50 protein-coding genes, 1 tRNA gene and 1 riboswitch (1 of these 52 cut by a window edge) are annotated in these 57,671 nt (G+C 35.1%); of the genes, 27 read left to right on the top strand and 24 right to left on the bottom strand.

Features of this window, described 5'->3' with window-relative positions:
• Positions 1-358 precede the first annotated feature (358 nt).
• Both ACR1PO_RS19585 and ACR1PO_RS19580 read left to right on the top strand, forming a co-directional pair.
• Positions 359-3,346, top strand: coding sequence for a sensor histidine kinase (locus ACR1PO_RS19585; protein WP_433987893.1), 2,988 nt, complete (start codon positions 359-361; stop codon positions 3,344-3,346).
• 5 nt (positions 3,347-3,351) lie between these two features.
• A complete protein-coding gene (locus ACR1PO_RS19580; RefSeq protein ID WP_332387151.1) occupies positions 3,352-3,963 on the top strand; it encodes a response regulator transcription factor in 612 nt (203 codons plus the stop codon).
• Positions 3,964-4,089: 126 nt separating this feature from the next.
• On the opposite strand, the gene ACR1PO_RS19575 is transcribed toward ACR1PO_RS19580, so the two are convergent.
• Complete coding sequence (locus tag ACR1PO_RS19575) at positions 4,090-4,935, bottom strand: phage tail-like protein (protein ID WP_332387152.1); 846 nt, start codon at positions 4,933-4,935, stop codon at positions 4,090-4,092.
• 265 nt (positions 4,936-5,200) lie between these two features.
• On the opposite strand from ACR1PO_RS19575, the gene ACR1PO_RS19570 reads away from it, so the two are divergent.
• The 6 genes from ACR1PO_RS19570 to ACR1PO_RS19545 all read left to right on the top strand — a co-directional run bounded on the left by ACR1PO_RS19570 (position 5,201) and on the right by ACR1PO_RS19545 (position 10,915).
• Entirely contained in the window at positions 5,201-6,157 is a 957-nt protein-coding gene (locus ACR1PO_RS19570) for a helix-turn-helix domain-containing protein (protein WP_433987892.1), read from the top strand.
• 115 nt (positions 6,158-6,272) lie between these two features.
• Positions 6,273-7,475, top strand: a complete 1,203-nt coding sequence (locus tag ACR1PO_RS19565) for an MFS transporter (protein WP_433987891.1) — start codon at positions 6,273-6,275, stop codon at positions 7,473-7,475.
• A gap of 197 nt (positions 7,476-7,672) precedes the next feature.
• A complete protein-coding gene (locus ACR1PO_RS19560; RefSeq protein ID WP_332387156.1) occupies positions 7,673-8,086 on the top strand; it encodes a hypothetical protein in 414 nt (137 codons plus the stop codon).
• A 155-nt stretch (positions 8,087-8,241) separates the two neighbouring features.
• Positions 8,242-9,153, top strand: a complete 912-nt coding sequence (locus ACR1PO_RS19555; RefSeq protein WP_433987890.1) for a PhzF family isomerase — start codon at positions 8,242-8,244, stop codon at positions 9,151-9,153.
• Positions 9,154-9,231: 78 nt separating this feature from the next.
• Positions 9,232-9,573, top strand: a complete 342-nt coding sequence (locus tag ACR1PO_RS19550) for a YciI family protein (RefSeq protein WP_332387158.1) — start codon at positions 9,232-9,234, stop codon at positions 9,571-9,573.
• A 109-nt stretch (positions 9,574-9,682) separates the two neighbouring features.
• Positions 9,683-10,915 (top strand): RNA polymerase sigma factor, encoded by a 1,233-nt coding sequence (locus ACR1PO_RS19545; protein WP_433987889.1) that lies wholly within the window; start codon positions 9,683-9,685, stop codon positions 10,913-10,915.
• A 55-nt stretch (positions 10,916-10,970) separates the two neighbouring features.
• Here the strand turns inward: ACR1PO_RS19545 and ACR1PO_RS19540 are convergent, their stop codons facing one another.
• Entirely contained in the window at positions 10,971-11,600 is a 630-nt protein-coding gene (locus ACR1PO_RS19540; protein WP_433987888.1) for a DUF1062 domain-containing protein, read from the bottom strand.
• A 488-nt stretch (positions 11,601-12,088) separates the two neighbouring features.
• Between ACR1PO_RS19540 and ACR1PO_RS19535 the strand changes: the two genes are divergently transcribed.
• Together ACR1PO_RS19535 and ACR1PO_RS19530 are read left to right on the top strand one after the other, a co-directional pair.
• A complete protein-coding gene (locus tag ACR1PO_RS19535; RefSeq protein ID WP_433987887.1) occupies positions 12,089-13,504 on the top strand; it encodes an aldehyde dehydrogenase family protein in 1,416 nt (471 codons plus the stop codon).
• Positions 13,505-13,612: 108 nt separating this feature from the next.
• Positions 13,613-14,410, top strand: a complete 798-nt coding sequence (locus tag ACR1PO_RS19530; RefSeq protein WP_433987886.1) for a helix-turn-helix domain-containing protein — start codon at positions 13,613-13,615, stop codon at positions 14,408-14,410.
• Between the two features lie 117 nt (positions 14,411-14,527).
• Here ACR1PO_RS19530 and metE read toward each other — a convergent pair whose 3' ends face one another.
• Positions 14,528-16,831 (bottom strand): 5-methyltetrahydropteroyltriglutamate--homocysteine S-methyltransferase, encoded by a 2,304-nt coding sequence (gene metE / locus ACR1PO_RS19525; RefSeq protein ID WP_433987885.1) that lies wholly within the window; start codon positions 16,829-16,831, stop codon positions 14,528-14,530.
• A 172-nt stretch (positions 16,832-17,003) separates the two neighbouring features.
• Positions 17,004-17,188, bottom strand: a riboswitch (cobalamin riboswitch).
• A 195-nt stretch (positions 17,189-17,383) separates the two neighbouring features.
• Here metE and ACR1PO_RS19520 point away from each other — a divergent pair.
• On the top strand, positions 17,384-17,845 hold the full coding sequence (locus ACR1PO_RS19520) for an Lrp/AsnC family transcriptional regulator (protein ID WP_332387163.1): 462 nt from the start codon (positions 17,384-17,386) through the stop codon (positions 17,843-17,845).
• 73 nt (positions 17,846-17,918) lie between these two features.
• Here the strand turns inward: ACR1PO_RS19520 and ACR1PO_RS19515 are convergent, their stop codons facing one another.
• Entirely contained in the window at positions 17,919-18,461 is a 543-nt protein-coding gene (locus ACR1PO_RS19515) for a hypothetical protein (protein WP_433987884.1), read from the bottom strand.
• Between the two features lie 96 nt (positions 18,462-18,557).
• A complete protein-coding gene (locus ACR1PO_RS19510; RefSeq protein ID WP_433987883.1) occupies positions 18,558-19,109 on the bottom strand; it encodes a GNAT family N-acetyltransferase in 552 nt (183 codons plus the stop codon).
• Positions 19,110-19,200: 91 nt separating this feature from the next.
• On the opposite strand from ACR1PO_RS19510, the gene ACR1PO_RS19505 reads away from it, so the two are divergent.
• The 8 genes from ACR1PO_RS19505 to ACR1PO_RS19470 all read left to right on the top strand — a co-directional run bounded on the left by ACR1PO_RS19505 (position 19,201) and on the right by ACR1PO_RS19470 (position 27,999).
• The gene (locus ACR1PO_RS19505) at positions 19,201-20,679 is read left to right on the top strand and encodes an aminotransferase-like domain-containing protein (protein WP_433987882.1); all 1,479 of its coding nucleotides are present in this window, start codon (positions 19,201-19,203) and stop codon (positions 20,677-20,679) included.
• Positions 20,680-21,107: 428 nt separating this feature from the next.
• Entirely contained in the window at positions 21,108-21,539 is a 432-nt protein-coding gene (locus ACR1PO_RS19500) for a helix-turn-helix domain-containing protein (protein WP_433987881.1), read from the top strand.
• Between the two features lie 366 nt (positions 21,540-21,905).
• Entirely contained in the window at positions 21,906-23,294 is a 1,389-nt protein-coding gene (locus tag ACR1PO_RS19495; RefSeq protein WP_433987880.1) for a helix-turn-helix transcriptional regulator, read from the top strand.
• 46 nt (positions 23,295-23,340) lie between these two features.
• Entirely contained in the window at positions 23,341-24,846 is a 1,506-nt protein-coding gene (locus tag ACR1PO_RS19490; protein WP_433987879.1) for a hypothetical protein, read from the top strand.
• A gap of 320 nt (positions 24,847-25,166) precedes the next feature.
• Positions 25,167-25,988 (top strand): phage tail-like protein, encoded by an 822-nt coding sequence (locus ACR1PO_RS19485; RefSeq protein WP_433987878.1) that lies wholly within the window; start codon positions 25,167-25,169, stop codon positions 25,986-25,988.
• Between the two features lie 11 nt (positions 25,989-25,999).
• A complete protein-coding gene (locus ACR1PO_RS19480; protein WP_433987877.1) occupies positions 26,000-26,860 on the top strand; it encodes a phage tail-like protein in 861 nt (286 codons plus the stop codon).
• Positions 26,861-26,877: 17 nt separating this feature from the next.
• Positions 26,878-27,645 (top strand): hypothetical protein, encoded by a 768-nt coding sequence (locus ACR1PO_RS19475; RefSeq protein ID WP_332387173.1) that lies wholly within the window; start codon positions 26,878-26,880, stop codon positions 27,643-27,645.
• Positions 27,646-27,666: 21 nt separating this feature from the next.
• Positions 27,667-27,999 carry a helix-turn-helix domain-containing protein gene (locus ACR1PO_RS19470; protein WP_332387174.1) on the top strand — a complete coding sequence of 111 codons (333 nt, stop codon included), beginning with the start codon at positions 27,667-27,669 and terminating at the stop codon, positions 27,997-27,999.
• Between the two features lie 80 nt (positions 28,000-28,079).
• Here the strand turns inward: ACR1PO_RS19470 and ACR1PO_RS19465 are convergent, their stop codons facing one another.
• Entirely contained in the window at positions 28,080-28,448 is a 369-nt protein-coding gene (locus ACR1PO_RS19465) for a VOC family protein (RefSeq protein ID WP_332387175.1), read from the bottom strand.
• A 42-nt stretch (positions 28,449-28,490) separates the two neighbouring features.
• Positions 28,491-29,318 carry an alpha/beta fold hydrolase gene (locus tag ACR1PO_RS19460; RefSeq protein WP_433987876.1) on the bottom strand — a complete coding sequence of 276 codons (828 nt, stop codon included), beginning with the start codon at positions 29,316-29,318 and terminating at the stop codon, positions 28,491-28,493.
• A 328-nt stretch (positions 29,319-29,646) separates the two neighbouring features.
• On the opposite strand from ACR1PO_RS19460, the gene ACR1PO_RS19455 reads away from it, so the two are divergent.
• The 8 genes from ACR1PO_RS19455 (at position 29,647) to ACR1PO_RS19420 (ending at position 37,044) form a co-directional block, all read left to right on the top strand.
• Entirely contained in the window at positions 29,647-29,790 is a 144-nt protein-coding gene (locus ACR1PO_RS19455; RefSeq protein ID WP_002980068.1) for a bacteriocin-like protein, read from the top strand.
• A 24-nt stretch (positions 29,791-29,814) separates the two neighbouring features.
• Complete coding sequence (locus tag ACR1PO_RS19450; protein WP_433987875.1) at positions 29,815-29,961, top strand: bacteriocin-like protein; 147 nt, start codon at positions 29,815-29,817, stop codon at positions 29,959-29,961.
• Positions 29,962-30,314: 353 nt separating this feature from the next.
• Positions 30,315-31,094 (top strand): helix-turn-helix domain-containing protein, encoded by a 780-nt coding sequence (locus tag ACR1PO_RS19445; protein WP_433987874.1) that lies wholly within the window; start codon positions 30,315-30,317, stop codon positions 31,092-31,094.
• A 54-nt stretch (positions 31,095-31,148) separates the two neighbouring features.
• On the top strand, positions 31,149-31,514 hold the full coding sequence (locus ACR1PO_RS19440; protein WP_433987873.1) for a hypothetical protein: 366 nt from the start codon (positions 31,149-31,151) through the stop codon (positions 31,512-31,514).
• Between the two features lie 296 nt (positions 31,515-31,810).
• The gene (locus tag ACR1PO_RS19435) at positions 31,811-32,335 is read left to right on the top strand and encodes a hypothetical protein (RefSeq protein WP_332387180.1); all 525 of its coding nucleotides are present in this window, start codon (positions 31,811-31,813) and stop codon (positions 32,333-32,335) included.
• A gap of 82 nt (positions 32,336-32,417) precedes the next feature.
• On the top strand, positions 32,418-33,221 hold the full coding sequence (locus ACR1PO_RS19430) for a fimbrial biogenesis chaperone (RefSeq protein WP_433987872.1): 804 nt from the start codon (positions 32,418-32,420) through the stop codon (positions 33,219-33,221).
• Positions 33,214-34,239, top strand: coding sequence for a hypothetical protein (locus ACR1PO_RS19425; RefSeq protein WP_433987871.1), 1,026 nt, complete (start codon positions 33,214-33,216; stop codon positions 34,237-34,239). Before ACR1PO_RS19430 ends, ACR1PO_RS19425 begins: the two co-directional genes overlap by 8 nt.
• Before the next feature lie 45 nt (positions 34,240-34,284).
• Positions 34,285-37,044, top strand: coding sequence for a hypothetical protein (locus ACR1PO_RS19420; protein ID WP_433987870.1), 2,760 nt, complete (start codon positions 34,285-34,287; stop codon positions 37,042-37,044).
• Positions 37,045-37,204: 160 nt separating this feature from the next.
• Here ACR1PO_RS19420 and ACR1PO_RS19415 read toward each other — a convergent pair whose 3' ends face one another.
• The 17 genes from ACR1PO_RS19415 to ACR1PO_RS19335 all read right to left on the bottom strand — a co-directional run.
• The gene (locus ACR1PO_RS19415) at positions 37,205-39,364 is read right to left on the bottom strand and encodes a peptidase domain-containing ABC transporter (RefSeq protein WP_433987930.1); all 2,160 of its coding nucleotides are present in this window, start codon (positions 39,362-39,364) and stop codon (positions 37,205-37,207) included.
• The gene (locus ACR1PO_RS19410) at positions 39,364-40,443 is read right to left on the bottom strand and encodes an HlyD family secretion protein (protein WP_433987869.1); all 1,080 of its coding nucleotides are present in this window, start codon (positions 40,441-40,443) and stop codon (positions 39,364-39,366) included. Before ACR1PO_RS19410 ends, ACR1PO_RS19415 begins: the two co-directional genes overlap by 1 nt.
• 3 nt (positions 40,444-40,446) lie before the next feature.
• Complete coding sequence (locus ACR1PO_RS19405; RefSeq protein ID WP_433987868.1) at positions 40,447-40,722, bottom strand: YbaB/EbfC family nucleoid-associated protein; 276 nt, start codon at positions 40,720-40,722, stop codon at positions 40,447-40,449.
• Between the two features lie 12 nt (positions 40,723-40,734).
• Positions 40,735-41,295: a DUF3267 domain-containing protein gene (locus ACR1PO_RS19400; protein ID WP_433987867.1), complete on the bottom strand. Its 561-nt coding sequence runs from the start codon at positions 41,293-41,295 to the stop codon at positions 40,735-40,737.
• Between the two features lie 206 nt (positions 41,296-41,501).
• On the bottom strand, positions 41,502-41,660 hold the full coding sequence (locus ACR1PO_RS19395) for a class IIb bacteriocin, lactobin A/cerein 7B family (RefSeq protein WP_433987866.1): 159 nt from the start codon (positions 41,658-41,660) through the stop codon (positions 41,502-41,504).
• Between the two features lie 22 nt (positions 41,661-41,682).
• Positions 41,683-41,850 (bottom strand): hypothetical protein, encoded by a 168-nt coding sequence (locus ACR1PO_RS19390; protein WP_433987865.1) that lies wholly within the window; start codon positions 41,848-41,850, stop codon positions 41,683-41,685.
• Between the two features lie 985 nt (positions 41,851-42,835).
• On the bottom strand, positions 42,836-44,569 hold the full coding sequence (locus ACR1PO_RS19385) for a hypothetical protein (RefSeq protein ID WP_433987864.1): 1,734 nt from the start codon (positions 44,567-44,569) through the stop codon (positions 42,836-42,838).
• Positions 44,570-45,370, bottom strand: a complete 801-nt coding sequence (locus ACR1PO_RS19380; RefSeq protein WP_433987863.1) for an HNH endonuclease — start codon at positions 45,368-45,370, stop codon at positions 44,570-44,572.
• 2 nt (positions 45,371-45,372) lie between these two features.
• Positions 45,373-46,263, bottom strand: coding sequence for an HNH endonuclease (locus ACR1PO_RS19375; protein WP_433987862.1), 891 nt, complete (start codon positions 46,261-46,263; stop codon positions 45,373-45,375).
• Between the two features lie 6 nt (positions 46,264-46,269).
• Positions 46,270-48,462: an AAA family ATPase gene (locus ACR1PO_RS19370; RefSeq protein ID WP_433987861.1), complete on the bottom strand. Its 2,193-nt coding sequence runs from the start codon at positions 48,460-48,462 to the stop codon at positions 46,270-46,272.
• On the bottom strand, positions 48,459-49,799 hold the full coding sequence (locus ACR1PO_RS19365; RefSeq protein ID WP_433987860.1) for a DNA double-strand break repair nuclease NurA: 1,341 nt from the start codon (positions 49,797-49,799) through the stop codon (positions 48,459-48,461). Before ACR1PO_RS19365 ends, ACR1PO_RS19370 begins: the two co-directional genes overlap by 4 nt.
• A 17-nt stretch (positions 49,800-49,816) precedes the next feature.
• Positions 49,817-51,820 carry an ATP-binding protein gene (locus ACR1PO_RS19360; RefSeq protein WP_433987859.1) on the bottom strand — a complete coding sequence of 668 codons (2,004 nt, stop codon included), beginning with the start codon at positions 51,818-51,820 and terminating at the stop codon, positions 49,817-49,819.
• A gap of 9 nt (positions 51,821-51,829) precedes the next feature.
• A complete protein-coding gene (locus ACR1PO_RS19355; protein ID WP_433987858.1) occupies positions 51,830-52,819 on the bottom strand; it encodes a DNA-methyltransferase in 990 nt (329 codons plus the stop codon).
• A gap of 835 nt (positions 52,820-53,654) precedes the next feature.
• A tRNA-Ser gene (locus ACR1PO_RS19350) sits at positions 53,655-53,739 on the bottom strand.
• Between the two features lie 113 nt (positions 53,740-53,852).
• Entirely contained in the window at positions 53,853-54,200 is a 348-nt protein-coding gene (locus tag ACR1PO_RS19345; RefSeq protein ID WP_433987857.1) for a hypothetical protein, read from the bottom strand.
• Positions 54,201-54,419: 219 nt separating this feature from the next.
• Positions 54,420-55,802 carry an N-acetylmuramoyl-L-alanine amidase gene (locus ACR1PO_RS19340; RefSeq protein WP_433987856.1) on the bottom strand — a complete coding sequence of 461 codons (1,383 nt, stop codon included), beginning with the start codon at positions 55,800-55,802 and terminating at the stop codon, positions 54,420-54,422.
• A 1,622-nt stretch (positions 55,803-57,424) separates the two neighbouring features.
• Positions 57,425-57,671, bottom strand: partial view of a hypothetical protein gene (locus ACR1PO_RS19335; protein ID WP_332387298.1) — the end only. Its footprint extends 248 nt past the window's final position; the window shows 247 of its 495 coding nt (coding positions 249-495); the start codon falls outside the window, past its right edge; the stop codon is at positions 57,425-57,427.

The raw sequence follows: 57,671 nt of genomic DNA, 5'->3' as shown, positions 1-57,671 counted from the left end.
AAAATAAATCCAAAGCCCGGTACACCACTATGATTTACTGAAGGATTTTAAAATGAATCTGTCATAAATTTATCACTTATTATTGATATATCATAATTTTTTGGAAAATTCTGAGTACCATATTAACGGCAAACCACCATATAACTTACAGAAAACAGGAGGTAAGATGCTGATTTATCTCCATAATTTCACTATTTTTACACGATCAAAAAATATAAAACACAAAAGACCAGAAAACTTCAATGATAAAAATTTATTCTCAATCGTTCCTGCCCTTTAAAAAGACTTTGACTTATACAAATATTATTATTAACCATCTATTGCATTAGCAGCAGATAAAGATAAGTCTTGCACATATATGAGAATCTGGGCATTTATTTTTGCTTGCATATATTTAAACATTTCCGGACAGCGCCACACTTCTTCGTGGTACAACATAGATAATGGGCTTCCGCAAAGCAGTGCAAAGGCCATCGTCAAGGATAAATATGGCTTTATCTGGATCTCCACAGAAAACGGACTGGTACGGTATGATGGAAGTTCGTTTATTACTTTTAATAATTTCAGGGTAAATAACCTGCATTTCGGTGAATTTATCGGAGATCCGCTTCTTGACAGTATAACGGTTCTTAATAATTTTCAGGAGAATAAGATCATCATTAAAAACAGATTCCCGAAGCTTGCAAACATTACCAAAGATGATAAAATAATCTACTCCAAAGGGGGAAGCATTATACACCGTATTGCGAACAACATCATTACATCGGATTTCTATAATGATGTGCAATATTTTATCCGGCTTAAGAATTCTGTTTATCATTTTACAGAAAATGCCATTATCTATAAGGAAGGAAAAAAAGAAACAAAAATCGGACTTCCCTTTACCAATAAAGATCTGAACAATACTTTTGTTTTTAATGATACACTTTTTATCAATGATCTGAAAAAAAGAAAAACCTACTCTATCTGCAAAGGTCATCTTTCCGTTTCTTCCCAACCTACGCTTTTTAATCATCCGGATACCAAAGTTTACTGGCAGCAGATCACGGATCAGACTTTCATTATCAACCACAATACTATTTATATCGTAGAAGGTTCTCCCAGTGGTCTTCGTTTGAAATTTCTTGTAAAATATGAGGAAATCGGAAACCATCCTTACTGTGCTATGTTCTATGACAAGGATTTCAATAAATTATATCTTGGAACGCTCAATAACGGACTGAATATCGTTAAGCTTTCCAATTTTTATATTTCAAAAAAAGAAGCTGATTTTTCCAATAATGTTTATTATACCTCCCTTCCTTTCAGTAAGAATACGATCATTAGTGAAGACGGTACAGAATTCGGGAGAAACGGCATTGTAAACAAGCATCTTTTCGGGTACAATGACAATTACCTGATGATGTATGACAATTCCGGGGATATTCTGATCAGAAAGAGAAACAGTATTATGAGGTTTTATAAAAATTCAGGATATAAAAAGAAGGATTCTGCTCTGTGCAGAAAAGGACTTCAGTCTTTTATGAAAAGCGGAAATCTTTACGGAACAGCCTTTACCCATCCTTCAGGAACCCAGCTCCACCTTTACAGGAAGGATATATTTACCCAGCCGGATTATACCTTTAATTTTAAAAGTTTCATCAATACTTTTTATCAGTACAGTGAAAATGAAATTCTGACCGGAAACAGTGACGGTCTGTATTCTGTAATGCTGGGGAGCAACAGGATAACTCCTATAATGAAAAACATCCATGTTAAAAGTATTATCAGGACAAAGGATAATCTGATATGGATTACTACGAATAAAAGCGGATTTTATCTTCTCAGAAACCACAGGCTTATCAAAATGCCGAATGACATCAATGATTACCTGAAGTCTGCACATTATATTCTTGAAGATCAAAAAGGATATTACTGGATTTCTTCTAATAACGGTATGTTTAAGGTTCCTAAAAAACAGTTGCTGCGCTATGCAGACAACAAAAACACTCCGGTATTCTATTACCGTTTCACCAAAAAAGACGGCTTTCTGACGAATGAATTTAATGGAAGCTCAGAACCTAACGCATATGCTCTTGAAAACGGGGATTTTGTATTCCCGTCGATGGATGGCTTTTTGTTTTTCAATCCGGACAGTATCCGGACTTATTATCCGGACAGAAACAAAATTTATATTGAAAGGGTAAAAATCGGAAATTCTGAACCTAAGTATTTCCATCAGGTATTTGATTTAAAGAATGATTACAAAACAGCAGAGGTCTTTATTGACATTCCTTATTTTTCCAATCCGGGAAATCTTTATATTGAAGCCAGGATATCGGGAAAAGAAAATACTGAATGGGAAAAGGTTATAACAGGAACGGAGCTAAAATACACGATCAGCAATCTTTCTCCGGGAGATTATACCCTGAGCATTCGGGTACTGGTTTCTCCGGACGGGCAATATGAAGTGAGGACAGTACGTTTCAAAATCCAGCCTCTTTTTTATCAGACACTGCTTTTCAGAGTGTCAGTTTCTATCATAATCCTGATCATCATTATAGTTATTGTTCAGCTAACGACTAATTTCCTAAGGATAAAAAATAAGGCGCTGAAACAGATAGTACATAATAAAAACTCTGAGCTGAAAGAAACATCCCTTCACCTTGAGCTGGTAAAAAGCAATCTGCAGAAAGAAACGGAATACCAGAAGAAACTGGTAGAAACCATCAGCCATGATATTACAACTCCTATCAGGTTTATTGCCATGCTTTCGCAAAAGCTTCATGAGTCTGATGATGTGGAACTTCAGAAGAAGTATTTTGACAGTATTTATAAATCCTCAGAGCAGCTGTATCAGTTTACCCTCAATTTAAAAGAATACACCGAGCTTTATAAAGCCGAGAACATCTTTGAAGAAAAAGAATATCCTATCAACAGAATCCTGGAAATCAAGAACAGACTGTTCTGTGAAATCGCAAAAGAAAAAGGAACAACAATAACCAATCTTTCTGAGCAGAAGGTTTATTCCAGAGTAAATGAAAGTATTTTAACAGCCATTATTCATAACATCCTTGATAATGCTGTGAAAAACACCTTCGAGGGTAATATAACCATGGCTATTAATGGAAGCCAGCAAAAATCCATAATAACAATTACTGATACGGGAACAGGAATGTCTGCAGAACAGATTGCCATTTATATGAACCTGTTCAGAAACCCAAAACTGGAAACTCCCAGCTTCAAGGGAAAAGGACTGGGGCTGCATATGGTGATTCATCTGGTAAAAAAGATCAATGCTGAAATAAGTTTCAGGCAAAACCAGCCTCAGGGAACGATTGTGGAAATAACACTCAATAAAAACTAACCTCTATGAATGAAAAAATTTTAATCGCTGATGATCATTATGTAGTGAGGGCCGGAACCTCTCTGGTCCTTGAGACTGCTTATCCGGGACTGAAAATAGATTTTGCGGAAAACTATGACCAGGTGAAAAAGAAGTTGGAAAACCAAAGGTATGATCTTCTCATTCTGGATATTGATATGCCGGGAACCCAATATAAAAAAATGGTTCCGGAGCTTAAAAGCATACAGAACGACCTTAAGATCCTCATATTTTCAGGATATGACAAAGATGTTGCAATTCAGTATATCAGAGAAGGTGCTGAAGGATACCTGAACAAACAAAGCAGTGAAGAAGAAATTAAAAATGCAGTGAAAACGGTAATTGAAAAAGGGTATTTCTATCCTGCAGAGCTGATCGGTCTGATTATTCAAAACAAAAGAAATAATCCTGTAGAAAAGCTGTCATCCAGAGAATACGAAATCTTCAAGCTTCTTGCAGACGGAAACGGAAATCTTGAAATTGCCAACAGACTTAATATTCAGATGTCTACTGTAAGTACTTATAAAAAAAGAATTTTTCAAAAGCTTGATGTCACCAATATTGCAGAACTGATCAAGGTATATGAAATGATGCATTAAAAAAGGGGGCGGAACCCTTATTATATTCCAGCCCCCAGAAAAAACACAAATCTCATTAGAAAACAGATAACCTGTTGATTTGTTTATTTTTATATATCATTGTATTTTTAGAATCATGTAACAGCTTTAATACAGTCTCTGTACAGAAAGGTACAGTTCTCTTGTATTATCAGAAGTATTGGAGTCCGTTGTGGTTGCATTACTGCTTCCTGTGCTGGACCTGTTATCAACACGGAATGCATAATATACTCTGTACCATCTTGGCTCCGGCTCCTGTATGGTGATATCAAATGTTACGGTCTCATTATGGGTCTGCGTCAGGTAAACACCATCATCAAACTGCCTGTAGGCACCTGGTGATAATTTAATATTTCCGTTGTCCGAATCTCCGGTATGAGTAGACATTTCTGATACCCAGATCTTCACATCTGATGTTCCTACATTATAAAGCCTTGGGTTGAAAGTTGTGGCAGCTCCTGTTCCTGCCGAACTGCTGTCAAATTGTGCATCAAGCCTTAAAAAACCGCCCAGAACAGGAAGATCTGAAAGATATGTGCTGGCCAGCGTGTTGACTCCGGAAACCCCGGCAGGTATGCTTCCATGGTAATAAATTAAATCTCCGATTGTAATATCATCATCCACCCCTCCAAATGCAAACTTCCATGTTGTTCCGTTAAACATATAATAACCGGCCTTGTCTACTTTTGCAGTTTTTGCAGAAGGCACGGTTACAGGCTGAGTCACATAAACCAATGTTCCGGTCTGCGCAGCCAGGTAGACATTATCTTTAGCTCTCAGCTGATCCCCAGTTAACCTTGGTGCCATTACTCCATCGGGAACTGTTGCAGCATCGGGTTTACCCTCTACCTGCAATGTTACTTTTGGAGAATCTGTATTAATACCAACCTGGGAATAGGCAGCCAGTGAAAGGCACATCATAATACCGGAAAGAGTTAATTTTATTTTCTTCATTTTAGTATATTTGTTTAAAAATTATTGATTTATAAAGGAAATAAATCGTGCAGGTCAATTGACATACCATCAATCAGCCTTTAAGAGCTAGCGGTTGCAAAGTTATCTGCATTGACCAATCAATTTTCTGAATAATCAATGAAAAACCGGAAACGGCTCAATAAAACACAATGAACTGCAAATCAAATAGTTAAATCAGTTATTTTCTGAAAAATGACTGCAATATATTATATTGAATGATTTAAAAAATTATCTCTTGCCACAAATGACCGCCACAAAAGACATACAAATTGAACAGTACAAAAGACAGCTGATCTATTATTACAACATTCTGATGTCTGTTATTCTTGCCGTCTTTGGTTTGATATTTACCTTTATCATTCCGGATCAGGTCATGGCCTGGTATCTTTACGGAGGACTTTTTTTGCTCGTGTATACTTACCTGATTGTACGCAAGACTTACTCTGTAAATGTTATGGTGCATTCTTATATTATTATTGCCACTCTTTACAATTTTTACATCATGCTTGTGTTCTGGAATAATTCCATAGCAAGTTTTGTCTGGCTTATCCCTATTCCGCTGGCAGCCTATGTTTTCTTTTCAAGGAAATATGTCTTCATTTACAGTCTCTTTGTTGTACTGAATATTGCAGCAGGATATCTTATATCAAAAAACTTCAGCTTTGATTTCCCTCTGCACAGTCAGGATGATGTAAGAATTACAGATACGATCCTTATGATTTCCAATGTTGCTGTTATATCACTCCTGCTCTATTTTAAGGATAAAATAAAACGTATTGAAATTTACCACGAAATTGAAAGCAAGGTTCATGCTGCAGAAACTCAGTCCGCTCCGGTGGCAGAAAAAATTCCTTTTGCAGATGAACTGTTTGAAAAAATCGAATCCGTCATGCAGGAAAAACAACTGTATAAAGATGTGAATTTCAATATTTCAAAGCTTTCTACAGTAATGGATATCAACAGCAGTTATATATCAAAATCAATACGTGCAAAGGGCTACCCCAATTTCAACAATTATCTGAATATGCACAGGATTGAATGCGTGAAAAGACTTCTTCATGAAAATGATATTGAAAAGGTTACCCTGATGTATATTTACACCGAGGCAGGATTTTCCAACCAATCTACTTTCAACAGGGTATTCAAACAGATGGAAAACGTTACTCCATCTGAATATATCAGCAATTTACAGGTGCACTGATTTGTTTCACCAATAAAAATCATTGAGACAATAATTTTTAAATCCGGAAAATAATCAGGAAATTTACGGGACTTAATTTTCTGTTTAATCCACTGCATTGTAATTGCAAACACTCATGAATTCATCTGAAAAAGCTTTTCAGGGAAGCCGGCGTCTCCGATACATAAAACTTTGTATTTTTTTTTCAGGACTTTCGGTTTTTGCACAGCTGTATCTCTTTCAGCCCATGCTGCCAATGGCAGCACAGCAGTTTGGGGTATCCGTAGGTGATACTTCCCTGCTTGTCTCCTCCTCTACAATAGGTATGGCATTGGGATTATTATTTTTTGCTTTCAAAGCTGACAGCTATTCAAGAAAAAACCTGATGGTCTTTTCGCTGATTTCATCTGCCATGCTTACCATCATTTCTACCTGGATTCCTGCTTTAAGTCTTCTGATTGCTATCGGGGTGTTGAAAGGTTTTGTTGTTTCCGGAGTTTCTGCGGTAGCTTTGGCCTATCTTACAGAGGAGGTGAATGCTCTTGCTGTGCCTGCTGCCATCAGTATGTATCTCAGCGGCAATACGATCGGAGGAATGAGCGGAAGAATACTGGCCACTTTATTTGCCGGTGAATTCGGATGGCGTAATGCTGTGCTGCTTATCGGAATAGAAAGCCTCATTCTGGGTGCTGTATTCTGGAAACTGTTCCCGGAATCAAGGTTTTTCAATCCTCAGAAAACGGATTATCATCTTAAGGTAAAACAGATGAAATTTTTCCTTACCAACCCTTATATGCTTCGTTTATACTGTACTGCTGCATTGCTGATGGGAGTTTTTGTAAGCGCTTATAATTACCTTACATTCAGACTGGAAGCGAAACCATTTTCATTAAGCCACTTTATTATTGCTTTTATTTTTCTGATGTATATTTTCGGAGTCTTCGGAACTATGATTGTGGGACGTCTTTCCAGAAGATTTCCCATGAACGGTATCCTTAAGGGCTCTATCCTGTTTATGCTCACCGGAGCTGCATTGCTGCTATCGGAAAATATGTATGTTCTTATCTTCGGCCTTGGTCTTTTTACCCTCTCCTTCTTTGCGGCACATACTATGGCCAGCCAGATGACAGCTTTATATGCCAAGCGTGGGAAGTCTTCAGCAACTTCTATTTACTGGCTTTTCTATTATTTTGGTTCAAGCATTCTGGGAAGCGGTACCGGTTATATTCTTCATGCTTATTCCTGGAATATTTTCATAGGTGTCCTTATTCTGTCTGTTATTATTGCCCTCCTTTTGACCACAGCTAATGTGAATCCAAGGGAAAAAGCAAAAAGCTGATACCACACAGATACCACACTTTATTTTTCGTGAAAATGCTATAATTCGTGTATTGGTGTACTATTTTAACACATTATTAATTTTTTATAGTAAAAATTTAACCTAATCTCACTTAAAACAACGGCTGGCCATGTAATGCCGGGCATACTATTTGCTGTTTATCAAGGACCATATCACCACCTAAAAATCAAAATATTATGAACGTAGCAGATCTAAAAATCAAGAACTTAGTCGAGTACAAAAATCAGATTTATACGATCACTGAGATCTTTCAGAATGTCGACCAGGCTTATTTTGTTAAAATTGAAAATGATATTCACAGTATTTCGGTCCCGGCCGCTTCCATCAAGCCCATCAGAATAACCGAAGAATGGCTTGAAAAGCTGGGATTCTCACGGACTGACAGTTCGGACCAGAGTATACGATATGAAAGACCGGAAGCATTTATAAAATATGATATCGACCTGAGCTCCAGAAAAATAATGGAAGGGTTGAAAATATACGGAAACGCCATCAAGTGCAAATACATCCATGAGTTTCAGAATATTTTCTCAAGCTTATTCGGAAAGGAAACTGCTTTACATTATGGCTATCTTAAGACAGAATCATAGTTAAATAGTTCTTAGTTGAAGAAGACCACAATTTACCTGTAAATTGTGGTCTTCTTTTTTTGAAAGGGTTCAAAGAATTTACCCAAATAACAATAAAACAGCTACCGGATACCCAATTTGATTCCGTATTTTTACAGTAAACCTAATCATCCGTTATGCAAGAAGTTATCGTTTATCAAATCGATTCTTTTACCAAAGAAAAGTTCAAAGGAAACCCGGCTGGAGTTGTGTTAAATGCTGAAAATATGACAGCTGAAGAAATGCAACTTATTGCGAGGGAACTTAATAATTCTGAAACTGCATTTGTTTTTAAACCTGCTCATCCCGGAGAAGATTTTGATTATCACATCCGGTATTTTACTCCCACCACAGAGGTGCCTTCCTGCGGGCATGCCACAATTGCGGCACTCTATGCAAAAGCTCAGGAAGATCATCTGGATTCCTGTACCATCAGAATACATACACCAATCGGCATATTACCGATTTATATTGAAAGGAAAGACAATGATTATCTTATTACCATGACACAGGGGAAATTTGAGCTAAGTCCTGCTTTTGATCCTGCAATGACTCAAAAAATTGTACTAGCACTGGGACTGACAATGGATGATCTTGATGAAAAATGTCCGGTACAAATTGCTTCAACAGGACATTCAAAAGTAATGATCGGTATTAAAAGCAATATGATTTTAAGTCATCTGGCTCCTGATCTTACCGCTTTGGCAAAACTTAGTAAGGAAATTGGCTGTAACGGATATTTTGTATTTACTTTCGATACCGATGAAAAAGAGATATTAACCAACGGAAGAATGTTTGCTCCTGCCATCGGGATTACTGAAGATCCTGTTACAGGAAATGCGAACGGACCACTTGGAGGCTATCTTATTCAACACAAAATCATTGAGACTTCCGATGACACCTTTGAATTTACCGGAAAACAGGGTGAAGCCATCAACAGGGTTGGTAGAGTAAAAGTAAGTGTCAATATCAAAGATAGTAAGCCTGATACCGTCAGTATTACCGGAAATGCAGTAAGTGTTTTCAGAACAACCATGAATGTGCACTAACTTTCATATTTATAATAAAAATGTCCCCATAGAAGAATACCAGTCGTCATTAAGGTGAATCAAAAAAAATTGAATACAATGAAAGAATTCTTATTAGTCTTCCGTGCAGACTACAAGTCTATGCCTAAGACATCACCGGAACAAATGCAGGCCAATACCCAGAAATGGATGAACTGGATCGCCGGAATTGCTGCTCAGAATAAACTGGCAGACCGGGGTAACCGTCTGGAAAACACCGGACAGGTTCTAAAGTCAGACGGATTAATTTCTGACGGACCGTATGCTGAGATTAAAGAATCAATTCTGGGCTATACACTGATCAATGCTGAATCTGTTGAAGAAGCTACCGCTTTATGCAAGGAATGTCCCATCCTGCTATTGGGTGGTAGCGTAGAAATAAGAGAGATCAGCAAACTGTAGCATGATTTTGCAAACTCAAAAGCGCAGGAGATTATCGATTCATTTTCTTTGCGCTTTTGAGTTTCCCGGAACAAATATACTTACCTTTGATATAGCCTTTTCATAAATCATGGTAAATCCGAATGAAATAACCCCGCATTTATTCAGGACTGAGTACAGCAAGATCGTTGCAGTACTTTGCAGAAGTTTTGATATCAAACATATCGAAAATGCCGAAGATATTGCCAGTGAAACTTTTCTGAAGGCTTCAGAATATTGGGCACTGCACGGACTTCCCGATAATCCTTCAGCCTGGCTTTACACCGTGGCAAAGAATAAAGCAAAGGATTATTTCAAACACCTTGCCGTTATTGAAAAAAACAAACAAGAAGATGTAAAAACCGCTGAAAACAATTACCAGACAATCGATTTTGATACCAAAAATATTTCCGACAGCCAGCTGGAAATGATTTTTGCGGCCTGCAATCCCGTCAACTCCCAGGAAACTCAGATATGTCTGGCCCTCCAGATTCTTTGTGGTTTCAGCATAGAAGAGATTGCCAATGCTTTTCTATCCAAAACGGAAACCATAAAAAAACGCCTGCAGCGAGGCCGGGAAGCACTCAGAACACATCATTTTACAATAGATTCTTTAAGTGAACAGGATATTCATCAGCGTCTGGAAACGGTATTAACTACTTTATATCTATTGTTTAACGAAGGGTATTTTTCAAGAAGCCATAATCTTTTAATTCGTAAAGACCTCTGTCTGGAAGCTATGAGACTCACTTTGATTCTCACTGACCATCCATTCACCAATACTCCAAAAGCCAATGCATTACTGGCCCTGATGTGTTTTCAAAGCTCAAGACTTGACGCAAGGATTAATGATGAAGGTGAAGCCATTCTTTTTGATGAGCAGGACGAAACGTTATGGGATAAAGCTTTAATAGAAAAAGGAAATTATTACCTGACAGAGGCCTGCCAGCCCAACCACTCTTCTGTTTCAAAATATCATCTGGAGGCTGGTATTGCCTATTGGCACACTTCATCGGCTGAGGATAAATGGCAGCAGATTTTAAATCTCTACAACCAGCTTGTTGTTATTGAATACTCGCCTGTTACCGCCTTAAACAGAACTTTTGCTTTTTCAAAAGTCTATGGAAATCAGAAGGCAGCCATTGAAGCTGAAAAACTTAACCTCATCACCAGCGAATATTATCATGGACTGCTGGGTTATTTATATACGGAACTCGATACCAATAAAGCTATTCATCATTATCAGGAAGCCATCCGTCTGACAAAATCAAAACCGGAAAAGCAGACTTTACAGAAACAGATTGATCTTTTGTGTTCAAAATAAAAAGCCTCCTGACCAATATTCAAGAGACTTTTCTATAATTATTTAGCATCTGTGATTATTGAGAACAATCCTCTTTCCCGATGAGAAGAAGGTTGATGAGTTCTTGTCTGTTGATTTTAACAACATCACCATTTTTAATTTTATACTTCTTCTGCAGGAGTTTTTCATTACAATAAACCGCATTGATATTCATCAGTTGATTCAATTGGGAAGATGAAAGGCCAAAACATTTTCTTATAACTGTTGAAACTCTTACATTAAAATCGAAAGGATATTGTATTTGAAACGAAATCATTTCATTTTTCATATTTGTCAGGTCTTCAACGGAAAGATCTTCACGGATAATTTCATATTCTACACTTTCCGGATCTGCTTCCACATTATTTTTCCTTATTGTTTCCAGTGAAAATGCATATGTCCAAACTGTTTCCAAATTATTTTCTGACAATTTATCAAACAAATCTTTACTGATAGCTTCTGTCCTGATTCTTGAAAATACAGTTATATTGTAGGTATTATTGCATTGTATACACCGGTAAATTAACCATATATCAATATTCTTTTTTTGAGCATTCAGTCTGAATTTATCGCTGCATTGAAATCTGTAGCTGTTACAATGATTGCATTTCTTTTTTAGTAAGGGAGTATTTTTCGCTTTTACCTCCCATATATGTATAGTACTCATTACTTATAGTTGTGCTTAATATTCTTTGTAGGATTTTTTCCATATTATTCACACTCTGCAGTAAAGTTGATATGCATCTGATTTTACTCAAGACTCTTTTAAGATTAGTTTGCTGTAAGTTTCGTCATTGTTACAGACAAAATACAGACACAGTTGCTTTTACAGGCACTGCAATAAATAATATGATAAAATGAAAACCTGTTCAGGTAGAATTACCCAAACGAAAGAACGATCAGCCTGTGGTTATTGAGACTGATACTAAGCGATAATAAGTTTAAGAGTTGTTCTCAAAACAAGTTGTTTACTTGGTTATGATAAAAGTAGTTAATTTTATTGAAGAACAGTGAGTTTTTACATTTAATTCCAGGTAAGTAAATTTGCACCCCATTTGCGGGAAAAATTGAACCATACAACAAACAAAAATTGAACCATACAACAAACCTGTCTTTTCCGTTTCTGACGAACTTTGTGGTATTAAAATCATCAAAATGAATCAGATTAATAAAATTTACATCAACGGCGAATTTGTTACGCCGAGCGGAACAGAAACTTTTGATCTTATAAGTCCAGTTACCAATCAAAAAACAGGCGAAGTAATTTTGGGAAATGAGGAAGACACCCGAATGGCCATCGCAGCAGCGAAAAAAGCTTTTAAGACATTTTCAAAAACAACAAAAGAAGAACGCATTGGTTTTCTTAAAAAGCTGCATGAAGCGGTAAGCAAACGGGAAGATGAACTAGTTTCCGTCATGGTCAATGAATACGGAGGAACATTACAGTTTTGCAGAATGAGCGTTCAGAATGCAATTTCTGCCTTTACAACTACGATCAAGACCTTAGAATCTTATAGTTTCGAAAGAACAGCCGGATATTCTAAAGTACGTTTTGAATCTCTGGGTGTAGTAGGAATCATCACACCATGGAATGCCAGCAACAGCTTTATCTGCAACAAACTCGCAACCGCTATTGCTGCCGGATGTACCGCCGTTATCAAACCCAGTGAAATGAGTGCTGCCCAGACCCAGCTGCTTACTGAATGTTTTCATGAAGCGGGCTTGCCTGAAGGAGTATTCAATATAGTTAACGGATTAGGAAACGTAGTAGGAGCAGAAATTACTCAGCATCCTGATATCGCTAAAATATCCTTCACCGGATCTACATTGACCGGAAAAGCGATTGCCAAAGGGGCTGTAGATACGATGAAAAGGGTAACCTTAGAACTTGGCGGGAAGTCTCCCAATATCATTCTTGAAGACGCTGATCTTGATAAGGCTATTCCTATGGCTGTTTTCGGAGCTTATATGAACAACGGGCAGGCATGTATTGCCCCTACCCGGCTGCTTGTTCCCCAAAACCGGCTGGATGAGGTAAATAAACTCGCTAAAAAAGCTGCAGAACAGGTAAAGGTGGGAAATCCTGACGAAGAGGACACTCTTGTAGGCCCTATGGTAAGTGTCAGACAATTTGAACGCGTACAAAGTTATATCCGGCTGGGGCAGGAAGAAGGCGCAACTCTGCTGGCAGGTGGTGAAGGTAAGCCGCAAGGTCTTGAAGACGGTAACTTTGTAAAGGCAACCATCTTTACCAACGTACGTAATGATATGCGTATTGCCCAGGAAGAAATCTTCGGACCTGTATTATCCATTATTCCTTATGCTGATGAAGAGGAAGCCATTGCGATTGCCAATGACACTCATTATGGTCTGGCAGCTTATATCAGCTCTTCTGATCAGGAGCATGCTGAACGTGTAGCCGCACGGATTGATGCCGGTAGAATATGTATCAACGGTTTTTCACATGATCCTTATGCTCCTTTCGGCGGCTTTAAACAAAGCGGGATAGGACGTGAATATGGTGTATTCGGGCTGGAAGCTTATCTGGAGCCAAAGGCTGTTATTGTATAAAAAATTATATTCATCACAGTACAATGTTCTAAGAGCATTTTGCTGTGATGATGCTAAAAAGTTTTGTAAGTTTGAAAAAACAACAGATCAAGAAATAACATTCGAGCCATGAGTGAAAATAATATTCCTTTTCCCATCAATTACTCCTGTCATTTTACAGAATTCAGGGAAGGAGAACAGTTTGCGCGGATTCACAGCCTGGGACTTGTTCTTTCCGGGGAAATGGAGCTGAATGACGGGATCACCAAAACGATATTCAAAGAAGGTGAGCTTTATTCTGCAAGAAAAAACCGTTTGGTGAAGTTTGCAAAATATCCTCCTAAAGATGGCGAAATCAAAACTGTAACCATTTATTTTGATGAAGCTATCTTACGGGATTTCAGCCGTGAGTACGGATATCAGGCAGAGAAGAAAGAAAATGTACCCGCCTATATAAAACCCAATCAGAAGGCATTAACTTCTTTTATGTATTCATTGCTTGCCTACGAGGAATTACCTTCATCTCAAGAACTTCTGCGTCTCAAACAAAAAGAAGCGTTACTTCTGATGCTGAACTACGACCCCGGTCTTAAGGATATTTTATTTGATTTCTCAGAACCTCATAAAATTGATATCGAATCTTTTATGAATAAAAATTTTCACTTCAATGTCAATGTAGAGCATTTTGCCTATTTAACGGGAAGAAGTTTATCTGCCTTTAAAAGAGATTTTCAGAAAATATTCGGTATTCCACCGAGACAATGGTTACAGCACCGGAGATTAAAGGAAGCCCATTTTCTGCTAACCCAAAAAGGAAGATCGGTTTCTGATGTTTATCTGGATCTGGGGTTTGAAAATCTATCCCATTTCTCTTTTGCCTTTAAAAAACAGTTTGGTTATCCTCCAAGCTCATTACAGGCAAAATAGAATAAAAAGTGAGCAGGCTATTGCAGTTATCCATGTTTTAACTCTTTAAAATATCAGATCGTGTCATGAAAATCACGACACGATCTGAATAATTGAATCTAATTATTGTAAAGTTTTTTAAAGTGCATATTCCACAGAAGCTTCTTTAGCAGCAGCTACCATTGCTATCAGAGCTTTTTCGGTTTCTTCCCAATGTCTTGTTTTAAGCCCGCAGTCAGGATTTACCCAAAGCTGGCCGGCAGGAATTACATTCTGGGCTTTTCTCAGCAGCTCAATCATTTCTTCTTTTGACGGAACCCTTGGTGAATGGATATCGTATACCCCGGGGCCGATTTCATTCGGATATTTAAAGTCTGCAAAAGCATTCAGAAGCTCCATCTGGGAACGGGAACATTCTATCGTAATTACGTCTGCATCCATATCAGCAATATTTTCAATAATGTCATTGAACTCCGAATAGCACATATGTGTATGGATCTGGGTAGCATCCTCTACTCCGCTTGCTGAAATTCTGAAGGCTTCCACTGCCCATTTCAGGTAATTCTGCCACTCGGTTTTTCTTAACGGAAGGCCTTCTCTTATCGCAGGTTCATCAATCTGAATAATTCTGATCCCTGCTTTTTCCAGATCCACCACTTCATCACGGATCGCCAATGCAATCTGCCTGCATGTTTCCGAACGTGGCTGATCATCACGTACAAAAGACCATTGTAAAATCGTAACAGGACCTGTAAGCATTCCTTTCACCCATTTCTCAGTCTGGGATTGTGCATACTGAGACCAGTAAACCGTCATCGGAGTTGGGCGGGAAACATCACCGAAGATTACAGGAGGCTTTACGCAACGGCTTCCGTAACTCTGTACCCAGCCGTTTTTAGTGAATACAAATCCTTCCAGCCGTTCTCCGAAATACTCTACCATGTCATTGCGCTCAAATTCTCCGTGAACCAGTACATCAATTCCGATGTCTTCCTGCCAGCGGATTGTTCTTTGCGTTTCTTCTTTCAGCAGCCTGTCATACTGTTCTGCTGTCAGTTCTCCTTTTTTGAATTTTGCTCTCCAGCTTCTTACTTCTGCAGTCTGCGGAAACGACCCGATAGTTGTTGTCGGGAATAAAGGAAGCTGTAATGCTTTTTGCTGTTGTTCTTTACGGATTCTGAAGATATTAATTCTTTGCGTATCCTTTTCTGTTACAGCATTAGCTCTCTGCTTTACCTGATCATTATGAATAAGAGAAGAAGTTCTTCTGCTTTCAACTGCTTTTTTATTTTCTTCAAAAGCTTCAAGAATCTGATCAATTTCTGTTTCCGATACCAGCTCTTTAAGCGTTACTACTTCCGTTACTTTCTGTTTGGCAAAAGCCAGCCAGTTTTTAATTTCAGGATTAAGATTGGTTTCAAAATCAAGATCACAAGGGGAATGCAGCAATGAGCAAGATGGTGCGATCAAAACTCTTTCAGAGCCTAATTGATTCACTGCTTTTTTTATCAGAGACAATGACTTTTGATAATCATTTTTCCAGATATTTCTTCCGTCAACCACCCCTAATGACAGGCTTACACTTTCAGGAATAATGTACAGTATATCATCCAGCTGTTCAGGATTTCTTACAAGATCTACGTGCAGCACATTCACAGGAAGTGAAGCAGCCAGTGATGCATTATCTTTTAATCCTTCAAAATAAGTGGCAATAATAAATTTCAGTTTTGGGAAACGTTTCCTTATTTCAGCATATACAAAATGATATGTTTCTTTTGCCTTCTCATTTAAATCCAATGCCAAAAAAGGTTCATCAAACTGAATCCATTCTGCGCCCTGATCCTGAAGTTTGGTTAAAATTTCCGAGTATACATGAAGAAGGTTTCCGGCCAGATCCAGCTTATCAAATCCTTCTTCTTTTTCTTTTCCCAATAACAGATAAGAAACCAGCCCGATAATAACCGGTTTGGCATTGATCCCAGCCTGCTTTGCTCCTGCAAATTCATTGAAAATTTTATCTGAGCTCAGTTTAAACTGCTGGTTTTTATAAAATTCGGGAACAATATAATGGTAATTGGTATCGAACCATTTGGTCATTTCCATTGCTGTGATATCCAGTCCTTCTTTCTGATATCCTCTTGCCATGGCAAAATAAAGATCCAGCTCAGAGTTATTCTTTTTAAGAACCACTTCATGGTAGCGGGACGGTATTGCCCCCACCACAAGGCTCATATCCAGAACCTGATCATAGTATGAAAAATCATTACACGGAATAAGATCTATTCCTGCTTCTTTCTGAATATTCCAGTTTTGGTTACAGATATTTCTGCCTGTATTCAGAAGTTCTTCCGGAAGGATTTTACCTGACCAATACTGCTCGCAGGCTTTTTTGAGTTCTCTTTTGCTACCAATACGCGGATAGCCCAGAATGTGAGTTTGCATTTTTTAAACTTTTATATTAAAACTTGATGTGAAGTCTTTTTAAATGCTTCTTAATGCTTAACGAATAGAAATTCCGGGGAAAATGGCATAGCAGACCCTACAGTTTTCACAGGAGAAAACGTACTTATCTGATATATCATCTGTATGACCCAAAGCTTCAGACCGCGAAAGCACTGTCAATCCAGTAAAGGCAGGTCTCCTGACTTGTAACAGTTTCTGTCATCCTTCCCGCTTTGGCAGTGGATATGCAAGGACAGAAACCTTTGGCGTGTTACTTACAGTTGCGCGACAGCTCGTGATTTGCACACGATTCCCTATTAATCTACGTTAAGTAAAACCTTTTCTGTTTGATGAAGTATCTCTAAAGAACTGTACTTTTACTTTCAGCAGCTGCTTTCTGTAAAAGTTTTTAATTTTGGGTAAAATTAACAATACAGAATAAAAATTCAGTCAAAATGCAATAATTAAGCAAATAAAACTGTATGAATAACAATTGAAAGCATATTATCCTGTATCTTTGACCGTTTTTATAATTTTAAAGAATAATATTCTGTGGAACAACTCGATGATAAGGATTTACAGCTGCTCAGGCTGCTCCAGAAAAATGCCAAACTGACCGTAAAAGAACTTGCAAAAGAGGTAAACCTCTCTGCTTCTCCGGTTTTTGAAAGAATAAAAAGGCTTGAACAGGAAGGCTTCGTTAAAAGATATGCTGCAGTTCTCGATGCTGAAAAGCTCAACCGCGGATTTACCGTTTTCTGTCAGATCAAGCTGAAAATTCATGACAGATCTGTCGGTTATGATTTTGTAAAAGAGATTCTGGAAATAGAAGAAGTTGCCGAATGCTACAATATTTCAGGGGATTTTGATTTTCTTCTGAAAGTACAGGTAAGGGATATGAAGCATTACCAGGATTTCGTATTCAATAAACTGGGCTCCGTAGATTCTATAGGAAGTACCCACAGTACTTTTGTGATGGCTGAGGTAAAAAACAACCATGGATTGATGATATAATTTTTTAAAGTTCACGTTACAAATAAAAAATCCGTCATTATTTGACGGATTGTGTAGTATTTTTTGCGGCTGATTAATTCACTGCCGGATTTATAACTCCTGTTGTTAAACTTAATGATTTTAACAGGCTTTTACTGTCGAACTGCAGTGTTGCATAATGTTTGCCTTTTTTAAAAACAAGTTTTGACCCTCCGGGGAATTCACTTCCTGCACCCATTTTCTGTACCTTCGCACCGTATTTACTGAACTTTGTTTTACAATCCTGCAATGTACTTTTGTTCATGATAAGACCGAAAGGAAGCCCTTCTACTACTATTGGCCTGTCGTCTGAAGTAACAAAAAACATTTCATTAACTGTATTATCCTTTCCCAGACTGGTATACATTTCAAGCCCTGTCTTCATTGGCCATTTCACATATTTTTCTTCATTGGCATCTTCATAAAAAACCGGCTTTACATTCAATGCTTTTGAGATTTTATCGGTTGTCTGCGGGAAAATAAATTCTGAATTCCTGTCTAATAAGGAATTTAAAGCTGCTGTTTTCTGTGAAAATGCGGTTACACTTAATGCCAGAAAAAAGATTGTTACAATAAACCTGAATGATTTCGTCTTCATGGAATAATTTAAAATTCTAATGATTTGAAGGTTAAAGGTATTAAAATTACATTATTCAGTCCTACAAAACTTTAATAATATTTCCCTTTAATTATTTTATTTTTTTGCAGAACTACAATAAACTTCCCATTTCTCCTTTGATATTTCATAGATATAATTCAATGAAGAGCTTTCTCCAAAATAGCTTACTTCCTCTTCACCTACTTTCTCTGCTCCAATCCTGCCGATTGCTATTTGTGAACGGACATTATCAGCTCCAATCTGAAAATACACCTTTTCAACATACTGAAAAATATAGTTTAACATAGCGGCTTTCACAACCGGATTTATTCCCTTACCCCAGCAATCCACCGAATAAAAGGTATATCCTATAAAGATGCTGTTTTCACTGGGATTATAATCATAAAAGCGGGTACTTCCTACAATCTTTCCCGTGAATTTGTCAACCACCCGGAATGCGCCTTTACTTTGAATGGCTCCGTCAAAAAACACTTTAAATACATCTTTTTTCCATCGGTCTTTACTGGGATGCTGCTCCCAGACTTTAGGATCTGCCGCTGCTGCATACACTTCTTCAAAATCTTCTTCCTTCAAAGGATATAAATCTACTTTTTCAGTTTCTAAATGAGGCTGAATATTAAATTTCATATTATTTCTGTTAAATTTTATTTTGATTATTATTTAACTGCAGCAAAATTAACTGCACATTGGAGTATATTTGTAATCCAATACAAATAAAATGGATAGTCCAATTATTAAAAGTCTGCTGAATCACATAACCATTGATCCTGCTTCCAACCGGGCAGTATATCTCCAGTTATCAGATGGAATTTTAATCCTTATCAGACAGGGGAAATTAAAAACAGGACAAAAACTACCTTCTTCAAGAGAGATAGCAAAACTATTCAATATCAATCGGATCACAGCGTCTAAAGCATTTGATGAATTACAGATGCAGGGCTGGCTGGAAAGCTTCATCGGACGCGGGACATTTGTTTCCTCACACATTCCGGAACCCGATCCTGAAAAGCTTCAGGATATTGTCAGCAATAAAGGAATTAAAACAGCAGGTTTTGAACTTCATGAAAATCATTACCTTCCTAATCCTTACTTTATTCCCAACTCAGATCTTCATCTGGATGACGGTTATCCGGATCCGAAGCTGGCCCCCTTAAAAGAACTTTACAGAGCCTACAGAAACCAGCTGACCAGAAGCGGTTTATATGATAAATTCGGGAGCTATAGTTTTCCTGATGGTTCCGAATTCTACAAAACCACCTTATCCAATCACTTGAACGAAACCAGAGGATTAAAAACTTCTCTGAAAAATATTTTATCCGTTCGCGGAACCCTGATGGGAATTAATCTTGTCTGTACAGGATTGATAAACCCCGGTGATGTAGTAGTATCAGGAATTCCGGGATGGCAGCGTGCAGAACACAATTTTATACATGCCAAAGCCCAACACATAGGGATTCCTGTAGATGAGTATGGGGTATGTGTGGATGAACTGAAAAAGATCTGTAAAAAAACGAAAGTGAGGATGGTATATGTAACCCCCCACCATCATTATCCAACTACGGTATCGCTCCGTATTGACAGAAGACTTGAGCTGTTGAGACTTGCCAATGAATATGGTTTTATTATTTTTGAAGACGACTATGATTTTGACTTTCACTATAGCCGCCGCCCTTTACTACCGCTGGCCAGTGCTGATGAAAACGGAATGGTCATCTATTGCGGTTCTTTCAGTAAAAGCTTTTCTCCTGCCTTTCGTATGGGTTATCTGGTGGCTTCAGAAAATGTCATTAAACATCTTTCCAATATACGTGTACTGCTGGACCGGCAGGGAGATCATATCCTTGACAATGCCATAGCAGATATTATAAACGACGGAACGGTGCAGCGCTATACGAGGAAAGCTTTAAGTATATATCAGGGCAGACGGGATCATTTCTGTAATTTATTGAAATCTGAGCTTAACAAAGCAATAGATTTTTCAGTTCCTGAAGGAGGAATGACTGTCTGGACAGAGTTTGATAAGAGCATTAATCTTGAAAAACTGGCAGCATACGCTTATTCAAAAGGCTTATACATATCAGATGGCAGTTTACACCGGTATGAAGGATATGATCAGAATGCAATACGTCTGGGTTTTGCCTCGTCCACTATAGACCAGCTTGAGCGGAGTGTAGAAATTCTGAAAGGATTAATCTAAGCTTAAAAAACTGGACTATATATTTTATCAAAATCGGACTACATACCCAAACCACTCTATCGATAAATTTGCATTGCGAAAAAAATCATACAATTTTAGACTTTATATTTTTTTTTGACAGCCAATATGTCAAAAATTGTATTGTAATTTATATGATTTTGATAGTAAATGAAAGCTAGCTATTTTAATTTATTTTGTAAAAAACAGGTTTAATAATCGGATTTAAAAGTTTATATTTTCATGGCTGATTTTTTCCCAGAAAGGTAAAATCAGCCAGCAAATAACACAATTTGATAAGTTTCGACAGTTATCGACAGTCATGACAATTCCTGTATTTAAGCAATCTTAATAATTTTGCATACGATTTGAAAATGCTGTAATCTGCTTCAAATATTTTTATTTTAAAAAACACAAATTTAATACTACGGATGATTTACGATATTAAGAATATCCATATGGGTGACCTCATCACCCAAAGAATAAAAGAATATAATATAGATAATAACAGAATCTGTAAGTTTATAAAATGTACAGATGATGAATTAACGAAAATATTATCCCAGAAATCCATAGAAAGTGATCTGATTCTAAGATTCAGTATTTTGCTTGAATATGATTTTTTCAGGGTCTATTCCAATTACCTGATCCTTTATGCACCTCCTGCCAAAGTAAATAACAGCAATGCCCGATCTTCGCTCCCACAGTTTAGAAAAAAACTCTACACCCAGGAAATTATTTCATTCATTCTGGAGCTTATTGATTCAGGGAAAAAAAGTAAAAAGGAAGTGATGAATGAATACAGAATTCCTAAAACCACATTATATAAATGGATTGGTAAATATAAAAATGGATTTCATTAGTTGTAATCAACAGTTCTTCTACAGTCTCTTATACAATCACATATATTCTTATCCCTTTTACACTCTGTTGAGACAATGGAGTTCAAAAAGCAGTATCGGATATTATAAAAAGTTTAAACAATTACTTATATCCGTACAGATATAAAACTTAGTCATCATATATGATGATAATCCGATAAAATATAATAATAAATAAGTAACTTTAATAGGTAAATCTTTTGCATCAATTGTGTTTACCCATGGGATTTATCCAATATTTAAAAACTTTTATTTGTGAAAATTAAATTTTTACTGATAATTTTAGTTGTCTTCTATAATTTTTGTTATTCACAGGACAATAATGAACAGCAAAAAAGTATTGATAGTATGATTGTTGCTGTTCAGGGTAAAGATATTTATGCCACCAAAGGAAGCAGTGAAGTCTTACGGATCTGTACTGAAATATATTACCAATCTAAAGAGATTGATTACACCAACGGAATGATACAGGCTGATCTGAAAATGTCAGAAGTTTACCTGAATGAACAGAATTATAAAGACGCCTTTGAGAAGATTATGCAAGGTAAAAGTCTTGCAAAGAAAGATGATAATCATTATTTGTTATCTATGTTTCTTATACAGGAAGCTGTGGTTTATTCTGAACTGGGATATATTAAAAGATCTCAGAAAGCACTTAGCAACTCCTTGCTCCTTCTTAATAAAATACCTGCAAAAGAAAGTTATTTGATAAAAGGGCTTGTTGACAGGACAAAAGCGAAAAACATTCAAACAGCAGCAGGCAGTACAAAGGATTCTGCTTTGGTCTATCTATACAGAGGTTATGAGGAGATAAGAAAGATGAGTAATAAAAGTCCTTATAAAAAGGTTTTTCTGAGTCTTTTCGCAACAGACCTGGCAGAAGAGTATTATCTGAGAAATGATTTATCAAAATCAGAGATGTATCTGAATGAGTTTAAGAAAATAATGTCCCAGCAAAAGGATCAATCTGAATTCATCCATTATTATATCCTTAAAGGAAATATAGAAAATAAAAAGCATAACTATACACAATCACTGTATTTCTTCAACAAAGCCCTGGAAATCAACCAGAAATATAAAATATATACTCTCACGCTAAAAGATATTTATTCAGGAAAAGCAGACGCTTATTTGGGGCTTAATGATTTTAAAAATCAGGCAGCATACAGTACAAGAGCAAAGAAAATTACAGATAGTATTGTTATAGCTGACCAGCAATTGTTAAACAGAACAATAGACTTTAATGAAAATGAGAAATCCTTTCCTGACAAGGAAAATATCAATTATTATCTTGTTGCAGGTATACTCATAATGTTGGCGGGTTTGACGCTCTATATTACACATCGTAAAAAACCAAACAAAGCAACTGTAGAAGACAACCTGCCGGAACAGGGTCCTAAACCAATGATTATCTATGAAAATGCAAGGATTGAAACAGAGGTTGAAGTACTCCGGGAACTTGTTCAGCTGGCCAAAAATGACGATAAATCTTTTCTTCTCAGGTTTTCTGAAGCCTTTCCGGCTTTCAACCAGAAACTTATCAGTATCAATCCCCAGCTTACCCATTCGGATCTGGAATATTGTGCTTTAATCAAGCTGAAATTCGATACCAAGGAAATAGCCCGTTATAAAAATGTTACTATAAATTCTGTTGTCAGTAAAAAATACCGGATCAGAAAAAAACTGAATATAAGCACTGATGAAAACATGTATACCTGGATGCTGAATATCGGATAAATTTTTATTTGACTTTAAAAAATATTGAATTTTTAAACTTACTACAGTGAGAACAAAATTGTTTTTTTACATATTACTTATTCTCAGCAGCATATACTCTTACCCGCAAGATTATTCCGGGCGGAAAAAGAGCATTGACAGTTTAATAAAAATTGGAAAAAGTAAAGATGCTTACAGTAATATCGGAAGCAAAGGATTATTAAAACTGTGGCATACCATATTTTCACAATCCAAAGGCATTCAGTATTCAAAAGGAATTACGGAATCTATGAAAATCATACCCTCCATTTATATGAATGAACAGCGGTATGAAGAAGCCCTGAAAATAATCCCTGAAGGCAAAATTTTAGCGGAGAAATATCATGATTATGACACGCTGGCCTGGCTCTATCTGGAAGAAGGAATGATTTATACTGAACTAGGCTATACCAAAAGGTCACGGAAATCGCTCAACAAAGCTCTTGCTCAGGCAGATAGTACCAGCAGTGAAGAAGCTCATATCATTAAAGCGACAGTATACAGAACCATGGCAAGAAACCTGAGAAAGGAAAATGAAACCGGGAAAAAAGATTCTATCTTACTATATCTTCACAATGGTTATAATGAATCAAAGAAAACAAGCTCTGCATTTTCCTATAGAAATTTTTATATTTCTTCATTCGCTATAGAATTAAGTAACGAATATTATTCTAAAAATGACATCAAAAATACTGAAAAATATCTGGCGCTGTTTGCCAGAGATATGAAAACAGAAAAAGATCAATCAGAGTTTATCAGATATTATACATTAAAAGGAAACATAGAGAATAAAAGGAAAAGCTACAAAAAAGCATTAGAGAATTTTGAAAAGGCAGCCCAAGCATCCCAGCAAGCTAAAATTTATCCATTACTGGTAAAAGATATTTATTCAGGAAAAGCTGAATCCTATTTAGGCCTTGAAGATTATAAAAACCAGGCCATCTATTCTGCAAAAGCACAAAAAATAACTGACAGCATCTTACAAGTTGAAAAGAAGGTATTGAATAATGTTATTTCTCTTCCTGACGAAAAGAATACCCAAACCCAAACAGAACCGGATAATAAATCACTGACAATCATTATTATTTTATCTATCTCTTTTGCAGGCATTATCATATATATTTTTTGTTCCGGAAGAGAGAGCCTTCATAAAACAGATGAAACCCTCGCTGGTACCGAGGAAAGCTCAAACCAAAATGATGCATCCTCTTACCAAAGGGTAAAACAGGATATCAATACTGACGCTGTTAATGAACTCATACAACTCGTTCATAACAATGACAAATCTTTCCATCTGAAGTTTTCTGAAACCTTTCCAACATTTCATAAACAACTGCTGAAAATCAATCCGCAACTCTCCCATTCTGATCTGGAATATTGCGCGCTGATCAAATTAAAGTTTGATACCAAAGAAATAGCACGTTATAAGAAGGTAACCCTCAATTCCGTAATCAGTAAAAAATACAGGATCAGAAAAAAGCTGAACATCAGCACAGAGGAAAATATGTATACATGGATACTAAATCATGGATAATTTTCAACATTTTTATCTTTTTAACAATCCCGATTAACAAAATGACAGATTCCGCTAGTTTATGACAATGCTTTTATAGTATTAGAAATCAACCCTTAAAATATCTTTGCCACAGAATCCGGATGATCAGTTGAAATAATGATTAGCAAATTACTATTGTCATAGTGAAAAGGTAAAATTTATATCATCAGATATTTATCAGGTTTCGATTCTATTAACACAAATGTCATTATATTTTGAATTAGGAGGAAGGATATCTTCCCTTATCCTTCCCTTCTAAATCTGAATTAAAAAACACAAAATGTAAAAATAATTATACAATGAAAAAAACACATTTCATACTAGTGTGCCTGCTTGCCGTTAAAGGATATGCACAAATTAGTATTTCCACTAATTCCAGTGATCATGAACCACATCCCAATGCCATTCTGGATGTAAAATCCACAACTCCTGCCAAGGCTGTCCTGCTGCCTTCCGTACCTCAAATAAGCAGCGCAGCAAACCCTGTTGGAGATGATACATTTAAAGGAGCATTAGTATACAGTAAGAGTAACGCTTCAGTTTACGAACACGATGGAACACGATGGAAAAGTACCTATGACTATATTGTTGAAACCAAACCGCAGTACCTTGCCCACTTTTCCCGGCCTTCCAATGTTACTTTGTCATGCACTATTCCTTTTCTTGGAACAGGCTGTACAGTATCTGACATTGTAATACCTATTAGCAGCTCAGGAGCTTCAGATTTTCAGGGAGCTAATATCAACCTGTCACTTGCCTCCAATATTATTACTGTAAATGAAGCGGCATTATATAGGATTACCTACAGATCCTATGCGGTGTTAGGTTCGGCACCTACCGAAGTACGGTTAAAGCTTCAAAAAGCAAATGCAACAACCCCAACTGTCTTTGCAGATATTGATTCACAGTCATTTACCTCAGACAACGCTAGTTTAGGATATAATCCGGTATTTAACGGCTCAATTGTTACTCAACTGAATGTTGGTGATAAAATTCGTCTGGCTGGCTATATGCAGTATTTCCCTGCAGTACCATTTCCTGGTATCTCAATATCTTCTACCTTCCAGAACAATGGAATGAATGGTACCGGAGAGCTCGTTTTTGAAAAAGTAATCCTTTAATTATACACATAATGAAAACACAAATATTTACCTTCCTTTTTTCTGTACTGCTTGGTGTTTCAGCCTCTTCACAGGTTCTGATTTCCAAAACAGGAGGCAGTCCACACGTTAATGCACTACTTGATATAAAAGATCCTGCAAAAGGACTCATACTGACAAAAACGAATAGCATAGGAAACTTCCCACTATACAATGCCTCAGCAGAAGACCATTTCGATGACCTCCCTGCTCTGGAAGGAGCCCTTCTATACAATAAAGAAGATAAACAGTATTATAAATATGACGGCACCGTATGGATTCCTGCATTGCAGCTGGGAGGATTTTACAATCCCTTTGAAACCCGTACAAAAGCAAGCGCAGCACAAAACTGGACATGTGTCTCGGTTCTTGGTATTAATACCTGTGCATTATCCCAACTGTTTGGAAGTAATAACAGGCAAACAATCCCTGTCTCAAATGCAACCAGCAGACCGCAGCTCCTTGTGAATAACTTAAATGCACAGGTCGGAACTGATTATATTGTTATTCCTGCTGCAGGGCTATACCACATTTCAGGTGTAGTAGGTTTTAACGGAACCAGTTTACTGGGCTTAGGACAGGATGTTTCGTACTGGGTAAACCTTGATGTAAGCTATGATAGCGGAGCAACCTGGTCTACCCTGGCTTTTAAAGAAACCAGCCAAAGCGGAGGTATATTCCTTGACCTCGGACAATCCGGAAATAAAAGTGCCAGTGTATCTTCCACCATTACGTTACCTGCCAACAGCAGAATCAGGCTGGCAGCTGCCGTATCTACAAGCTCTCTTATTTCAACGTATTCCAACTCTACGGACCATACCGATACATTTATTAATGTACAAAGATTAAAATAACTTATAAAGAAAAACCGATGAAAAATTATATAGTATTGTTATGTATACTGGGCGGTGCATTTACAAATGCACAGGTAATTATAGGTGGAGGTGCTTTACAAACTCCCTATACCCAATTAGAACTACAAAATACGACAGGCCGGAAAGTACTCATTCAGCCTGCAGCAAATGACAAAACAACTTTACCGAAATATAATGCAGCCCAGCCTGACGGTTATAATGATGATGCTACTATGGAAGCGATGCTGATGTATGACAAGAATGCATCCGTTTCCAAAGTGTATGACGGAACAACATGGAAACAAACATTTATTCCCCAGGGAAAAGCCACTACATGGACCCGCGCGAGGATAGAACCCTCCAGCGTAGCATGCCTGAGTTTCTTATGTACTTCAGGAAACCTTCCTTTATCTATTCCCAATAACAGCAATCAGTTTTCGGATTACCTGTCTGTTTTCAGACCGTCAGATACTTTCCGTATACGCCAGAAGGGACTGTATAGAATCAATTTCAATGTGTTATTCAACGGAGGAAATATAGGTTTTGCAGGGGTAAAAGTAAATATTGCCATTGCTGTAAACGGAGAACAAAAAGCCTATATGTCAGCCAATGCGGCCTTTATCAGCGCAAACAGTTTTTCAGCATCAGCAGACACCGTTTTGTTCCTTGATGTGAATAATGATGTTAATTTCAGGGTTAATATCAGCACTCCCGGATTGTCTGTTGCTGCCTTTACTTTCGGAGGAACACCCGACAGCAGTATCAGCCTGGAAAGAATATTATAAATAAAGTGTACACTTGGCAAAATGAATAACCCGGATTACAAGAAGATATTCAAAGATATCATTCAATATCAGTATCCCCAAAAAGCAAAGGCTTGTGAAAACCTTCTGAGTAAGGAAAACTTAACAGGAATAGATGTTATTACCCTTAACAATCTTATTTTTGAAACAAGCAGCCTTGAAACTGACATATTCAACCAAAAGCACCGCTCTTATGATGAGCAGTCAATAACACAAATATTAGAATATCAAAAAAAGCACAATCTCAACAACACTCAGATAGCCTTAAAATATAAGCTCAGCAGAAACACTGTTGCAAAATGGAAAAAGTTCGGCTTAGTCCCGGACATTCAATAATCTGTTATTCAAAGTCCGTGTTTTATAACCTCCTTATTTTGGGAGGTTATTTTTTATTAAATGAGAATATTATATATTTTCTATTGCGTTTGCTGCAAATTAAACACCGTTCCCGCCGGATCGGTAATCCAGTGCATATTTTCAGGGAGCTCTTCAATTTCATCGCAGGTTTCCACTCCGTTTGACTGCAAATATTGTGTTGCTGCCTCTACATCAGGAACTGTAAGCTGTAACCAGGTTTCAGAATGGGTATAATTGTCTACGCAGTCTAACCAGATCACATTATTCCCGAATTGTACTTCATGAGTCCTTGACACGGTAGGATTACTGATCGGCTTCTCCTCTACTTTCAGTTTTAAAATATCTTTATAAAAAGCAACGGTTTTTTCATATTTATTTTTAGGAATTTTTATAGCGATATTAATTCCTGCCTCAAATTTTGTAATCATAAGATAAGTTTTGACAATGGTAAATAGATCACTGGTATCAGATTATTTCAAAAAGCTGTTCAGATAGTTCAGAATGGTTGCGGTCTGCATCATCACGCTGACATGGCTTTGTCCCGGAACAATTGCCAGTTGGGATTTCGGCATAGCTCCCATATCCGCAGAAACCCCGCCTCCCAATAATTTATAGGTTTTTGAAAGCTCGGTTTTATCCAGTCCATCGTTATCACCGGCGATGATTAAAACAGGTACCGGAATTTTAGAAATATGATCATCCCCCAGGTCGAAAGGCTTTCCGGCAGAGGCCATCATCTGCTCCAGAAATTTTGTCCATTTTGTTTTATCAGGTGCTACAGCATTATAAGCAGTATGCATAGGACTGTTTGTAAAGAGATCAGGTTTCATTCCTTCAAATGCTTTATTGACTTCCGGCAGCCAGCCGCTGCTTTTATAGGTTGACGAAATGATTACCAGGTTATTCAGTCTTTCCGGGCTCTGTATCGCCAGCTGATAAGCTACTTCCCCACCAAAACTATACCCTGCCACATCAGCCTTATCGATTTTCAGATAGTCCATTACCTTTGTAACATCGCTGGCCAGAACAGCGTGTGATAATTTACGTTCCGAGAACGGAGTATGTCCATGCCCCTGAAGTTCAACAGCAATTACTTTTCTGGTTTTAGACAGTTCAGGAATCAGCGCTCCCCAATTCATGTCAATGGTCATAAAAGCACCATGCAGTAATACAAGAGGTTTACCGTCACCATAGACTTCATAATACACCTTGAGACCGTTAACGGGTGCATAACCGCTTTCAGATGGTTTCACTTTTTGTGCGCATACCATACATGTGGCTGAAAAAAAAGTTATCATCAGCAATGATTTTAACTGAACAGAGAAATTAAATAGACTTTTCATAATAGTATTGGATTTGGTAATTAAACTTTTATTCAAAATTAGCAAGCCATTAGGAAATCCAACTTGCCACAAGACAAGATTTTATATAAACAGGGTTATTCCTTATGAGCGCCATTTAATAAATAGTTTTCACTCTGTAACATACATTACATTTTATTTATTTTCAGAAGATTAAAGGTAAAATATTAAATTTTCTAATGATTGAAAGTAAATATTTTCACAATAATTCTACAACAGTTGATAAAAATTTACTAATTTCGGAAAGAACTAAACCTAAATTATTATGAAAAATTTAAAGAAAATCGAAAGACAGGAATTGAAAACAATTAAAGGAGGTATTGACTGCAGAGGCGGCCAGCTATGCTTAATTGGTGGTAAATGGCAATGCATGCCATACGACGGATGTGGTGGTGGAAACCAGCCTTAATTAGTTTAAAACAATTACTTGACTATGAAAAATTCTAAAAAAATCACAAGAGAACAGTTGAAAAGTATCAACGGAGGAGCTTTAAGCTGTTCCGAAGCATGCTGCCCACCCCCGGGAATCAAAAGATGCCCATGGGTAATCTGTGTAGCACCATGTGAGATATTAAGTTAAAAAAAGACTGTATTCTCCGGATAAGGCCTGCAATTCGTATGGATTGCAGGCTTTTTATTTTTTACATCTTCAAAATAGCCTTCAGTAACCTGTAGTATAAAAAAACACTTAAATATTCCCGATAAGCCCTCTGAAGATCAAGTTATTTTGTATACATTTATATAAGTATTTAAATCAAGTTACAAAGTGAGAACTGAATATCACATGTATGCTACTTTGATTTGATTTACAGGGTCATTTATCTGATTTATAAATTTTCTTTTTATAAGACAGATTAACCATTTTTATTGAGGCTTATTATTATGTACGTTATAACAGACCAATTAAAAAATTTAGGATTTAGTATTAACACATTGAATAATGTAATACAAAGGAATAATAATAAAAGAAGTTTTAATACACTTGAGTATTTCTGTATTTATATCATTATAGAAGACATCACATTGGAAATAGAAAATATTCCGCACTTCATAAAAGGTGGCCATATCGCATTTTTAGGTCCCCAAAAGCAGATTGTATTCGGTGAAACCAAACGAGGTGAGGTTTATCTTATCACATTTTCTTCCAGTTTTTATGAAAGATCTGCAAAAGACAGTATGTTTCTCAATTCAAGGCTTTTTTTTAATTATGATTCTGATGTTTTTATAGCCCCTTTTGAAAATATAAAGGAAATGAACGTAGTTTTTATGGGAAGGATGCACAACTTTCAGCACAAGGACGAAAGCCTGTTTATTTCAGCAGCTCATAATGCTATCGAAAGGCTGATTCTGGATGCATTTCTCCATATTCCCGCAGAAACACTGAAAAAAGATGTAAAACTTGATTACCTTCACTTTGTAAACCGGTTTAAAATTCTTTTGCAGCGGGACTATAAAAAAGCTAAAAAGGTCTCCTACTACGCCAATGAACTGAATATCACCCCAAGAAAATTAACGGAGATGACCGAATATGTTCTGGGAAAAAGTGCTAAACATATTATTATTGAAAAGCTCATCAACGAATGTAAAAAATCGCTTAGCTTCTCCGGATACAACATTTCTGAAACCGCTTATGAGCTGGGATTCAGCGATGAAGGAAATTTCAGCAATTTTATTAAAAAACATACAGGAAAAAATCCCTCAGAAATGAAATAATATAAAAATAATATTGTATTTTTGGATAAATAACAAATAAGTGAAAAATAACATATGGGGATAAAATGTATTTTTTCAATAGTATTCTTTTTTGTTTCCGTTAACATATTTGCCCAGGCAGATGATGTTCAGGTAAATGTGCGGCTCTACCCCACACAAATGCTTGCTGTTGGAGGTGACAGTGAAATGATTGATGAAATGAATGAAACTGCCCAGCCGGAAATCAATTCTGTGATCATTTCAAGTCCGTCCGGTTTTCAGTTAGGAATTCAGCAGGATGAAAATGATGAGTATAATCTTATTAAAAGTCACAATGGGGTTATAGAAAAAAAATTCATCATAAATCAAAAAATAGATAAAATTATAAAACAGTTTAAAGATAAGTCCACTTTTATGATGTTAACTTTAATCTCTCAATAAGTAGATTTGATGCTGTTTACCATGCATTGAATATTATTTTTTTTAATTTTTGATGATTTATTTTTAGTAAATTCATAATCATATAATATTCGTTTAACAATATCAACAGTTTTTTCAATTTTTAATTAACTGAAATCATCATATTTCTTTATAAAATACTCTTTATTATCAAGTTTTTTTCCAAAACCAAATTTACAAATCTTTAGTACTTTTTCACAAAATGAGTACCGGTAGCTCTGTCTAAATTTGCACCTGAAAAAAAACAAGAATACACTAATAAAAACTCCTGTTATTTTATGAAGAAATATATTGTAGCTTCCACGTTGCTATTTGGTTTTGTCGCATTAAAAGCTCAACAAACCGTAACTTTAAATGTCAGATTAAAGCCTATTCAAACCCTTATCGTTAACCCTGCTCAAAAGGTTGTTAACTTAGACTATAAAACCAAAGATGACTATGCAAACGGAGTATCTTCCGTAAATGCTGACCATTTAAGCATTTATAGTACCGGCGGCTTCCAGGTTAAGGTAAAAAGTGCCAATGCAGCTTTACAAAGCGGTGCCAAGAATATCCAGGCTAATACCATTCAGATTAAAGCCAGTGCAGGAACTGATGGAGTAAACGGAGCTCAGTATGCACAAAACGTACAGCTTTCAGCTACTGAAGCAACATTGGTAACATCTGCAAATGGCGGTGTAGACAAAAAAATCAACATTGAATACAAAGGTGCCGGCGCAAATGCTTATCTTGACAATTACATTGCAGGTCAGGATCCTACTGTTTATACAACAGAGCTAACGTATACTATTATTTCACAATAAGTATTTAAATATTATAAAATTATATGGATAAAGTGTTACAGATTGTAGCACTTTATCTGTACTTTAACAGCAAATTATAATAATGAGCCGTTCCTACATCATCATTTTATTTTCTTTATTACTTTTGTGCACCAGTACTAAAGCTCAGACAGGGGTATCTGTATCTCCTCCAAGACTTTATTTCGAATCTGACGCAGGAAAAAGTACCACCCAAAAAGTAACGGTAACCAATGTAAGCGCAAAAAACTCCCTTGATATGGCTGTCAGTTTAGGAGATTGGGAATACAACGGAACAGGAGAAAACAAAATGTCCCCTGCCAATACGCTGCCGACATCCTGCGCAAGCTGGGTAACCATAAAAAATGAAGACACTTATTTTACCTTAGGCCCCGGGGAAAGAAAAGACATTGATGTAACCATCACTCCACCCAATGCATTAACGGATCAGCTGTTGGCTCATACTGCCGTTCTGTATGTCAGCCAGATGAATCCCGTGAATGATGTGGACAATAAAGGAGCCAATATCAAAGTAAGCATCCGTTCAGGAATTAAACTTTTTCATAAGTTGACGGCCAAAGCAACCAAAAAAATTGAAATCCAGGACCTTGCTTTAGCTCAGTCAAAAAAAGACCTTACTGTTTTATTTGAAAATCAGGGGAATATCTGGGCAGACGGAAAAATACAGACAGAGCTTATCAATACAGAAAACGGTAATAAAATATCACTTGACCAGATTATTTTTTATACCATGCCGGGAAACAAAAGAGAAGTGAATATTCCCCTTCCTGCAACACTTTCGAAGGGAAAATATACCGCATCGGTAATGATTGATTATGGTGACAACAATAACCTGGAGTTGGCAGAACTGAATTTTACCTATGAATAAAATATTATGTCTTCTCCTATTTCTGATCTCGGTAAGCTGTTTCTCACAGGTTTCATACAGCTCATGGGTAAACGGTTATCTGCAGGTTAATTCCTATAACGGCAATACCAATCCTGATGCATACAATCTTACTTTAGCAGGAAATGGCAATATCAATATACCCAACTGGAGAGTTTCTGTACGATTGAAACAGCCTATCACATCAAACAACGGGAATTACATATTACCAGCTAATAAAATTTCGTTTCAACCGGTTTCATCGTCAGGAAAAGCTTACCCCAACCCTGTTCCCACTATTCCGCAAATTGGCATGCCGCTTAATGTAATCCTGAAGGAAGGACAAGAGGTATTCCTGATTCCGCAATCAAATGCGGCGTTGTTTAATCAGCCGGCTCAGCCCAATGGTTATTACAGCCTCCAGATCAAATACAGTATCAACCTGGCAGGAGGATCATACCTGGGAGCATATCCTGCATGGATCACTTTTATAGCTCCGTTACAGTTTACAGCCTATGATCAGTACAATAATATTCTTGGTACCGTGGATCATAATTTTCAGTTTCAGATCGGCTCGCTTTCTGGTACCCCTACAGATATTCCGGAGCTGTCTATGAAGTTCGGAGCTTCTGCAGTGAATGGTATTCTGGAATTTAAAAATATGCAGGATTACGCAAACGGGGCCAGTGTCACTTACGCTAATGCACTTACTGTAAAAAGCAATACGAATTATCAGATCAAAGTAAAATCGCTTCAGAACCAGTTCAGTGCTTCTTCCGGCAATTTTCTTCCTCTTGATTCTGTACAGCTTAATCTGATACCGGTTTCAAGCAACATGGGAACTGTAAATACTATTTTGCTGAGTACAGCACCACAGCTTATTGCTAACGGTGGTCCCACGCAAAATTCTGATGTTTATTATGACATGCGGTATTCTACCAAACCTAATGATGAAAGATTCATCAATGCCAGATCAGAAGATTACACTACAACCATTCAATTCGAGATTACGCCACAATAATTTATAATGCTTCACAACAAGCTGTTCAGGAAAATAATATTTTTTTTGTTGATCCCGTTTTCCATTTGGGCTTCAGCTCAGGCTGATGCAGGTATCAGCATGGAAATCCGCAATGAACAGAATTCAGCTAATCCGAACATTATAGATGTACTGCTTGTTTTGAAAAACAATGAAAGCAAACATTTTAAAGGCAGGGTTGAAGTAAACACACCCACTGGTTTCAGAACTATTTCTGACAGTAATCCTGAAATTGAACTGAATCCCGGCCAGCAACTTTTTATTCCCATAAAAATACTGAAAAGCGCTACAATACTTTCAGGTAAAGCGGATCTGGTCTTCACCATTACTGATGAAAAAAACCACCAGATTGTAAAGAAAAGTCTGTCTTACGCAGTGACAGAGAATAACAACATGCGGATAACCGCTGAAAATCCTGTTGTCTACATGGGAACTTATAAGGATTCTCTGGAAGTCCGGGCAAGAGTTTCCAACTTAGGGAATAAAAAACAGAATGTGACCATCGTATTTAAGATTCCGGAAGCGACCCAGAAAAATCTGTTTATTGAAAAAAAGGGAACGATCAATGTACAGAAAGATTCCGTATTTGTTTTTCGGTTTGTTCCTTCAGGCAACCTGCTCAGAAGCTCCCAGTTTACGGTGAATATTGCCGGCTTCAGAGAACCGGACAAAGAAATCTTCGGGAATACTTCCGTGTCCGTACAAAATGTTTCTTCTACACAGCGTTATCAGGACGCTGAATTCGACCTGTTTTCAAATTACAGTAAAAATACCATAACAGCAAGTTACAGACGTGTTGGTAACAATACAGATATGTATCAGCTTATCGGATCGGGTGGCTTTAATCTTCCCTCAGGTTATATGTTTATCCGTGGTAATATCTATACCCTGAACAACCAAAGCGATCCCGTGGTGAGCAATACTTACCTGACTTATCGCAGGGAAAAAAGTGAATTTACTTTGGGGAATATCAGTAAACTTATGGAAGTTTCACTATTCGGAAGAGGAGCAGAATATGCATATACTTCTTCTGATAAAGATAAGAAAATAGAAGTAGGTTTTGTTGATCAGAGCTTCAGCCTCATTGAAAGAAATTCTTTTCTGAAATACGGATATGGATTTTATGCCAGAGGAATTACCGGGGCCCAGAATGCTTCGAAAAACTTTTCTGCGACCTATATTTTCAAAAATGATCCTTATGAAAAGGCCAATCATCATGTATTAGGTACGGATATTCAGTATTCTTTCAATAAGTCCTGGAAAATGAATTCCAAGGTATACAGCGGACTGAGCTTTTATGAAAATACACATCTCACCCAGCCCTCCCTGGCTTTAGAATCACAGTATTCCGGAAATATCAATAAAATCAATCTGAACGGAAACTATTTCTACAGCAGTGATTATTATCCCGGAAACAGAAGAGGAATAGTACAAATACAGCAGAATTTCTCAACCAGCGTTTTTAAAAACCATTCCTTATATGCGAATGTAATGATCTCTAATTTTTCGCCAAAATTCTATTCCTACAATTATGATATCAAATCATATACGACAAGAGGAGATATCGGAATCAACTTTGCGAAAAGGAAGAATTTCGGATTTTCAGCAGGTGCTCAATACCAGGAGGAAAGCTCCAATACGTATAATAATTTTCTGGATACTTCAGGAAATCAGGAAATCCAGAAGCTGAAAGCACTCAGAATCACCCAAAATATAACCTGGGCGAGTAACAATAAAAAGCATTCTTCATTACTGGCGCTGGAAACGGGATCCGTACAATATCCTTCGTCTGATAATGCTCAGTTTCAGATGAAAGCTACAGGAAACTATAGTTATAAATGGTTCAATATAAACGGGATATATCAATATGGCAGCTATTACCTCTCTGAATTTGCCTCATCAAGAATCTTCAGTAAAGACATTATTTATAAAAAGTTTTCAGTCTCTGCTTTTATCAACAAAAATCTCCTGAGTGAAAAGCTTACTGTCACTTCGGGATTATCCTATACTGATGATATTTTATATGGTAAGTCTCCTTCAGGGTTTGTTAACCTGAAATATGCAAAAGAAAGATACGGAGTCTTCCTTAACTCATCGTGGTATAATTACTCTTCCACCAACTTCAGCAATAACCTCTTCACTGTTGAAGCAGGCGTAACCTTCAATTTACAGCCCAACAGGCTGGATGCCAGTAAAAAAGGAGAAATATCAGCCTTTGTTTATTATGACAATAACCATAACAATATTTATGATGAAGGAGACCAAAGTGCTGAAGATTACATCATTATGATCAATAATGTTTCTTTCAAAACAAATAGTGAAGGTAAGATTGCTTACAAGGCAATTCCATATGGCAAGTATATGCTGAAACAGGTGATCCAGCAAGGATGGTATTACCAGGATTCTGAATTTGAAGTGAAAAAACACAGCTATTTCCTTCAGGTTCCGCTGCATCAGAACGGAACAATACTGGGAAAAATCAATTATGAATTTGATTCTAAAAAAGCACTGGAATTCGAATCTAAAACGGCAGGAATTATTTTCAATATTTATGATGGGGATCAATTATTACAGCGCGTTGTTACTGATGACAGCGGTGAGTTCGGTTCTTTCCTCCGATCCGGTACTTACACTATACAGCTCGTGGAAAGCTCGTTACCCGCGAATACATACTGTGAAAAAATAAATCAGAATGTTACCGTTCAGGCAGGAAAACTAATAAATCTTGAGCCGTTTACCATTAAAGTATCAGAGAAAAGAGTACATGTCAAGAAATTTGGGAACTAATGAAAAAGAGGGTTCGCGGACACTATAATAATAAACATTTGTCATTTTACATATCAATATCTGATTATCAAAACTTAATCAATATAAAGACAGATTGGGTTTCAATCATTTCAGCCAATTTCAACTTTCCAAAATCCAATCGTAAAGTGTAATTTTGTATTTAATTTAATCTGAAACTTTGTTTTTCCCACATAGATTTATAAACAGAATCTTTAGAAATAAGCTCATTATGGTTACCTCGTTCTATAATTTTTCCTTCTCTTATCACCAGAATAGTATCAGCATTGGCAACTGTACTTAGTCTGTGAGCAATAACAATTATTGTTTTTCCTTGATTTCTAAACTCTTGCAGTGTATTTTGGATAACAATCTCTGCTTCAGTATCTAATGATGAAGTGGCTTCATCTAAAACTAAAATTTCAGGATTTTTATATAAGGCTCGGGCAATGGCGATTCTTTGTTTCTGACCTCCTGACAATAAAGCACCATTTTCCCCTAAATAGGTTTGAAAACCGTTTGGAAGTCCCTCTACAAAACTAAGTATTCTTAATTTTTTAGTTATATTAAATATCCTTTGCATATCAGGAAAATCTTCTCCCAATGCAATATTCTCAATTACATTGCCAGAAAACAAATCTATTTGTTGTGGTACTACTGAAACTAATTTCCTTAGTGAATCATTTGAAATATAATTGATGTCATAATCTCCAATGAGGATTTTACCTGATTTTAATGAGTATAAGTTTTGAATTAAAGCTGCTAAGGTAGTTTTTCCACTTCCACTTTCTCCTACTATTGCAGTTGTTTGTCCTTTTTTTATGAGACAATTAAAATTAGTAAAAACATCAACCCTGCTTCCATAACTAAAATTAACTTCTTTAAACTGAATATCCCCAATATTTTCAGCTACAAGGTCTATTTTTTCGTTGGTTTCTTCACGTTCCAAATCCATAATTTCAAACAAACGGCCAGCAGCAATTAATGCATTCTGCATGGTTTTGTTCATTCCAATTAATTGAGATACTGGGCTTGTAAAATAGCCTATTAAAGCATAAAATGATAAAAGTTCTCCAGGAGTAATAATCCTGTCTATCACATATCCTGAACCTACCCAGAGTAATATGATGGTAAATATTCTGGATAAAAATTCTGATGAATTGCCTGAAAATAAAGCATTCAGTACAGAGTTATATATTGTTTTTAATAGCGTTGTGAATGCATTATCAGTTTTATTATTAGCAAATGGTTCTATTCCAAACTGTTTGATAGTTCGGACTGAATTTAGGGATTCTACTAAATGAGATTCTAGTTCTGCATTTTCTTCCATTAGTTTTCTTTCTACTTTTTTGTTTAGCTTGTTGGTAATCCAATAAACAAAAAAATACAACGGAATAACTAAAGCTGTTATGAGTGCAAGCTTCCAATAATAGGTAAACATTAAAACAAATGAAAAAATGACAATGAAAATATTTACAAATATTTGAATAGCAGCATCATTAATGAACGCTCTAATCTTTACTGCATCATTTATCCTTGAAATAATTTCTCCTACTTTCATGGTATCAAAAAAACGTTGTGGAAGTTTCAATAAATGCTTATAGTAGCCTAATATAAGGTGCTTATCCATTTTTTGCCCCGTTTGCAGAACGAGAATACTTTTCATAGCTCCTATAAAAATCTGAAATAGTAAAATAACAACCATTCCTACTGATAGTAGGTTTAAAAGTCTTCGGTTTCCATCTATCAAAACATAATCCGTAATCTTTTCTATATAAATTGATGTGGATAACCCTAAAATAGTGTACACCAAAGCTCCTAACAAAGCCTGAATTAAGATACTTTTATGGGGTTGTACCAGATTCCAGAACCTTTTATATAAGCTGGTTTTTTCGTTTTTTTGCTCAAAGTATTGATTAGGCTCTAACAAAACCAAAACACCAGTCCATATTTTGGAAAATGCGTCGATGGTGTATTCTTCGATTTTGCCAAAAGCTGGGTCCATTACAGAAATTTTGCCTTTAGTTACTTTATAAATAACAACATAATGATGATACTGTTCTTTACTTACAATGTGAGCAATGGTAGGTAATGGAATGTCAGATAAAACATCTGTACCTCCTTTCACTCCTTTGGCATTAAACCCCATTGATTCCAACCCTTGTACAAGCCCCAATACATTAGTTCCTCTTGTATCGGTATGGCTTAATTGCCTGATTTTAGCAATAGGCATTTTGAACCCATAATAAGCAGAAACGGAAGCCAAACAAGCTGCACCACAATCCTTTAAATCATGTTGCTTAATTAATATATCTTTTTTCATCATTTCAATTTTGGATTAAACCAGTCATCTGCTTTATCAAATAATAATTGCCACAGAGTACGGTCTATAAGGTGGAAACGAGCTGTGAGGGTCATTCCTTTTCCTATTTGTCCTTTATAACCGTTTTTTAGTTTCAGATAATTTTTATCCATTCCACATAGAACCCTAAAGTAAGCTTCTCCAGTTTGTTCATTTACCTTTATGTTTTGGTCTACTTCCTGAACCTTTCCATCTAACAGTCCCCATTGGTTATAATTATAAGTATCTATCTGAAATTTTACCTTTTGTTCTACTTGGATAAATCCTATATCTTTTGGAGAAACCAAACATTCTATAATTAAAGATTGTTCAGGGGAAATTTCTCCTACAGTTTGTCCCTGAACTAAAAAATTTCCTTTTTGTACTCCTGAAAAATTAACTAATCTTCCAGAAATGGGAGCAGTGATGATGTAATTTTTTTGTTCTTGATCGATACGTTGAATTTCTGAACTGAAAGAACGTAATTGTCTCTCAACTTCTCGTTTTTGTGCTTGCCATTGTGCAACTTGCTGTTCCTTAATATTGGCAATTTGTTTAGAAAAACCTTGATGGTCATAGTAATACTTGTCATATTCTGCTTTAGGAATAACCCCTTGCTTGTAAAGTAGAACAGCCCTGTTTAACTCTTTTTGAGCTAACGATAGCTGAGTTTGAACCTGTGCAATTTTTTCCTGCATGGCTGAAAGTTCTCTTTGGTATTGCCCTGTCTGTAAGCTACTATATTGCCCTTTGGTAAGTCTGTTTAAATCCTGTAGCTGTGCTGCATAATCTTCACTCTGGCTATTTTGTAGATGTTTCTGAGTGTCTAATTGTTCTGCTGTTACAACAAGTAAAGTATCTCCTTGTTTTAGAAATTGATTATTCTTTTCTAATTTGGTTTCTATGATTCTACCATTTACCACAGAATTAAGTTTAGTGTTTTCTGTTATAGAACGAATAACACCCTTTGAGGAGGAAGAAACGGGTACATTTATGATGGGCAAGGAAACTAAAACCAAAATAACCAATAAAATAACAAGATAAGTGAGGTTTTTAACCATTGCTTATAATTTCATCAATTCTACTTGCAATATTTCTGCCCGTTTGATTTCAAAAGTTCGGTTAGCCTTTAATAGAACCTCATTCAATGTTGGAATAATAGAATTAATTTCTATATTTTCTGGAATCTTAATATCCTTAACATTTCCAGTGATAGAAACCGTAATATGAATTGTACCATCTGGTGAAGAATGGGTAATAAGTTCCTTGTCTAATATATTTTTAATTTCTTCCGTTTTTTGTTGAATAAGTTGTGCTTTCTCTATTGATAAATTAAACATAAATTTTGAATTTTAATAATTGTTAGATTTCAATATATTCACCACCAATATTGGAGGCTGAGTCCTGTATATATTTTTTTGATAGTTTTTAAGAACCAAATAAATGATATATAAGTCACCTATTGCTGCTACTGAAAAAACATAACCAAAAAAAATGGCAAATAAATTTTCAAAATATAGTCCCAAACAAAAGGAATTAACCCCCATTATAATAAAAGGAGCTATCACCATAATTAAGTAATGGTTTACATATAAAGGCTTTAAACAGTGACAATAAAACATCATTTGTTTTGGTGCAATTCCAAACTTGATTGACTTAGTATCCTTTGTGAAAAGTATAGAAAACATGCCATGTATAACCTCATGAACAATAAAACCTATAATTTGAACTGCAAAAAAAATAATAACAGAAGTTGTAACTCCATATTTGTTAATACTATTTGCTGGTTGTTTTAAAAGTTCTGTATAATCTTTTGTAAATAATAGAAATAATCCTATATAAATTATGGAGATAATTATTGAAAGATATAATGATTTTATCAGGAATTTTTCTTTTGAAACAGAGATACTCATGAGAAGTTATTTGAAGACTTTAAATAATAAAAGACTTTATTTCACAATTAAGGAAATAAAGTCAAGGTTTTTAAGATAAAAATTATTAATGATTTTGTTCAGTTGTATTAATCTTCTCTAAATGCCTTTCTGCATATTTTTTCCCCCAATTGTAAAGCACAACAAGTGAGAAAATACTTATAACTACAATCATAAATGTTTTTATTCTATTTTGCATGTTCTAAATGTCTTTTTGCATATTGATATCCAAATTCATATAGCGCAACAGCTGATGCAGCAGCAGCTAATACAGGCCAAAATCCACCTTCTGTTTTTTTTAGCTCCTTCTTACTTAGTTCAGTAACATTAAGTTTTTTTAAATTCATTATTCAATTTTAAAGGTTAATACTATTTTTTTGCATTATGTTCGTCTAATGCTTCTTTCATTCCCAAAGCAACAACTGAACAAACTGCCATAACTCCCCAAGCGGCTAAAATTAATGGTGGGAAACCTCCTTCAACCACTCTCATTTCTTTTGTACTTAATTCCTGTACATTTAAATTTGATAAATTCATTTTTTCTCAATTTTTAAAATTAATATTTTTTAATTCTAAAAAACATTTGTGCACTAGTGTTTTTTATTTCATGCTAAACTATATCTTTTCATTGAGAATTCCCAACTAAACAGCCCAGAATATTTCAAATTCACAATCAATCCTTATTTTTATAACTCTTTGACTTATTTTATTCTTAATTTAAGTACAATGTATTGAAAATTTAAATATTTAGAATAGTTTTCATCCGCATACAAACCGATTTTATGTATGCTTCAGCATTTATATAAATGAAAAATCTCAATCAATTTTAGATTTTAGTAATGCCTTCTATTTTTTGAATTAGGACTATTTCTATTTTGAAAAAGACAAAATACTTTTAGACGCAACTATCCTTGTTATATAAAGAAATGTAGGAAGAAAAATTTAATGAAGAAAGCCTACTGAAATCAGTAGGCTTATATTTAATACTTGCGGAGAGTGAGGCATTTTGTACCCTTCCTCATCGCTTTATGGATAAGATTTCGCTGTAGCATCTCTGTGAATGACCTCAAATAGGACATTTGCAAAAAGTGGTAAAATCCTAATTTAAATTTTACTACGTAAAATTTAAATTTCTGTTCAAATCTGCAAGTAAAAAGTTCAAATTTTGAACACGTTTTTAGAGTTCAAAACAAGAATTTAATCCCTCTCTTTACGCCTGAAATTTCTGAGTTTAAATATTTCTAAAAGAAAACGAAGAAAAAACCGAAAAAAAGAAGCCATTTGAAAATGAGCGTGGTATTCTGTCAAGTTTTTTTGGAAAAAGTTTTTGCGTAGATTTTATACGTAAAAACTTTTTCCGAAAATCCGGCGGACTTGACCTTGATAGAATCTAGTTATTGGGCTAGGAAGCGAATTATATTTGGTTTCTGTTTTTATTTTTGTGCACTTATTATTCAATTTTTATAAAAGACATATAAATATTATATGATCAAATAAATTAGGTTGGCTAACTACTTACAAACTATTTCAAGTTGTAAGCATTTGAAAGAAAAATATTTAAATCCACAAACATATTATCAATGCTATCGTACACTTGCCAAATGGCATCCGCATAATTATTCGAAATAGAATTAGGCTGTATTCCCAAATCCGTTAACGCTTTATGAAGTCTTGTTTTTGAATCATTAGTTTTATGAGCATCTAACTGTCTGATGCTATTCACAGCTGAAAACTCTAATAACGCATTGAAGTTTTTAATTTCTAAGACTCTTTCTACAATTGTTTCTTTATTGTTGACAGGGTGTAAGCCACTTTCGTCTGCAGTTTTCAGGTAAACTATAATCAATTCAAGCAATTTTATACTTCTGAATTCTTTAGTTATTGAAATGGGAAATTCTAACATATTTACAATCTTGCGTAAAGTTTTTTCTTGAAGATGTTCCCCTAACAAAATGTATAGCTTTTTACATCTGGATATAAATTGTTCTTTGGAAAAAGATTTTAAATCTACGTGTTGAGCAATAGCATTGAATTCGGGGAATTCTGACCATCCTGTATAATCAATATGTTCTTCATCTAAACCAATTAAGTCTTTTGCCGAATAATTAAGTTCGAATAAGTGATTAAATAATCCTGTAAATATTCGCCCAAACAAAAAGAACTTCCTGGTCAAACGTTCTGCTTTTTCAGCAATATTTTCTCCTTCAATAATCTCGGATGGGTGAATCGAAAATTTATTCCAGTAATCAATAACTGTATATCTATTACCCTCGTATAGCTTTTTGATGTCAATTTTAATAGCATTTTTTCCAACACGATCACAATGGGTAACTGCCCACTGATTTCTATAGCTGACACTCCCTGATAAAGGATGAAGTTCATAATCTTCGTCTGCTTCATATACTGCCAATACTTTATCAGAAACATATACATACTCAAACGGCATTTCGTGTCTTGCTCGCCACTCTGTTACCAACCCATCAATTCCTTTCCAATGATGTCCTGTAACTGTTTCTTCTTTCTGATTATTCTCACTATTTTCTAGTAAAACCTTAAAGCCATTTATTTCTAAGCGAGCTATATCCTCTTTATGGTCAAATCTGCTAAGTCTTATTTCGAACTGTTTAAATTCTTCAATAAAATGTTTCTTATTTTTAAGCAGTGTAGAGATTTCTTCGTCTATTGCGATATCTCTTTTTATGGTGAATACCTGTACAGCGACTTTCTTTCTATACGCTAAATAAGTCTCTAAATAATCTTTTTTAATTTTCACGTAAGCCTCTGAATGAGTTGGAAATTTATATTCAGAAAGAGGTTTGATTTTTACTACATCGTAATCAGGTTCTTTTAAATCATCCCATAGAATTTCGTCTTCTAACATACGTGGTGACAATTTAAAGGCACTTAAAAATCCTTGATCAACCAATAATGTTGTATGATTACCAGAACACCAGGAAACCACCAAAGGTTCTGCTTTATTTAATCCAGAAGATTTTGAAAGGTATAATGAAAATGACGGTTTATATTCATAATCTTCTCTATAGTATGCTCCAGACAGATTTACATAAGGATTAACATGTGATGATTTTATTTTACTAATTAGACTGGGCGAAACTAAAGCAGTATTGATATCAATGGTTTCCCTCAATCCATTCTTATCAATTGTTTTTAGTTCAGCAACGGTAATATGTTCTGCTTCTGTTTGGATGTCCGACAGGTTTCCAATTAGTTTCGATATTATAGAGTTCTTATCCATTTAAAACTTATCAAAAATTGTATTTCGATGGTACTCCAAAGCAATTAGACTAATTTCATATTTTACAGGATTTGAAATTACTTTTCCGGAAATCTCATTCAACCAATTTTGAGCTTGCAAACTCAATCTATCCAATTTTGAAGTAATGATTACTTCATAACTGTCATTAAAAGTAAAATATCCCTTATCAAATAAACTATCATATAGAGTAGAAAGGCAAAGACCATTATGAGGTGATAATCTTGTCTCAATTTTAGCTGCCCAAGGAATAATATGACTGGCTACCAATAACTCAATTTCCGTAACTCCTGTTAAACAGCATTGATAGTCAAAATTTTCTAACACCTTTTTTCGGAAAGCGGATTGCTTGATTCTTACCTTTATTTCTCTTTTTGCATTTTCAATTGCATAATCGTTAGTGTTTTCTATACTTAAAATTAAGGGTACAACCTTAAAAGAAATAGGATTACTATATCTGTGAGAAATATTTATTTTTATACCTGTATTACTTAATGAAAGATGGTGATTTATAATATTCCCAATCCATCGCCTCCTCCCTTCGCTCTTAGCAAAGTTATTTTCAACTAAAAGGTGCTTAATTTCCTCAAAAGGAATTATATAAAAATCAGTTTCAATACCTTCATCTCCATAAATAATAATATTGAAATTATTACCTATCAGCTCTCTATAATGGTTAATTCTTCCCTCTGATAAATCAAGCCAATAATTTGTTTTTGCATCTGCTTTTCTTACATAGTTATTTATGGAGAGTTGATCCCGATTTTCTTTTACCCAGTTCATAATTATATAGCAATACCAAAATTTACTCTTAAAAATTCGCCAATTACTTGCCTTGCCATACCAACATATTCTTCTTTTGGATTTAAAAACTTTTTTAATCTCTCCATCTCTCTTTTTAAGATTCGTTCAAAGTAAAATTTCTTTGTTGTGTCTGTAGTGCCAATTACATCATTAAAATTTTCAGTGGCTTCTTTCACTCTTTGTATTTGCGCCTGCATCTCAATAAGTTTCTTTTCCCGAGATTGGACAAGATACATTCTTTGTAAAACATAGACGTCTATTGATTTTTTAGCCATGATACTTTCGTTTCCATAGGCATCTTTTTTAGGGCGAATAATACCTTCATCACCATATTCTAGATGATCTTCTGGGTTATCAATACATGGATTTAATAAAAGCCTATAAGGTTCTTCATCTGCAATTCCATTTACTCTATCATGTTTACGTATATATTTTGTCACATCTGACAGAGGAAATTGGTTCATTTTTCCCATTGTCTTTTTTGTTCTTACCCCGTAAATGGAATGAGAAAGCTTTTGATTACAGTTTCTACAAGACAATAACAAATTGTCCCAATCTGCAGCTAGCCAATAATAACCGGGTTTCTTATGCGGAGCTTCTTCAATTTCTCCTTTAGGGCGAAAATGCTCAATATCACCAGAATAAATATGTAGAAATGTACTTTCACAATAGGCACACTTTCCTTTGAATAGCTTGATTAGAGCGTCTTTTACCTCAGAATCTGAATATATTTTAAATTCAAAATTAGTCGTTCCGTCAAAAGTGGGGGAAGTATAATATTCAATAGCCCTTTCTGTTTCCGTTTTACCCGCTCTATTTTTTTTATCTAATGCAGATGGTCTGGGCACTTGAGATCTATCAATTTTTATCATAATGATCTATTTTTTATTGTCCAATGTTTTCCATATACTCTCAACCCGCTTCAGAGCCTCTGCTTTTAATTCCTCTTTGATTTTTGGTCCCTGTTCTCTTGTTTTGCGAGCTAGTAATTCATCAATCACATAATATGTAAGCTCTTCACGTTCTGTATCTCCCAAGTGTTTTATCCGGGGAATAATATGACTCAGATCTAAAAGACGATTTTTTTGTTCTTCGCTTCTGTTCTTTTCTTCCAAAGCTAGAATGGTGTAATATTCATCAAAAAGCTTTTCTGTTTCTGGGTCTATAGTACTTTTTAATCCAAAAAAATCAGAAGTCAATATCTGATCTACCCGTAATTCACTTGGGTCAGGTAACTCCGTCAATGCTATTACTTCATTCTCCTGATTTTTGGTCAACACAACAGTTTCTCCAGCTCTTAATCCTCTCAGACAAAGTGGTTCATGTGTTGTTACTACAAAACGAATTTTAGGAAAAGCTTTTCTTAAACGTGTAACAACTTCCATTCGCCAACGTGGATGCAAATGAGTACCGATTTCATCAATGAGTACCATTCCTTCTGCCAAATCAAATGTTACATTTTCGCCTGCTAAGGTTGCCATAATATCTACTGCTAAATAAAATACTGATTTATAGCCATCACTTAATTCATCAATGAAAAATGTGTCATTTCCTCTTTTTACAATGACCAAATCATTCTTGATACTAATTGTATCTTCCTGTTCTAATAAGATTAAGTCTTTTAAAGTAATTGCTGCGCGATCAAAAATTTCCTTTGGAAGGTTTGCCAACCAATTATCTGCATCGACAAGAGAGAAGGTATAATCAAAAAGATTTTTTGCCTTAGCTCCGTAAAATTCTATTTTCTCCGGTACCATTTTCCCGATTTTAGGTTTCAGTCTAATGGAATTATAAGCTACGATATTAATTATAGGCTGGAATAAAGATGTTTTAATTTCTTTCTTATTGAAATTGACTTCAATAGGTTTTTGTCCCCCAACCAAATGTATTTTAATAAATCCTTTTTTAGAACCATGTTTTAACAGATGATCACCTTTTATTCCTAAATCTGTTATATACTCTTGACCTGTAAGTCCAATAACAAAAGCCTTTAACAATGAACTTTTTCCCACTCCATTTTCGCCTAGAAACAATAACCAAGGTTCATTTTTAATAGGAGAATCAGAATTATGATTAAATTCTAATTCTAAAGAAGAGAAGCACTTAAAGTTTTTTAATTCTATTTTTTCAACATATATATGCTTTATTGAATTTATAGATTGTTCAATTTTATATTTTTCAGTTTCTTTAAAAGTTTCTGTGTTAGAAGATGAGAAATCCTGAGTTAATATAATTTCTTGATTTTTGGTTTCTTGACCATTGATAGTTGAAAAATATTCTTGTATCTCAGGTCTATTTCCTAACCATTTAGAGAGCATAAATCGTTGTATTCCCAAATAAGATTCTCCAGAATGATTAGTGTATTTATATTGCCAAGAATTATACAACTTTTTAATATCAGTTCGATTTGATTCTTCTTTTCTCAATAATTTCAAAAGTAATTCCCATTCTCCATAAAGTTCTTTTAAAACTTCTAGCCTTGCATTCACCAATTCAGAACGATCTAGCTTTAGTATTTCTATGGTGATAGTGCCCTTAGAAGAAATCGCTTCGATTCCTCCTTGTTCATTAAAAATTAAATGTTCTTCAGGTCTATCTATACATGGATCTATTAACAGAGCCTTTTCATTATATATGACTTCTTTGTAAGGTGTGTTTAATGGTATTCTTTGCCCATCAACTGGGAACCATGTTGATTTATATTGATTACAGTGGGAACAACTTAAGTAAATATTATTCCAGTCATAAGTTAACCACCAATAATGATCAGTTGAGAATTCCTTGTCCAATCCTCTGGCTCCTCCTTTAGGACGGAAATGATCATATTCAGATTGAGCTCTATTGAATGATATAGGTGATTCACAATAAGCACATTTCTCTTTAAATACTTCTCGTAGTGCTTCAAGGAATTTATCTCTTAATTCTTTTTCAAAGGGTTGTGAGTATTTTTGCTGAGATCTGCTTTCTTTTGATTTTAAATAGAACTCTTCCAGTCTTTTTTTTGCTATTTCGACTTCCTTTGAATAAAAGACTTCTGGCACAGGAATGATATTTCTTTCTACGTAAATCATTTTGTATGTTTTTTAGCAAATTTTTCCAAAATACTTGAACTCGGGTGGCTAGATAGTGAAATGAGTTTATTGGCTAAAGCCACCGGTACAATTGAATTATCATACATATCACATCTTAGCTTTTCTATATTCCAAAGTATTGTATCCAGATTTTTAAAATCAGTCTTTTGTGGATTCAGTACTATGTTTTCATTTTCAACAGGAAGTGTAATAACATATACTCTTTCATCCCTTGACTTAAAAATAATCTTCGAACTATAATATGAAGTATGTGCGTATGGTTCTGGGTTATCAGAAGGTCCTGGTAAAATATAAGTGTAAATGTGTTTATTGTTAAGAAGTAAAGCTTCTCCTGGTTCTAATAGGTTTTTGATTTCATCTGCATGTTCTACAAATGCCCCTGATTTTTCTAAACCGGCTAAAAATAAGTTATGATTACTAAATAAGTAATTACATAATTTCCGAACGTGTTTATGCATATTGGCTGTTTGCCCAAAAAATGCCAGCGGTCCATCTTTAATAAAGAAAAATTTATCCAGTAATTTAGGCTGTGTTTCTTTGATATACTTGATTGTATGTATAATGTTTATCTGTTCGATTAGGTTAACAAGATACCCAAGAATTCCACCTGCTCCGAGTTCATCACCAATCACTTCATGTAATCTGAAACAGTCTGTCAGATATAATATTCCATTACATTCCGGACAGTTAGTCGTGTATTCACTGTTGAAATTTGCACGTAAAATATTTTGATTTTTTTCTTCACAATGCGGACAAGTGGTTAGGTTAAAACTATCCACAGGTTGATTAAACAAGTTAAAAATTAGCCAATATGTTGTAGAAAGTAAATTGTTCTTTTCATCTCCTTTCTTTCTAAAATATTCGTAAATTGTTCTTCGAACAGAATGAGTTATGGTGATATTGCTATTATATGAAACGTTTTTTGTTGGAAGTACTAATTTGCTTCTTTCTAGGTCTTTAAGTGCTGACATTGCTTCCCTAGAGATAAATGGCATTTCGGAAATGTTATTTAAATCTTCGGTATTTAGAAAGATCTCTCCGAATTGAAAAAATGTTATCAATGAAGAAGGAAATGTTTTCTTTACCGGAATAGTAGCGTAACCACCGTCCATTGCTATAATATGTTCTATTGGATTTTCGTCGGGATATTGAACTTTAATAACAAGAGATCTATCCAATTCTACTTCTTCAGCAGATTTGGGATATTCACAATTTTCCAAAAATGATTTAACATCCTCATCATTTATAATAAATGAGTGTGACGATTTACTAGCTAACTCATCAGGACGCTTACCTGTTCTACTACTATATGCCATAACACTTATGAAGAGGTTTAAACTAAAAATTTATCAATCTTTACTGGTACAACAAAGGGATTAGAGTAGGTTTTCATTCTCACAAAACCTTTGTCGTTTTTCGCACTGAAACGAATTAATGCATCCGCAAAATCATCAAAGTCATAATACTTTCTAAGCTCCCTTATCTCATCCTCATTATTTAGATGTGCTATAAACCAATTCTGTGTATTTTTTAATATGCTAGAACTTATTGAACTTACTTCCTGTGTAGCGTATATCATTCCCAGATTTAGTTTTGCTCCTTCTTTAGCAATTCTATTATATATCTGACTTAAATCTTTATCGTCTTTTTTTGGAAATAAATTATGAGCTTCTTCAAAGTAGAATTGGATAAAGTTATTAGGGATACTGTCTGTAAATCTAGACATTGAATCTGAAAATATCTTTTTTGATATTCTTTCAAGAAATACTTCTTGAAGTTTAGGGTCTCCTTGTGATAAATCAATAATTACAATGCCTCCTATTCTTAAATGCTTAGATATATCAACTTCAAAAGAATTATCGGTTGTATTTGTGTGCATTTTCGCAACTTTTTTAAATTTGTCAAATCCACTTACAGAACGACCATCTTTCTTTTGGGTTAAAAACACCATAAGTGATTTCATTTCATCTGAAAACCAGTCTTTACCATTTTTTCTTTTATAATCTGTAAAAACTTTATCATTTGTGTTCTCCCAAGCACATAAGAACCAATTTTCTGCTTCATCCAAAGGAATACCTTTCTCAATGTCTAACTCTTTGTATTTTTCAGATACTATTTTTTTTATTGATGCATCTGCTTTAAACTTTACTTTAAAATTTGTTGAAGGCTTAAAGCCTGCTTTATTTAAACAACAGAAATAAATCGCTTTGTTTTTATTGTACCTAGTCCATTCATCAAAATGTTCTTTGTCCAAGGGGGGCGGGGTGAAATCTAATACTTTTAAACTTGTAATGTAATCTCCTTTCTCATCTTCCAAAGAAGAACATATATAGTTAAATCCAGTTACAATATCCTTGTAAAAATTAACTTTCATTATTTTAAAGTCTGAGTCACTTTTTTCTAAAATACTATATCTAATAGTATTCTGTTTATATTTTTCAAATATTGCAGTTCCCTCATCTTGTAAGTTTTTATTTGCATATTCTCCATTTACATCAAAAATTAACTGCCCTACCGGATATTTAGGAGTCCCATTAGTATCAAATGATTTTAGATTTTCCTCAATAGTGTCAGGAGATTTAGAAGGCAATATGGCTGTAGCTTTACTCGATATTTGAGATGTAGCTTCAATAATCTTTTTAACTGTGTTAGACTTACCTGTTCTGGTCATTCCAAAAAGAGCTGTCCTTTTTCCCAGTAGATCAGTTGGGTTAATGTAAACTTCTGCTTTGTCTTCTTCATTTTTGCTTTGAAATCTAAGACTGGAGCTATACTGTACGTGTCCAATGGAAAATTCATTATCATTGCCAGGAATAATATCGGGGGAATCTCTTTGGTTAACAATATAACCTAAAACATCTTTATTGACTTTATAAACACTATAATGATGAGCAGAATAAAAATTTTCTAAATCTGCACCAAATTCTACATTGGTTCCATTTCTATAGAATGTTCCTAACACACGGCATTCTAGTCCTGAAAAACTAAACTCATAACGTGTAAAATCATCCAGTTTAGAGCTTTTTCCTGAAGTAGGTAGGTTGTCTTTATAGTATTCTATCATAGAGCTAATCATAGCACTGTCTGTGGGTAATTTTGCTGGTGCCAAAGCTCTTAGAAGAATAGCTTCTTCAACCGTTTCTTCGTTATCATAAAATGCAAGTAAAAAAGTTCCTTGTGCTATTCCCTTAACTCTTTCTTTATCAGCATCACAAACAAGGATATTAGCTTTATTATAGTCAAGCAAAAAAGGATGGCCAACAAAAAGTTCGGTCTGTTTTCCCACTTTTAAAGGGTCTACAGATGCAAGTTGTTTTATTTTATCTACAGTTCTCATGGTTACAGTTTATTTAAGCGGTGATTTTAATTCGGGATCACTAAACCTTATGATAGCTTGTTTAATGTAATCTTCTTTAATTTCAAACGATATCCATTTACGGTTCGATTTTTCTGCACAATATCCCGTGGTATTGCTTCCAGAAAATGGATCTAAAACTAAATCTCCTTCATCTGTCAAAAACTGAATAAAGAAATTCACTAATCCACCAGACATACGAGCCGGGTGTGGTATAATTCCTTTCTCTCTACAAGTTTTTAGAAAATAATCATTGGAATTAGTATTTGAAAAACTCAATACACTATGTGGCAATCTAACGTCTCTTTTTTCATCTAGAGCCTCCATTTCAAAAAAGTTATGGGAAATACTACCGCCATTATCCTTTAGAAATCCTGTCTCACTTATTTGATGTTCTGATGGTCGTTTACCTGAATTATAGGATTGTCGTTTCAGTAGCTGTTCCATACTTTTACTATAGGGACGTAAAACTTTGCTATTATCGGCTTTAGGAAAATCGTTTTTAGCAATCCACCAAACGTGTGTATAACTGTCCACCGTTCGTAATCTATTTACAGTTACCCATTGTGCTGGTGAAGGAAGTTTCGAGGGATTGTAGCAAATAAATTCCTGAATTAATCTTAAGTCAGCCTTAGGATGTTTCACCATCCCTAAAAGGCATTCTAAATGCAATAAAGATTGAACTGGTCTCTCAGGCTCCCAAGCATTTCCAATTTCTATAACCAATGAGCCATCATCAGCCAAAAGGTCAGAAAATATTGGTGCTAACTTGATAAACCATTCCTTGTATTCTTCTCCTTTTTCATTTCCATATTGCTTTTTATTATTTAATGGAAAAGGCGGCGAGGTGATTATAAGATTTACCTTTCCCTTTAATTTGCGTAATTTTTTATCATTTGTTAATAATTCAAGCGAATTTCCTACGAAAAGCTTACCAAGTTTAGACTTGTATTTTTGAGTTAATTTCTCTTCAGTTGACATTATCAATTAAGTTTCAACTTCATTTATTGAAGCTTTTAAATTAAATATTTATTTTATGTAGCATTTACGGAAAACCATAAATATTAAAATACCATATATCTTTCCAATTCTTATAAAAACTTTTTTATCATATGGAAAATGTGATGAAAACTAGAATAATGAAATCTTCAATGCTAAATGCATATTAGTAAATAAACAAAATGCTATCAAACTTAGCTAGAATATTTTTCTCTTAAAATATTCCATTCTAAATCAATTAGTATTTGAATTAATATGTGATTGATTTTTGTTGCACTTTAATAGTTTTCAATGGTTTAATACAAATATATTATTTTTTTTATATGAATTTGCTTATTAATCGAAAACAATAAAATTTTCGAACTATTAATTATTCAATTGTATATTAAACAATCAAATGATACTATAAGAAGATATATTATCATCAATCTTTTCTTTAGTAATTAACTTTAGAGATAAAAACAGTCTATGTGCAATAAAATGGCTGTAGTGGAAAAAATCATTTTACTTTTCTTATTTGCTGTTTAACACCAACCTTCAACTCCCCACAAAATCCACCATCACCACTTGGCTTCCCTGGAAAGGATTATACGACGGTTGATAATCAATATAGCCCGAAGAATGTAGATTCTTCAGACATTTATGATAGGTGGCTTTTGAGCGGATTTTACTGATGCGCATCACTTCATCGCGGGAAATACTGACCGGATTTCGGAAACGGCCGAAATTCCAGAACTGTGGAACCTGCACTAAAACAAAAAACGCTGTAAACATTTAATGTTTACAGCGTTTTAGCTTATTTTAGTTTCCCAACTAGCGGAGAGTGAGGGATTCGAACCCCCGGACCTGTTACAGTCAACAGTTTTCAAGACTGCCGCAATCGACCACTCTGCCAACTCTCCTTCAACTCCGGTAGTACCGTTGTTTTCAGTGGTGCAAATATAGAAAGTTTTTTATAACTGGCAAAATATTTTTCAATAAAATTCGTATTTCTGGTGTTTAAAGAGGAGGTCAATTAAACTTTCATTTTGAATTTTTTCGAAGTAATTACCATAAAGGCTGAATAATTGAAAGATTTCCAGCTGGATACCGTATCAAAACGATTGAGCAACGATCTGAAGCTGTCTAACCCAGCGTTTGTTCTTTCTATTGCATATCCTTGGTGATATAAAATTTCATCAAAATAAAAATTGTCGGTATCTGATCCGTTCCGCTTATTGAAAGCAATATTGGCGATGATATTTTTACTTTCATAGTGCTTTCTGAAGCCTTGAGCGTCAAATCCGGCATCTGCATTAATAAATAATCCTTCTATAGCAATATCTGCTTTTTTTAGCGTCTGAGTGATCTTGTCAAAATACATTTCAATATGATACAGATCATTATGATTCCCGGCGATAGGATCAGAGATGGCTAAAGGGAGTCCCTGCCTGTCTGTAAATAAAGTGCAGTAGGGGACTATTTCATTTTCTATTATATCTTTGTCAAGTACCTGGTACTCATGGGCTTGATTTGTTTTTTATGTTTCGCAATATAAAAATAGCCAAGCCTTTTTTATATATAAGTTTAAATGACTTCAATATCAATTCTCTATGATAATCTTCTTCGAATATCTTTTGCCGGCCTGATCGATTTGCAAAGTATAAACTCCTTGCACAAACTTTTTCTTTAAATTAAATAGTATAGTATTTTCGCCTTTTTTCACTTCACCTTTTTGTGAATGAACAATTTTTCCCCTTTGGTCATAGAAAGATACGGAAATTGTAGACTTTCTATTGCTTACAAAAGAGAGAGAAAAATTTCCATCATTAGGATTAGGAGAAATTACCATAAAAGAATTGTTAAATTTGCTATATTGGCTGATGCCAAGCGTTTCACATCCTACAGCATCACTCACAATTTTTGTTTTGATTCGTATGGTGTCTAACCTTGAATATAAATCGTTTCCAGGACATATAGTTGTACCAACATCACGATGCCCCATAATTCTTGGCCGAATAGTATTTAGTATAGAAGCAGAAGAGGTAGGGTCAAATCCTTTATACTTAAACCACCATCCTAGAAGACTATACAACTTATTGAGCTGTGCTGAAGTTGAAATTGTAAAATCTGAATGACCAAGAAAACATACACCAATTGCTTTTGAATTGTAATAGATTGCATGAGCACCTCTTACGTCTGTTGTAGGCATATTGGGATTGTATCTGCCCTGATACAGGTTACCTTCCTTGTCAAGCAGATAGTTGTACCCAATATCTGACCATCCTAATGTATTTACGTGATAATTCCAGTAGGAACGAACTATATTAGCCCCGTTTGTATAAGTATTAGGTGTTCCACCATGATGAATAACAACGTGTGTTGGTACAATATTTACAACGGAGTAAGGAGTATTTACTGAACTGCAAGGGGCAGATCCACCACACCAATCATTCCTTGTAATAATTGATGGAAATTCAGGACAGGCTACTGTTTTATATTCATTTTTAGGTGTATCAAAATATTTTGTTGTATAATTTCCATCAAACAGATCAATCTGCATTTCATCTGCTGTTACAGTGTTAGAAAACTCAAATTCTATAAAATCTTGAGATGTTGCATCGTAACTAAACAGTGCATCTGTCCAGTACATATTCTTAGAAGTTTCTTTTGGAGAAAAATCTGCATTTGCAGTTTCCCAGTCAGACCACTCATATCCTCTTTTTTTTGTTCGGTATCGAAAACTTAATTGTCCAGGATCCAGCTCTTTCTTTATTCTCCAGCCAACGCCAAAACATGAAAACGGTCTCTTCGGTTCCAATGATAAAAGGTAATTTGTGTGGGCTTTCAGGCTAGAAGTAATAAAAAAAGAGGACGAAGGGACACCTGTTCTTTCTGTAGTGTCATGTTGTACGGGCTGTAGCAATTGCTGTGCTTCTGTTCCAAAGTAAAAACACACAAAAAGTAATAACATATTTTTTTTCATAATATCATGGTTATAAGGTAACCACCTTTTTTAATTATGTAAGAAAAAAGTTTAACATAAAACCTGTTAAAAAATACAGAGAATATATAGTGGATTTGGAATAGAAATAAATTGCTTTTATTCTACTTTTTTATTATATCCACTTAATGTAAAACTTGTTTAAACTTTTATTTTCCTGAGAAACAAAACAGAAAAAGCCAAATAATTTAGATTATCCAGGTTGAAAACATCTGTCCCTGCTTATCACAAGGAAAATACAATTGCTGGTTTTGATGATTTTCTTCCCTGATATACTCAAATGAGGTATAATCCATTTTTCCAGTTTATCTTTGCTTATGAGTTCCAGATTTTAGTTCTTTTTTTGCAACTCTAAATTGCTAACTTTCTGGAAACTCTTTCTTTAAAAAGTTTAAATAGCTTTGTATGCAAAAATCTCAATAATCAATAATAACAGAAAAAAAATATTGTAAAAATTGATGATACTCACTGTAATTTTAAATGCATGACATTTAGCCCAAAAACTACATTAAATTCCAATTTTCAGCAGCATCCATAAAACTATTTATCTATGGTGTTTGCTGATTTACGGGCTGGCCTGCTGGGAAGCCGCGGGGCGCTCCTGCCGCGGGATCATCTTTCGCCCCGTCTGCATGAAAGGTGTCTTGGGGATTAACGGTATTTACCGATACCTGAGACTATACGAGCTGAGCCGTAAAAAAAGCAACGGATATTTTTTTTTCATAACGTCTGCATTATTAAAGTTTAAAAAGCTTCATTATTTATTTTGTGAGCAAAATATATGAACAATTAAGATCTGTAGTGTTCTGGATTTTAATGTTAAATCTGTTTAAACTTTTATTTTTCTTAGAAACAAAATAGAGAAGGCTAAATAATGTAGATTTATCCACATTAGATTTAGTATTTCAAATCTTATAAAGCTTTGAAACTATCAATAAAAATATCTTCTAAAGTTTCTTCAATATTATAAAGGTCATGATGCTCTCCGCTTATTGGACTTCCCGTTGAAGGCATTTGCCCCGGTTATCACAGAGAAAAATACAATTAGTAGTATTGGATGATTTTCTTCTCTGATACCCTACTGATTCTCCTCCCGTTCTGCTGGGGGTATGGCTTCCATCTAATTGTATACTGGAAAGATCTAATTTCATTTATTATTCTGGAAAAGAGAAATCCAAATTCGTCTGAAAGAACCGTCCTTACACCATGTATTGAAATAATAAACGAATTGCCAGTTTATTGTTTCTTTTGAAAAATATTCTTTTAGATTCAATTCCCGCCATTGGCAGCCTGTTTTCAATTGTTTTATAATGAGCTAAGATTTTGCCCAAATCAAATCTCGTGGAAAATCTTCGTTTGCCTTTACTTAAATGAGGCAAAATCCATTTTTCCAGTTTATCTTTGCTTATGAGTTCCAGATTTTAGTTCTTTTTTTTTCAACTCTAAATTGCTAATTTTTCTGGAAACTCTTTCTTAAATAAGTTTAAACAAGTTCAAGACTTCAATGTCCTTAACCATATAAAATTTGAATATTAAGACCTCAATATCAGATATTTAAACTCAGGGATGAAATATTTACGGTTCAATATTTTTTCACTAATTTTTTAACCATAGTAATATTCCGTAGTTACATCACCACTGAAAGCCGGATGCACGTCCTGCTTCTGCATATTCAGTTCAAATAGTCTTTCACCATTTTTATTCCCACCCCGTATTTTTAAAGAATACCATCCGTTTTCTAATGAAAGTGTTATACTGTTTTCATCATTAATAGAAGCAGTATCTTTTAAATAACCGATGCCTACAATTTTCACTTCATTATTAGCAGTCTGAAATATCCAGCCTTTCGAC

Origin of the sequence: Chryseobacterium amylolyticum (assembly GCF_051011775.1) — a bacterium.
Taxonomy (GTDB): Bacteria; Bacteroidota; Bacteroidia; order Flavobacteriales; family Weeksellaceae; genus Chryseobacterium.
This window is presented reverse-complemented; position numbering and strand designations above follow the sequence as displayed.

Coding starts and splice junctions, on each gene's coding strand:
- ACR1PO_RS19575 (WP_332387152.1), bottom strand. CDS start 4,935: ATGAAGAAAATAAAATTAACTCTTTCCGGTATTATGATGTGCCTTTCA.
- ACR1PO_RS19505 (WP_433987882.1), top strand. CDS start 19,201: ATGGATAGTCCAATTATTAAAAGTCTGCTGAATCACATAACCATTGAT.
- ACR1PO_RS19565 (WP_433987891.1), top strand. CDS start 6,273: ATGAATTCATCTGAAAAAGCTTTTCAGGGAAGCCGGCGTCTCCGATAC.
- ACR1PO_RS19535 (WP_433987887.1), top strand. CDS start 12,089: ATGAATCAGATTAATAAAATTTACATCAACGGCGAATTTGTTACGCCG.
- ACR1PO_RS19400 (WP_433987867.1), bottom strand. CDS start 41,295: ATGAGTATCTCTGTTTCAAAAGAAAAATTCCTGATAAAATCATTATAT.
- ACR1PO_RS19345 (WP_433987857.1), bottom strand. CDS start 54,200: ATGTATTTTGACAAGATCACTCAGACGCTAAAAAAAGCAGATATTGCT.
- ACR1PO_RS19435 (WP_332387180.1), top strand. CDS start 31,811: ATGAAGAAATATATTGTAGCTTCCACGTTGCTATTTGGTTTTGTCGCA.
- ACR1PO_RS19475 (WP_332387173.1), top strand. CDS start 26,878: ATGAAAAATTATATAGTATTGTTATGTATACTGGGCGGTGCATTTACA.
- ACR1PO_RS19365 (WP_433987860.1), bottom strand. CDS start 49,799: ATGGCATATAGTAGTAGAACAGGTAAGCGTCCTGATGAGTTAGCTAGT.
- ACR1PO_RS19495 (WP_433987880.1), top strand. CDS start 21,906: ATGATTGTTGCTGTTCAGGGTAAAGATATTTATGCCACCAAAGGAAGC.
- ACR1PO_RS19555 (WP_433987890.1), top strand. CDS start 8,242: ATGCAAGAAGTTATCGTTTATCAAATCGATTCTTTTACCAAAGAAAAG.
- ACR1PO_RS19485 (WP_433987878.1), top strand. CDS start 25,167: ATGAAAAAAACACATTTCATACTAGTGTGCCTGCTTGCCGTTAAAGGA.
- ACR1PO_RS19405 (WP_433987868.1), bottom strand. CDS start 40,722: ATGTTTAATTTATCAATAGAGAAAGCACAACTTATTCAACAAAAAACG.
- ACR1PO_RS19560 (WP_332387156.1), top strand. CDS start 7,673: ATGAACGTAGCAGATCTAAAAATCAAGAACTTAGTCGAGTACAAAAAT.
- ACR1PO_RS19470 (WP_332387174.1), top strand. CDS start 27,667: ATGAATAACCCGGATTACAAGAAGATATTCAAAGATATCATTCAATAT.
- ACR1PO_RS19410 (WP_433987869.1), bottom strand. CDS start 40,443: ATGGTTAAAAACCTCACTTATCTTGTTATTTTATTGGTTATTTTGGTT.
- ACR1PO_RS19580 (WP_332387151.1), top strand. CDS start 3,352: ATGAATGAAAAAATTTTAATCGCTGATGATCATTATGTAGTGAGGGCC.
- ACR1PO_RS19570 (WP_433987892.1), top strand. CDS start 5,201: ATGACCGCCACAAAAGACATACAAATTGAACAGTACAAAAGACAGCTG.
- ACR1PO_RS19370 (WP_433987861.1), bottom strand. CDS start 48,462: ATGATTTACGTAGAAAGAAATATCATTCCTGTGCCAGAAGTCTTTTAT.
- ACR1PO_RS19425 (WP_433987871.1), top strand. CDS start 33,214: ATGAATAAAATATTATGTCTTCTCCTATTTCTGATCTCGGTAAGCTGT.
- ACR1PO_RS19545 (WP_433987889.1), top strand. CDS start 9,683: ATGGTAAATCCGAATGAAATAACCCCGCATTTATTCAGGACTGAGTAC.
- ACR1PO_RS19460 (WP_433987876.1), bottom strand. CDS start 29,318: ATGATAACTTTTTTTTCAGCCACATGTATGGTATGCGCACAAAAAGTG.
- ACR1PO_RS19415 (WP_433987930.1), bottom strand. CDS start 39,364: ATGAAAAAAGATATATTAATTAAGCAACATGATTTAAAGGATTGTGGT.
- ACR1PO_RS19465 (WP_332387175.1), bottom strand. CDS start 28,448: ATGATTACAAAATTTGAGGCAGGAATTAATATCGCTATAAAAATTCCT.
- ACR1PO_RS19390 (WP_433987865.1), bottom strand. CDS start 41,850: ATGAATTTATCAAATTTAAATGTACAGGAATTAAGTACAAAAGAAATG.
- ACR1PO_RS19430 (WP_433987872.1), top strand. CDS start 32,418: ATGAGCCGTTCCTACATCATCATTTTATTTTCTTTATTACTTTTGTGC.
- ACR1PO_RS19515 (WP_433987884.1), bottom strand. CDS start 18,461: ATGAAGACGAAATCATTCAGGTTTATTGTAACAATCTTTTTTCTGGCA.
- ACR1PO_RS19550 (WP_332387158.1), top strand. CDS start 9,232: ATGAAAGAATTCTTATTAGTCTTCCGTGCAGACTACAAGTCTATGCCT.
- ACR1PO_RS19455 (WP_002980068.1), top strand. CDS start 29,647: ATGAAAAATTTAAAGAAAATCGAAAGACAGGAATTGAAAACAATTAAA.
- ACR1PO_RS19480 (WP_433987877.1), top strand. CDS start 26,000: ATGAAAACACAAATATTTACCTTCCTTTTTTCTGTACTGCTTGGTGTT.
- ACR1PO_RS19385 (WP_433987864.1), bottom strand. CDS start 44,569: ATGGATAAGAACTCTATAATATCGAAACTAATTGGAAACCTGTCGGAC.
- ACR1PO_RS19340 (WP_433987856.1), bottom strand. CDS start 55,802: ATGAAAAAAAATATGTTATTACTTTTTGTGTGTTTTTACTTTGGAACA.
- ACR1PO_RS19380 (WP_433987863.1), bottom strand. CDS start 45,370: ATGAACTGGGTAAAAGAAAATCGGGATCAACTCTCCATAAATAACTAT.
- metE (WP_433987885.1), bottom strand. CDS start 16,831: ATGCAAACTCACATTCTGGGCTATCCGCGTATTGGTAGCAAAAGAGAA.
- ACR1PO_RS19585 (WP_433987893.1), top strand. CDS start 359: ATGAGAATCTGGGCATTTATTTTTGCTTGCATATATTTAAACATTTCC.
- ACR1PO_RS19375 (WP_433987862.1), bottom strand. CDS start 46,263: ATGATAAAAATTGATAGATCTCAAGTGCCCAGACCATCTGCATTAGAT.
- ACR1PO_RS19450 (WP_433987875.1), top strand. CDS start 29,815: ATGAAAAATTCTAAAAAAATCACAAGAGAACAGTTGAAAAGTATCAAC.
- ACR1PO_RS19540 (WP_433987888.1), bottom strand. CDS start 11,600: ATGAGTACTATACATATATGGGAGGTAAAAGCGAAAAATACTCCCTTA.
- ACR1PO_RS19440 (WP_433987873.1), top strand. CDS start 31,149: ATGGGGATAAAATGTATTTTTTCAATAGTATTCTTTTTTGTTTCCGTT.
- ACR1PO_RS19395 (WP_433987866.1), bottom strand. CDS start 41,660: ATGAATTTAAAAAAACTTAATGTTACTGAACTAAGTAAGAAGGAGCTA.
- ACR1PO_RS19355 (WP_433987858.1), bottom strand. CDS start 52,819: ATGTCAACTGAAGAGAAATTAACTCAAAAATACAAGTCTAAACTTGGT.
- ACR1PO_RS19530 (WP_433987886.1), top strand. CDS start 13,613: ATGAGTGAAAATAATATTCCTTTTCCCATCAATTACTCCTGTCATTTT.
- ACR1PO_RS19500 (WP_433987881.1), top strand. CDS start 21,108: ATGATTTACGATATTAAGAATATCCATATGGGTGACCTCATCACCCAA.
- ACR1PO_RS19360 (WP_433987859.1), bottom strand. CDS start 51,820: ATGAGAACTGTAGATAAAATAAAACAACTTGCATCTGTAGACCCTTTA.
- ACR1PO_RS19510 (WP_433987883.1), bottom strand. CDS start 19,109: ATGAAATTTAATATTCAGCCTCATTTAGAAACTGAAAAAGTAGATTTA.